We start from the raw sequence: 57,671 nt of genomic DNA, 5'->3' as shown, positions 1-57,671 counted from the left end.
CATCTTCACCATTGATATCTGCTTTGAGCGTTAAATGTTGTCCTTGTCTAAATTTAAATACCTCTTGTAATTCAGATGGAAGTTCAAAAGTTACCACTGAAGTATCTTCTGTTTCCTTGTAAACATCTGCAACTTTTAAATTATGAAATTCTGCCATATATAAACCTTAAACACCAAACTAACACTTGTTAGTTTGATTTACAAAATTACAAAATATTTTGCTAACTATTTGTTAATTCCTTCGATGAGAACTTCGCTTAAATTTTGAGCTAATTCATTTGCGTTGAGATCTTCTTTTTTGGGAATCCACAAATACAATGAACGCAGTGTCGTTAGCATAGAAAACATGATGATTTCTGGATTACTATTTTTAATTTCTGAAGAGGAAACACCTTCTCTTATGATGTTAAGAAAATTAGCTTCATAATCATTACGAAGCTGAAGGTAATAGCTTAATTGATCTTCAAGGTGCATCCAATCGTTGTTTAAAGAAGCCATGCCATTGGTGTTATTTGAAGTGATATTCACATGCAGATTAACAACACTTTTTAATTTTGAAATGCTCGATGTTTCAGAATTAATAATGCTTTGCATTCCTATTGTAAACTCTTCAGCAATAGAAATAATGATAGTTTTAAGAATGTCTTGTTTAGAATTGATATGGTTATATAAACTAGCCGCTTTAAATCCCATCGCAGTTGCTAAATCTCTCATGGTGACTGCGCTGTAGCCTTTTTCTTTGAAAAGCTTAGCTGCTGTAACTATGATTTCATCCTTACGTGTTTCTTGTTTCATTTCTAACGCTAACCCCTTTATAAAATAGAGAATTTATTTTGTGCTTATTAAAATCGAGTAATAATTTGTAAATTTAAACAAAAAGAAACTATGGGATTTTTAAGTTTTATTTTTGGTGCAAAAAAGCGTCAAGTTGAAGAATTTTTAGAAAACGGAGCCGTAATTTTAGATGTGAGAACCAAGCGCGAATGGGACAAGGGTCATATTGAAAACTCGATACACATTCCGTTGAATGAATTAAACAATCGGGTTGAGGAAATACGAAACCTCCAGAAACCTATTATTGTTTGTTGTGAAAGTGGTGTTCGTTCTGCTAAAGCTGCAAAGTTTTTAAATCTGCAAAATATTGAAGCGACCAATGGTGGTGGCTGGGTAGCTGTTAAAAATAAGCTATAGTTTTAGCCCTTGTAATTCTTCATAAGATGCAATAGTACTTTGGTTGTACTCTAAACTCCAACCTAAAGAACTAGTAAGAATGTAAAATTTAGCCAATTCACTAATAAGTCGGTTTTGTGCATTTGATTTCAAATCTGAAGCTTCGATTTTTTTCATCAACGAAGCATTAACTGTTTTTTTTATGGCATTATAATCTTTCGCTTCAAATTGGTTTAGAAAATCAGCTTGAATATCGTAGTATTCAAAATCTGGAGAGATTTTTATCTCTTCTTTAGGAATGCTTAAAATCTGAAGTGTTTTGGTCGTTTCATCTATATTATAAGTGATTTTACTTAAATCATATCCTATTGTGACATCTGCATTGACAACTACCAATGCTTTTTTTTCTGCTTCAATTAAGTCTCCAAGAATGGCTTTTGAATTTTTGTAACTAAAGACTTCGCTAAAATGACCTTCGGTGACAATTAGTTTTCCAACATTTTTAATTTGCTTTTGAAGCAATGCAGAATTCTCCTGAAGTGTAATTTCATCTTCATTTTTAGCTTCACAATATTTAAATGTAAATAGAATTATTAATGTAATAACGACTCCAAACAGTATTTTTCGCATGTATCAAATTTACATAAAAAAACATTAGTTGTCTTCGACAGTTAAAGCCTAACTAATGTATTTTGTTTTGAATTGACAGCAAGACAAAAATAATAGATTTTGTTTTCTGCTATATCATCAAAGGTTTAAGCTATCCTTAAAAAATTATTTTTTTTTGAGTTCTAATTTTTCAGCAAAGTAATCGCAAAAATCCATCATGGTGGCAGACATTTTTTCATCTTGGGTTGCTCTGTGAAAGGTTTTGCTCATTTCAACTAATGTTTGATGAAAAAACAATTTCATTTCATCAACAGGCATATCTTTGGTCCAAAGATCAATCCTGAGTGTTTCCTGAGCTTTGCTATCCCAAACAGCAAGCATCATTGCTTTAGCTTCGGCATTGGTAATACCTCCATCTTCGGCAGACCAATACAGTTGTTCGGGCACTCTATTTTCGTCTAGTTCTACGCTGAGTTCTATTTTAGACGTATGTTTTTTTGCCATTATTTTGGTGGTTTATAATTTGATTTATTAAAAATTTCAACGGCATCTTTTTTCATCATATCTAACAAAGACACATCGTTATTATTCATGTACGCTTTTACAATTTGCCAACCCATATATTGACCAAGTCGTCCAGGTGACTCTCGATCTAATTGCAAGTAAAATTTTGAGAAAGGTGCATCAATTATAAAGCGACCAGGCAAACTGCTATCTGTACTGAACAAATATTCGTTTTCAATAAAGTTAGTCCAAATCTGACCTTCATTATTTTCTGCAAACTCTAATTGTTGTTCCGTATAGCCTATTTTTTCTTCATCTGTTTTAAATGGAATCATTTTATCTTTGAAGTATAATTGCTTACCAAAATAGATCATATCGTTGAGCAATGTTTTTGTTTGAGACTGAGATATATAACGTTTGGCATAATCTGATGCGAGATTTGAAACAATCTGAGAAGGTTTCATATTTTGAGTTATATATTTTGGAATACTAGCATAATATTTATGATCACTTCCTAAATAATTATCAAGCGGAATGAGCACAATAGTATCTGTAACTATAGCTTTATCTCTGTATTTCACTCCATTTGTAAGAGTAATTACACGAGGTTCAGAAAATGTTACATCATAATATTTCAAGTGTTGAAAAAGTCTGGTAATTTCATCTTCAATCTCTAAAAAATTATCGAATTTTTTATTGACTTCTTCTAATAATTCAATCTGTAATGAGTCTGTCATTCGCGCTTTAACAATTGAGTCTGGAACATATTTAGAAAACAAAAAAGGAAATGTTGTTTTAAGCTGTCCCAGATTTTCTGGTCTCGTTTCTGAAAAAGCACGATCAAACCGTTCTACAACGAAGTCAACATCAATTTTAGAAATCTCTTTTTCGAGTTGATCTTCTTTTTTGCAAGAATAGGCAACCAATAACAAAAAGAGAATACAGCAGATTTTTTTCATAATTATTTTCAATAAAGGCTTAAATAGTATTAATTTTTATAACTAACGTTATTTCTGAACTAAACTTGTATTTTTGTTTTGCAAAGGTACTATTCTTTCACTTAAATACTATAAAAAATGCAAACAGAAAAAGTTATAGATCATATCGTAAATTGGCTTAAAGACTATGCTACTAATGCTAGAGTTAATGGATTTGTGATTGGGATTTCTGGCGGAATTGATTCTGCTGTAACTTCTACGCTCTGTGCCAAAACAGGATTGGACGTTTTGTGTATTGAAATGCCTATTCATCAAGCTGAAAGTCATGTTAGCAGAGCTCAAGAACACATCGCTCAATTAAAACAACGATTTCCTAATGTAAGCGATATCAAAACTGATTTAACTCCTGTTTTTGAAGAATTTAAAACTGAAGTTTCTCTTAAGGGTAATCAAAGTACAGTTGATATGGCTTTGGCAAATACAAGAGCGAGGTTACGTATGACTACCTTATATTATCATGCTGGTCTTTTGGGATTATTAGTAGCTGGAACTGGAAATAAAGTTGAAGATTTTGGGATAGGCTTTTATACAAAATATGGTGATGGAGGCGTAGATTTAAGTCCGATTGCAGACCTACTAAAATCGGAAGTATATGCAATAGGTAAATTATTAAAAGTCCCTGAATCGATAATGAAAGCAGCACCAAGCGACGGACTATTTGGTGATGCCAGAAGTGATGAAGATCAAATAGGTGCATCCTACCCAGAACTAGAATGGGCAATGCAACAAAAAGCAGACGGCAAAACAGCTCATGATTTTAATGGAAGACAACGAGAAATTTTTGAGATATTTATCAGATATAACAGTAATAATCAACATAAAATGATTCCGATACCAATTTGCGAAATTCCCAAAGATTTAAAATAATCAATGAATTAATCGTTATAAAAAGTCATAGTTATTGATTTTTTTTCTATTTTTACAATTGAAATCTCCACTTTCTAGAACCTATAAAAATAGGTTATGGATACTTAGTAACCAACTAAATTAAATATCATGATCAAGGTATTAGTAGTAGATAGCCATCCTATTATAAGGACTGGTTTAGAACTGTTATTCAAAGAACATAACGAGATAAAAGTCATTGGGACAGTTGGAAGTGGAGTTGAAATATTTGAGTTTGTAAGACGTCATCAAGTTGATGTTATTATCTCAGAAATTGATCTTCCTGAACTTAATGGTATTACCGCATTAAGAGCCATTAGGAAAGAACATAGTAAAATAAACATCATTATGTTTAGTTACCATCCAGAAGAAATATATGCCATTAGCACTATAAAGGCAGGGGCTTCGGGCTATGTTTCAAAAACGGAATCTACTGATGTGATTGAAAAAGCTATTTTACTTGCACACAAAGGCGATTTATATTTGAGTGAAAAAATGTCTAAACATCTTAAATATGATGATACTAAAAAATCTAAAAGCAGAATTTACAAACGATTATCTACTCGTGAGGTAGAGGTTTTAAAATTGCTGTCTTCTGGTAAAAAGAACAAAGAAATAGCTTTAGAACTCGACATAAATGAAAAGACAGTAAGCACTTACAAAGCCAGATTATTCAAAAAGCTTAATGTCACCAATTTAATTGATCTTGTCAATCAAGGGAAACATATGGAAATCACTTAAACCTTTCCTCCAATCACTTTTCCCAATTTCCGAGAGAGTAGCATTTTGAGTCCTAAGTAGTCTTTGACATCTTCTAAAATACTTCTTGAATTTGAATCTTCTTTTAATGTTTCGTTTTGATATTCAGCAACTTTCTTATCTATTAAGTAACATCTTAATGTTAAAATGGTTTGATTAACCAGTTGTGAAATACTGTGATTTTTCTCTTTTGGAATGATATGATTTCGCTCCCAATCGTGCAGACTATAACGTTCATCATTCATTAAAATAGTAGTGACTTCAGCAGCTAAATCTTGATCTAATTTATTTACAAAATTACGTGTAGAAAATTCAGGTTCTTGATGTAATGTATCAATTATTGCATAATATAATGTTTTGAAAATTGCATTTGAAAATTGCATTTCATCTTCTTGTAAATCCAGATATACTTTTTCAAAAACCCGAGCATTATGAACTACAGGTTCCAACTGTAATTCGCCATCATCACCTTCCTTTAAAACCAAATCTTCAAAATCCTCAGTTTTTGTTCCGTAGAGCAACAATATTTCAATGATTTTTCGCTCTAATTCATATTGCAAATCAACCTTTGGCGCTTTAACTTCTGGTCTTACTACATCAAACGCTTTTTGTTGCGTTTTATAGGCTTTATTGGCTTCCTGATTACCTTTCTTATTAATCTGAGCTAAGGTGCTAAAAAGTACATCCTCACTAATATCCATTATTCGAGAACACTCCTGAATATAGATTTCCTTTTTTATCTGATCTGGAATTTTAGAGATGCTATTAACAATTTCCCTGATTGTTTCTGCCTTTTTTATTGGATCATTTTTAGCGTCTTTTATTAATAAAGATGCTTTAAACTGGATAAAATCTTTGGCGTTAGAATCAAGATAACCAGACAATTCCTCTAAAGTATTTTGCTTAGCAAAGCTATCTGGATCTTCTCCTTCTGGAAACGTACATACTTTAACATTCATACCTTGTTCTAGTATGAGATCAATACCTCTAATAGACGCTCTTATTCCAGCAGCATCACCATCAAAAAGAACGGTTATATTTTTGGTGAGCCTGTTAATTAATCTAATTTGTTCAGGTGTTAAAGCAGTCCCAGAAGATGCAACCACATTTTTTATTCCTGTTTGATAAAATTGAATAACATCTGTATAACCTTCTACTAAGTAACAGTTATCTTCTTTAGCGATGCTTTGTTTCGCATGAAATAAACCATAAAGAATTTTGCTTTTATGATACACTTCACTCTCAGGTGAATTGAGATATTTTGCAGCTTTTTTATCCGTTTTTAAAATTCGTCCTCCAAATCCTAAAATACGACCACTCATACTATGAATAGGAAACATGACACGACCTTTAAATCGATCAAATTTTTTATCTCCTTTAACAATGGTAAGTCCGGTTTTATCTAAAAACTCTAATTGATATCCTTTTTTTAAAGCTTCGTCTGTAAAGGCTTGCCACTCGTCAAGCGAATAGCCCAAATTAAAGGTTTTAATCGTTTCATTGGTAAAACCACGTTCTTTAAAATAGCTGAGCCCAATAGATTGACCTTGATCGGTTTTAAACATGACCTTTTGAAAATAGTCATTCGCAAATTCATTTACTAAATACAAACTCTCACGCTCATTGGCTTCCTGCTTTTGTTCGTTGGTTTGTTCGGTTTCCTCTATTTCAATATTGTATTTTTTTGCTAAATACTTAATCGCTTCAGGATAGGTAAAGTGCTCATGTTCCATTAAAAAGGTAACTGCATTGCCTCCTTTTCCGCTGGAAAAATCTTTCCAGATTTGTTTTACAGGTGATACCATAAAGCTTGGAGAGCGCTCATCACTAAACGGACTTAAACCCTTGAAGTTACTTCCTGACTTTTTTAATTGCACAAAATCACCAATAACCTCCTCGACGCGAGCGGTTTCAAATACTTGTTCTATACTACTTTGTGAAATCATTTGTAAGTTTTTAGCACTAAATTTTTATCAAAAAAATAATATTTTTGTTTCAATTTAAGAAGCAAGGGTAAATTTAAGATAAAGTATTTGTTTTAAAAATTTACTGAGTAAATTAACTTTGAATTTGTGTTTGTCCTTTCAGATGCTAATGAGTATTCCATTTTAATCGAAATTAAATAATTACTTTATTACAGAAGTGTATGTAATTTTGATTTAGGTATAATTCTGAAAAAAAATTCATTACTTTAACAAAAAAATTATGAGAACTGTGAGATATTTATGTGTTATACTTTTATGTGTGTTAAGTTTTAATTGCCAAAATGACGATGATGCTAAAGACATTATTAATGACAATCCAAACCCAGTACTTACAGAAAATGTTGAAGTTTATGATGGGAATTTAATAGACAATAGTTATACTTTAGCTGTAGAAAACGGAGGAACAACATCTTACTTATTAGATAAAGCAGGTAATAAGGTTAAAGAATGGCTATTTGAAGACAACCTTGGAAATGACTTAGAACTACTACCTGAAGGAAAACTTTTAGGTATTTTCAAATCAGACAATCCTCCTTTTTCATTTGGTGGTTTTGGAGGAATAGTTAAAATTATAAATCAGGACGGCAGTATCGATTGGGAATTTGAATATACTTCAGAAAATTACATCTCACATCACGATGTTGAACTCCTACCTAATGGCAATGTGCTATTTATAGTTTGGGAAAAAATTGAAACGGCTGAAGCTCAGGCTAATGGTGTCGCTACTTCAAATCCGGTTTATCCTGAAATGCTAGTTGAAGTAAACCCATTAAACAACCAAATTGTCTGGCAATGGAGAAGTTTTGACCATATTGTACAAGATGTAGATCCAACACTTTTAAATTATGGAAGCGTTAGCGATAACCCTCAATTAATAGACATTAACTATAATGTAGTCGACAATGGTGACATCATGCATGCTAATGGAATAGATTATGACCAAGATAAGGATGTTATTTATTTGAGCGTCAATTATTACAGTGAAATCTGGGTCATTGATCATAGTACAACGACTGAACAAGCAGCCACTAACAGTGGAGGAAATTACAACAAAGGTGGTGATTTACTATATAGATTTGGGAATCCTTCTGCTTATAAAAATACCGAAGGAACCAGACTTTTTTACAATAACCATTTTCCAAATATCCTTGAAGATAATGAGCCAGGAGAAGGTAATATTTTAGTCTTTAATAATGGTACTAATAATTCGCAATCTATTGTTTACGAATTAGACATTCCTGCTAATTTTAATCTTATTCCAAATACCAATAATGAACCGAACATTGTTTGGAGTTTTACTGATCCAGAATTGTTTAATGGAAGAATATCTGGTGCTGTACGTCTCAAAAATGGAAACACTTTAATTGCAGAAGGCAGTTATGGCTTCTGGGAAGTAACTAATAATGGTAGTATTGCATGGAAATATAATGGTTTAGGTGCTAGTTTCTGGAGATGTTATGGCTATGACTTAAATGATCAAGAAATTCTGGATTTGAACCTAGAATAGTATAAATAGAAAGAGCATAAGACTCAATTAAATACTTATTGTTTTTTTTATTTTCGGCTATCTATTTAACTATAAATCACTTGTAAACTCAATAATACAAAAGCTATAGCTTAAAGGTTATATATAACTAAGAAATGGTCTTAATTAAATATGATCCAGACTCTGTTAAATATGATCCAGACTCTGTTCCAAAAAAAAAATTATTATTTTAACAAAAAAAATAAATATGAAAATTTTCAGACATACATGTGTTTTAGTCTTATGCGTAATGAGTTTTAATTGTCAAAATGACGATGATACTAAAGACATTATTAATGACAATCCAGACCCAGTACTTACAGATAATGTTGAAGTTTACAACGAAGATTTGATTGACAATGGTTTTATTCTAGCAATTGAGAATGGAGGCACTTCTTCTTATCTCTTAAACAAAAATGGAAATCGAATTAAGGAGTGGACCTTTGAGGAAAATCTAGGAAATGATTTACAATTACTTCCTTCTGGAAAATTACTAGGCTTATTTAAGACTCCAAATCCAGATGTTAATTTTGGTGGTTTCGGTGGTATAATTAAGATTATTAATGCTGAAGGTGAAGTTGAATGGGAATACCTTTACGCCAGTGGTAATTTTATTGCACACCATGATGTAGAAATGCTTCCAAATGGAAATATTTTATTTATAGCATGGGAACGGATTGGTCCTTTTGCAGCAGCGTTTGAGGGAGTTACAACTGGTGGTGATATTTTTCCAGAAAAATTGATAGAAATAAACCCTAACACTAATGAAATTGTATGGGAGTGGCGAAGTTTTGAACATATTATTCAAGACCAAATGCCAAACGCTAATAATTTTGGAGTCGTAGGTGACAACCCACAGCTCATCGATATTAACTACAATACCATAGAAAATGGAGATATCATGCATGCAAATGGTATTGATTATGACCCAGTTAATGATGTTATTTTTTTAAGTGTGAACTACTATCATGAAATATGGGTTATTGACCATAGCACCACAACAGCTGAAGCCGCAACACATAGTGGAGGAAATTACAATAAAGGTGGTGATTTACTATACAGATTTGGAAATCCAGAAGCGTATCAAAATAGTTTTGGCTCTCGATTATTTTATAATAATCACTTTCCAAATTTTTTACAGAGTGATGAGCCTGGCGCAGGAAATATGCTGGTTTACGGAAATGGAAATAACATCAACCAGTCTACAGTTTATGAGTTGGAAATGCCTCAAAACTATGAATTAATGCCAAATGCAGATAATGAGCCTAACATCGTTTGGAGTTTTACTGATCCCGACTTATTCTTCGGAAGAATATCAGGTGCTGATCGCTTAAAAAATGGAAATACTATTATTTCTGAAGGTGATTATGGTTTTTGGGAAGTTACTCCAGACGGAACAGTGGTTTGGAAATACAATGGCTTAGGACCCAATTTTTGGAGATGTTATGGTTATGACTTAGATGATCAAGAAATTCTGGACTTAAATCTTGAATAAGAATTTACTAAACAAAACCCGATTTTAACTTATTGAAATCGGGTTTTGTTTTAAGTAAATTTCTTTAATGTAAATCCACTCGTAATCCCAAGGAAATATTATGTTGATCTACCAGTTGATTTTTAAATAACGGATTTAAATCATACTTAGCATAAAGTGATAATTGTCCTACTCCAACATAAGCACTTAATCCGTAAACAAAATTAGAAGCATTGAAATTACGTCTTGTTTTGTCTTTCACGAAATCACCATCTTCTTTATAACGTAATTTTCTTTGTGTTGCTAACCTAATACCTGCATAGCCTCCTATTCCAACTTTAAACTTACTATCTGTAAAGTAGCGAATTCTATTGTTGTATTCTCTTAACTTAGAAGGACCAAATTCAAAATGGACAGGCACTACTAAGTTTGTGACTCGTATTTGAGATTTTCTTAAACTTACTGGAAATTCTTCTAATACTGTTTGATTGCCATCTTGAACAAAATACAAATCATCTTTCACATTGAGCTTATTCCATTGAAATGATAATCCGTAATTAAGTCTTGCAAAATTTGAATTTTTAGCCAAACGCGTTTCCCAAATCCATCCTAATTCGACAAATCCAGAACCACCTAACTCATATGGAGTATTGCTTAAATCCTGACCATCACCTATAGCATTATTAAATCCTATTGCAAATAATAATTTATTTGTGGTTCTAATATCGTACTTAGGAGGCTTTCTTTGTTTATTAGCTAAGTCTATTATAAAACCTTTAGAACCAATACTAACAGACATAGCGTTGTCTTCATCATTTACAATATGCTGAATATCTGGATTTCGCTTTAAAAGATTGATTTTTGCATCAATAATTGCAATACGATCTTCAATATTTGCAGCGTGTTTTAATGCAGCTTCTTTTTTGAGCTGTTCTGCTTCAGTATTTGTAATTTCACCTCTGTCCAAACGTTGATTAATCGTTTCAACTTCTTGCTTTAAAAAATCACGCTCCTCATTGGTTATCGTTTTTTTTGTTTCTTCTAATCTATCGATTTTTAAACCATTTGCATGATAAGGAATAATGGTGCCAGAGATTGAATCTTTTTGTTGTTCTTGAGCAGTAACTGTACTTACAAAAAGACATAAGATAAGCAGCACTACATGTTTTGTAATAGTGTTCATAATATTAATAATTTAATTGATGTTGGGTTAAACTGTTCGTTTTTTGTTTGAAAATGTTTTAGTTACGACGTTCGGCAACTGCAGTTTTTACCGATTTATAACTTGATTTTAAAGCTTCAAATACTTTATCTCTAAATGATTGTTCTAATTCTCCTTCAACGTCTTGAAGTAAAGCATCAGCATCAACCGTTCTTGTGGTTTCATCAAATATGCGTTGTTTTAAAATTTCTCTTTGAGCTTGTTTTAAAAGCGAATCTATTTCCTGATCGGATACTAAATTTTCATTGGCCTGAAGTTGTTTTATAACATCCACAACTTCAATGATTTTTAAGGCTTCATGAGTTAGAGTTTTAACAGGAACATTATCATCTACATCTTGTTTATTTTTATCCAAAGCAACAACAACATCATGTGGTTTTTTTAAATGATAGATGGCTTTTTGTTTTTCATCTGTTTTATCATTATAAACAGAATTAACTTCAGCTGCATTGACAGTTTCAAAATTATTTTTATTCTCATCAGAATTAACGACAATGGTTGTATTAGCAGAAGGTTTAGTAATTACATCTGGTTTTTTTAGAGGCTTAGTTTTTGTATCGACTACAACTGGAATATCTTTTACATCTTCAGTTGTGTTAAAAAACTGAGTTGTGACGAAAATTACACCTACAATACTCGCAGCAATACCAAGCCACCAAAAAATTGTGTTATTGTTCTTTCTGTCTGCTTTATCTAACCTATCAGCCAAAGTACTCCAAGCATCAGTAGATGGCTGAAGTTTTCGGTTCTCGAGCTTATCTTTTAGCTTGTCTTCAAATTTAACTGGTGCCATAACTCGTTTGATTTAGTTCTTTAATTTTTTTCTGAAGCATTTGTCGTGCTTTGAATAATTGCGATTTAGAAGTGCCTTCTGAAATGTGAAGCAGGTCTGCAATTTCGAAATGTTTATAACCTTCGATGGCATACATCACAAATATCATTTTATAACCTTCTGGAAGCTCATCAATTAACTGTTGAATTTGAGCTACCTCAATTTCAGTATGTATGTTATTAGAATAGTCTTGAGGAATTGACACCTCTTCAATTGAAAATTCTAGGTGCTTCTGTTGTCTTATAAATGAAATCGATTCTCTTACCATTATTTTTCGTAACCAGCCTTCAAAGCTTCCTTGATGTTTAAAAGTGTTCAAATTGGTAAACGCTTTAAAAAAACCGCTGAGCATAACAGACTCTGCATTTTGAATATCCTTTATATAATATCTGCAAACGCTTAGCATTTTTGGTGCATGTACCTTAAACAATTCGTGTTGTGCTTCACGACTGTTTTTGGCTGCTTTTTTTAAAAGTGCAGTGTTATTATTATGTAATTGAATAACTTTCAAACGTACTTATTTAAGTCTTCTATTAATATAGACGCAAGTATTATGCAAATGGTTGCCTGATGTTTAAAAAAAAGTTTAGTTGTTGATTTGTTTGTTGCAAAGAAGTTTTTTTTATTGAGTTAATCTTGTTTTCTTTTAACATTTAGAAATCGATTTCACAACAACATAACTTACAACTAAATTATCTTATTTTTTTCTATCAATCACGTAATTGACCATGAGTTGCAGAGCAGATTTGTATTCAGATTCAGGATATGTACTAAGTAGCTGTAATGCTTCGTTTTGAAAAGATTTCATTTTAGAAATGGCATATTCCAGTCCGTTGTTTTGTTTGACAAATGCAATCACCTCTTTAACTCTCTTTTTATCTTTATTATGATTTTTTATAGAGTTAATCAACCAGGACTTTTCTTTTTTAGAGCAATTATTCAAAACATGAATTAAAGGTAAGGTCATTTTTTGCTCTTTGATATCAATTCCAGTTGGTTTACCTATAGCGTCTTCGCCGTAATCGAATAAATCATCTTTTATCTGAAAAGCCATTCCAATGAGTTCTCCAAACTTTCTCATGGTATCAACATCTTGAGAATTTGGTTTTACTGAAGCTGCTCCAAGACTACAACAAGCTGCAATTAAAGTAGCTGTTTTTTGTCGGATAATATCGTAATAAACAGCTTCTGTAATGTCCAGCTGTCTTGCTTTTTCAATTTGAAGTAATTCGCCTTCACTCATTTCTCTGACAGCAACCGAAATAATTTTCAGTAAATCAAAATCATTATTATCAATTGATAATAATAAGCCTTTGGATAACAAATAATCACCTATAAGGACGGCAATTTTATTTTTCCATAACGCATTTATTGAGAAAAAGCCACGTCTTCTATTGCTATCATCAACAACATCATCATGTACCAAAGTTGCGGTATGAATTAATTCAATGACAGAGGCTCCTCTGTATGTTCGTTCACTTATCTGACCGTTATCGACCATTTTTGCAACCAGAAACACAAACATCGGACGCATTTGTTTTCCTTTTCGGTTTACGATATAGTGCGTGATTCGGTTTAACAACGCAACCTTACTAGACATAGACAATAGGAACTTTTGTTCAAAAAGTTCCATTTCATAGGCAATAGGTTGTTTTATTTGTTCCGTTATTTTCAATATAAAGGTATATAATTGCTAAATTACTAATTAAGTTAGACTTGTTTTACTAGGTATGTAATTATTCGTTAAATTATTATTATTTTATAAAATCACTTCATTTTTTTGTATATTGAACCTTAATTAATCAAAATTTATATCTTATGAAAAAAATTACTTTATTATTTTTTACTTTATTAGCAGTTACTTTTGGTAATGCCCAAGACGCAAACACTTGTGCTACAGCGCAAGTTATCACTGCAGGCACTTATACAGTTGCGGCTGTAGATGGTACAGAAATTCCTGATCCAATTTGTGCAGCCAATGGAGCTGGTGCAACATCTGGTGAGTGGTACTCTTTTACTGCTACTGTAGATGGCTCAGCCAATGTGACTACTGATTTACTAGCTAACGTTGGAGGTGACACTAGAATTCACGTTTATACAGGAGCATGTGGCGCTCTTACATGTGTAGGTGGAAATGATGATGTTGCAACAAGTTATTTATCTGATGCATCATGGGCAGTATCTTCTGGAACTACTTATTATATCGCATTTGATGACAGATGGGATGCTGGTGGATTCGATTTTGTATTGAGTGAAGCATCTTATTCTTGTCCTACTTCTTTCCCTTATGTAGATGATTGGACCGATGAAACACGCTATCAAGTTTGTTATGATACTGAAGATGCTGATGCAAATGGTTTAAATTGGACTTACAATACAATTAATGATTTAGATGCTGATGGAACAAATGACATCATTGTAAACGTATTCCCTGCTACTGTGGGTGTTGCTAAAGATGATTGGTTATTTACTCCTGCTTTAACTGGAGTTTCAGGTGGAGATTATACAGTAACTTTAGTTTACAACAGTGTTAATGTTAATGGTACAGCAAACGAAACATTCGATATAGTAGCTTTAGATGCACCATCTTCTACTGCAACTAATCAAACTGTTATTGGGTCGTATACAGGAATTACACAAAGTGGTCTGTTTGCTGATACAACTGGTAATGATTTAATAACTCAAGCTTATACGAGTATGGCTACATATACAGCACCTGCTGATGGCGATTTTTATATAGGAATACACGCCACTACTGATGCTGCAAATAGCGATGTTTTAATGTTATTAAGTTTATCAATTGACGAAACCTTAAGCATTGATGAATTTGATGCTAATTCATTTAGTCATTTTTACAATAAAGATAATGACCAATTAACTTTAGAATCATCAAATTTAGCTTTAGAAAGTATTGAATTATACAATTTATTAGGGCAAAATGTAATCAACAAATCTTTATCTCAAAATACTGAAGTTATTGATTTAGTAAGTTTAAAAGATGGTATATATCTAGCAAAAATAAAAATTGCCGGACGCACCAAAACTATAAAGTTATTGAAACAGTAATCATTTACTATCAAAAAAACCAACGCTTAGTCGTTGGTTTTTTTTTAAGTCTTATTTGCTAACTGTCCGCAAGCGGCATCAATATCTTTACCTCTTGAACGCCGAACTGTAACCGTAATATGATTGGCCTCTAACATAGAAACGTACATCTCTAATGCTTTCGAATGAGCTTGCTGAAACTCTCCATCATCGATAGGGTTGTACTCAATAAGATTCACTTTACTTGGAGCGAACTTACAGAATTCAATTAAAGCTTCTACATCTTTTTTGGTGTCATTGATACCATCCCAAACCACATATTCGTAAGTAATTCTATTTTTTGTTTTGGCATACCAGTACTCTAACGCTTCTCTAAGATCTTTTAGAGGAAATGTAGCGTTAAATGGCATGATAGATGTACGAATATCATCAATTGCAGAATGCAGAGACACCGCCAATTTAAACTTCACCTCATCGTCTGCCATTTTTTTTATCATTTTTGGCACACCTGAAGTAGAAACGACGATTCGCTTTGGAGACATTCCTAAGCCTTCAGAAGATGTGATCTTATCAATTGCTTTTAGTACATTATTGTAATTCATAAGAGGCTCTCCCATTCCCATAAAGACAATATTGCTCAAGGGTCTGTTATGATATAATTTACTTTCTCTGTCAATAGCAACCACCTGATCATAAATTTCATCAGGATTGAGGTTTCTCATACGTTTAAGTCGTGCTGTAGCACAAAATCTACAATCTAAACTACAACCTACCTGACTTGACACACATGCTGTAGTTCTATTTTTTGCAGGAATTAAAACCGATTCTACAATCAAACCATCATGTAATCGAACCGCATTTTTTATAGTTCCATCAGAACTACGTTGCATCTGGTCTACTCTAATATGATTTATTGTGAAATTAGCTTCCAGCATTTCTCTGGTCTCCAAAGAAATATTAGTCATATCCTCAAAACTATGAGCACTTTTACTCCATAGCCATTCATAAACTTGATTTCCTCTAAACGCTTTATCACCTTGACTTACAAAAAAATCACGTAATTGGTCTTTGGTTAAGGCTCGTATGTCTTTCTTTTTTTTATCCATGTGTTTTACAAAAGTAAGCAAAGGTTTTTTGATGTGTAAGCAGATCAACTCCTTGTTAAAAAAAACAAAGCCTTATCGTTTTCAGACAAGGCTTTGATGATAATATAATTAATTTGAAAACTTATATGATTAACATCGCATCACCATATGTATAGAAACGGTATTTTTCTTTTACTGCTTCTTCATAAGCTTTCTTAATAAAATCATGTCCAGCAAAAGCAGAAACCATCATCAACAATGTAGATTTTGGTGTATGAAAGTTGGTAATCATACTATTTGCAATACTAAATTCGTAAGGAGGAAAAATAAATTTATTTGTCCAACCTGAAAATTCATTTAATGTTCCACTTGAAGATACTGAACTCTCAATGGTTCGCATTGCAGTTGTACCAACAGCACATACACGTCTTTTTTCTGCTATACCTCTATTGATAACTTCTGCTGCGTCCGCTAGAATTTCTATCTCTTCACTATCCATTTTATGCTTTGATAAATCTTCAACTTCAACAGGATTAAAAGTCCCCAAACCAACATGAAGGGTTACTTCTGGCAGATGAACACCTTTTATTTCTAAACGTTTTAGCAAATGTTTTGAAAAGTGTAATCCTGCAGTTGGAGCAGCTACAGCGCCTTCTTTTTTAGCAAAAATCGTTTGGTATCGTTCTTCATCTTCAGGCTCTACATCTCTTTTAATGTATTTAGGCAATGGTGTTTCTCCTAGTTCTGTTAGTTTTCTTCTAAACTCTCTGTAAGACCCATCGTAAAGAAAACGTAATGTTCTTCCTCTGGAAGTTGTATTGTCTATAACCTCAGCAACTAAGGTGTCGTCATCTCCAAAATATAACTTATTACCAATTCTAATCTTTCTTGCAGGATCAACTAAAACATCCCAAAGACGTTGTTCTTCATTAAGTTCTCTAAGTAAAAAAACTTCTATTCTTGCTCCTGTTTTTTCTTTATTACCATATAAACGTGCAGGAAAGACTTTTGTATTATTTAATATCATCACATCATCCTCTTCAAAATAATCAATGATATCTTTAAAAAGCTTGTGCTCAATGGTTTTCTTTTTTCTATCTAAAACCATTAACCTAGCTTCATCTCTAATGTCTGAAGGGTGTTCTGCTAATAATTCTTCTGGTAAATTAAAATTGAAGTGTGATAATTTCATATATATTGTGTTTTTTGCAAGTTGCAAATATACAATCTCAAAGTAGGCGTTGTCAAGTAAATGGACTGATTTTATTAATAAATTTTAAATCCGAGTGCTTTTAGGTCTTTCCAAAATGAAGGAAATGATTTAGAAACCACATTGGCATCATTAATTTGCAACGGAATTTTTAAAGCTAAAGGAGCAAATGCCATTGCCATTCTATGATCGTCATAGGTATCGATTGAAACATTTTTATTTAATGTTTTTTTAGGCATCAAACTAAGAGCGTCTTCAGTGATATCAATGTGTCCTCCAAGTTTCTGAATTTCAATTTTCAAAGCTTGTAAACGATCTGTTTCTTTTATTTTTAAGGTATGTAATCCTGAGAGCTGACATTCAATTCCTAATCCTAAACAAGTGACTGCTATAGTTTGGGCAATATCTGGCGCATTATTAAGATTATAGATTTTTGGATTGGTATTTTCACTTATTTTTTTTAAAATAATTGAATTGTTTTCATAATGTGTTTCTACTCCAAAATCTTTATAAATTGTACGCAATACTGAATCCCCTTGTAAACTATTCTGTTTATAAGAAGACAATGAAATTTGAGTACCAACAGGGCTTAACGCTACAATACTATAAAAATAGGATGCCGATGACCAATCAGATTCTACAACTAAAGTTTGCAAATCCTCTTTTACTGCTTTAGGATATACAGTGATACAATTATTTGAAAACTGGGTTTCAACACCTATTCGATTTAACAAATCTAAGGTCATTTTAATATAAGGAACAGAGGTTATTTTTCCTTCTAGCGTTAATTGAAGTCCGTTTTTTAATTTTGGAGCAATTAATAATAATGCCGAAATATACTGGCTACTTACATTTGCGTTGAGCACTACTTTAGAATTGACTAATGTTTGGCCTTTAATTTGTAAAGGCGGACAACCTTTGTTTTCTAAATACAATATGTCTGCTCCAAGCGTATTTAGAGCATCGACTAAAATTTTTACAGGACGTTCTTTCATACGTGAGGAACCTGTTAAAATTATGTTGCTATGTTCTTGAGTAGCAAAATAGGCCGTAAGAAATCGCATGGCAGTTCCTGCGTGGTGAATATCTATTGTAGATGCTTTGGTTTGTAAAGCATATTGCATCACTTTGGTATCATCACTATTGGAAAGGTTTTCAATCGTGATTTCTGGAAATAAAGCCTGAAGTAATAACAGTCTGTTAGATTCACTTTTAGAACCTGTAATAACAATAGACGATTTATGATTTTCAATTGACGACTGTTGAAGTATAACGTTCATCGTTACTTCAATTTTTGATTATTGTGATGTCTATCGTGATCGCGTTTTGTTTTTTTGTCCATTTTTTTATCAAAAGCATCTTGAAGATCAATACCTGTTTGATTTGCGAGACATAATACAACAAACATAACATCTGCTAATTCTTCGCCTAGATCTTTATCTTTGTCACTTTCCTTTTCGCTTTGTTCACCATATCTACGAGCAATGATTCGAGCTACTTCACCTACTTCTTCCGTAAGCTGAGCCATATTAGTAAGTTCATTGAAATAGCGAACACCATGTTCTTTAATCCAGTTATCAACGTCAAGTTGAGCGTTTTTAATGTTCATTTTCAAACTTTTTTTAGTACAATTTGTTCAGATTGTTTTTCTACTATTTTTTCGAAAAAATCTTTAAACCCTTTATAATCTACCGAATTTATAAATGAGGTATTCAAATCTAAAGATACAGCTAATTGAAGATATTTACCATTTTCTTTAATCATATAAGTAAATTTAGCATCATTATTTTTAAACTCATAAATGCCGCTTTCTGGCAACGACTCTACTTGATAACCATCAGGAATCATAATATTAATAAGGTATTTATCTTCAAAAGGAAATATAAAATCGATTGGATATTTACGTTCTTCCAGTTTAAACGGACTTTCTTTAGTTGCCATAAAAAACATAGGTGAAAAATATAAATTTCCTCCAATTTCATCAATACCATCATTTAGAATATAGTCATAAGACAATCTTATAGGTTGTGTAATATCAAAACTGTTTTTATAATCTATATTAGAAATTTCTATATCACCTTTATTTCTTTCAAGCTGTTTTATATGAGCATCCTCGCTTAAATTTGAAGTGTTCTTTCTATATACCAATGCAAGATGATCTTCAATGTTTTTTCTAACATTTCCTTCTATTGTAAAATCAGTCTTGATTTTAACATTTAAAGATGTAGATTCTGTAGCTTTACCTGATGGCGTTAAAGAAATCCAACCAGAAACTCCATCATCTTTTATAACACGACCTTGCCAGTTTAGCACGCACTGAGGCAATGTATTAGGCATGCTGTATAATTCAGTTGCATCATATAGCGCATAACTGTCTTTACTTTCTACCAAACAAATTACATAGTTAAATCCTTTTCGTGTTGGAAAAACAGGTATTCCGTTATTTCTGGTACTTACCAAAACCGGATTTGCATTGATTCCCTGAGACCTTAACATGGCGATGAGTAACAGGTTTATATCTGCAACATTACCCTCTCCTTCCTTATACGCTGATCTTGTTCCTTTTTGAGCTCTAAAGCCATTTAAACCATTCCATTTTACTTTAGATTTCACATATGACTGTAATACAAATGCCTTTTGAAAATCGTCATCCAAAGAAGCAACAAGCGGTTCTACATCATCTTTAAAAAACCCAGATCTGTTTAACTGGTTTCCAAAATCTGACTCGTCATATATAGATTTTGAAACCTTTTCCCAACTTGAAGAAAAGGATTTCTCTACACCACCATTTGCATTGAGTATTGCAGATAACTCCATACTCATTTTTGCTAAATAATTATTCATATTACCAGCAAAAGCTTCCTGTTTAAGAGCAGGAATGTCTGTTTCGTTTGCAGAAATAATGTTTTCTCTATATTCAAAACTACCTTTTGAATAATTTTTACTGCCATGACCTTCAAATTGAGTTGTGCTACTAGTTTGAACATAGCTACCCGAATTACTTCCTGTAGTTTCTATTAATTTAGGATAATAAAAAGCTTTAGGATTTACTTTTTTATTGTACACATAATACTCAGGTGTAGCAATTTTAAAATCAAACTTATCTATTGGAATTTCATATTGAAAAAACACATCATCGATAGCTAAAAATGGAGACACTATTTTATAAGTAAGCTCTATAATACAACCATCTTGAATATTAGGCATTGTTATTGTATTAATGTCCATGAAATCACTAGCTTCTTCTTCAAAAATTCCATCTTTTTTCAGTTTCTCCTTACTTAGTTTACCATTCTCAATATTAAAGGTATACCCTTTTACTGAAATAAGTTTCTCATCATTTCCACTGCCACCTTTATACAAGAAAATCTTATCTGTTGCCCAGTCGTAGCCTTCTTTATTATAAATTTTTATACGTTTATGAATCGTTCTATGCTGCATAAAACCCTGTTCGTCTGAATAATAAAAATAAATACTTTCGTTCTTATATAATATAGCAGCATTGGCAGTTGAATCTAAATGGTGTTGGTTTTGATTTAGTTCTTCTTTAGAGACCTTACCGAATTTAAAATCCTGAGCATTAAAGGATAATACAATACTCAAAAAAATAAATATTGTGAATATTTGCTTCATAATTAATTTAGTTGATTGGTTATTTAACTGGTTGATTATTTTGTTAAGACAATTTTAGTTTTGTCATGTTTTACTATGGCTGACATAAAATCACGAAAGTCTTCATATTCTTCTTTCGGATAATACCCTTTATGGAGTATATGTGTTCTTTTGTAAACAAGTTCACTATCCGAACGTTTTTCGATTGAAAATTTATAGAGACCAAATTTAGTATTGATTTCCAGTGGCTCTGGCATGGCTTCTACTTTAACCTTTGGATCTAAAGTGATTACAAATTCATCTACATCCTTATAACCTCTATCAATTTCAAAATCCAGCGTTCTGTTTTTATAGCGTGTTGGTATATGTCTAATTCTATTGAATACATTTGGTTGAAACAGAAGACGTTTACCACTTTTGGTCACAAACGTAGATGAGGCAATATTTGCTTTTTCAGTAAAAACAATCTTATCTCTGTCGTTAATAAATGCTATGTTACTAACAGAAAGGTTATTGATGTAATCCCAATTTTCTTTAAAATATAATTCTTGATCTCTCAAAGGTTTATTTTGAATGCCTTCGCGAAGGGCATATTGATACCCATGCGTTTTAATGGTAACATCTCCTGTAATTCTTCCATCAACTTCAAGATTAACTCTAGCATTCGTTAATTGAAGATTATCTTCAGTTTTATAAATCGTTGTATGGATAATCTTTCCTCCTTCTGGTGTAATTAACAAAGCATCTCGATCATCTGTCCAACTGGCAATAAAACCAAATGGATCTGTTTGACTTGTGCATTCTAACCAAATGTCTTTTTCCTCATTAGGAATACAAATCACAACATGATTCCCTTCAGTAGCTGAAAACTCTTTATCAATATTAACCAAATCTCTATCTCCATAAATTACTGCATAATGCGCTTCTACTCCTACCTCTTTTAACAACGCTTTAGTATAATTTGATAAGCCTTTACAATCTGCATAGCCTAAACGTTCTACATCTTCGGCAAGCATAGGTTTCCAGCCTCCAATACCAACCTGAACACTTATATAGCGAGTTTTACCCTGTACGTAATCATAAACAATTCTTGCTTTTTCAATATCTGATGTTGCATTTTTGGTCAGTTCTTTAATTTCGGTTTTCAAAACATCAGGCAAAATTTCAGTACCTGTTAAAAGCTTATCATACATCCATTTTCCAAAATCTTCCCAATTATTATTGATGCCTCTTACACCTTCCATTTCAAATTCGGTTAAGGCGACTTTTAAAACTGGAGCGAAAGTGTAAAACGAAGGCCTGTAGTCTTCAGGCTTTAGAGAAGTCAGATTTTTAGCTGTATAATGATAGTCGCTGTGTTTAGTTATATCATAATTTTCAAAATTAATTACTTTTGTTTTTAATGGTGTATCAGAATTATTTGTAATTATATACTCTGAATGTTGAGTACTTACATAAAATCCGTTAATTGGACTCCAGCCTGGGAAAAATGCTGTACTATGATATTCTACTTCAGCTTCGTAAACTACTGTATAGGGATAATTAATTGGTGTATAATTAAGATACTTGACTCGATTATCTGAATAAAGTGTTCCTCCACTTACAGCACTTTCGTCTTCAAAATCCTTTTCTTTAAACTTTTTGATTTCTTTTCCGCTTGGGTCGTATATTCTGGCTTCTAATGATTTTATTTTTCGGTTTTTATCATAAGACTCACCTGTGCCCTGATGATGTATTCCGCCTTCATTCAATACAGTTACTATACGTTTTCTTTTGTATATAAATTTATTATATGCCTTGACTTCAATATCTGTTTTGTCATATCTAATCACTGCATTCGATTTAGCTTTTAACTCTAATGGAATGGTTGAGGACTTAAATAAGTCCTCGTTTTGCGCTCTAGCAATCGTAGCAAGTGACAGTACAACGAACGTCACAAAAAATCTATATGGCATTAATTAAGATTTGAATTTGGTAATAATCTCAAATATAAAAAATTTTCTCAACCTTTTTTAGGTGATAAATAAATTCTATAAGTTTTTATGCTGATGAAACTTAATTTTCCTTTTGAACACATACAAGATTATTAACATTAAAAAACAAGGGATTACGATATATGTAAACCCACTCAGCCATACTGGTTTTCACATTCTAAAAAAAATAGTGCTCATTGTTAAATGGAATTAAAAATCCAACAACTTATCCTCCTAAAGTCATAGCATCTAAAATCCTGTGAAATAATACAGCTAAATACAAAACGGATTCAGTTTAGCTTTAGTGAACAAAAAGGTTAATAGTAATGACTAAAGTACTGCAAAAGCTAAGACATCTACATTTGAAAGAACGGAAGACACAACTGCGAATACAGTTAAGTTATTTAAATTTTGCAGTTCATAGCTTTAGACATTATACGGGAAAATGCCAAGACCAAAAAGAAAGACCATTACACTTTGTTTTTTGTATCAATAACAATGGTTACAGGACCATCATTTAGAAGCTCTACTTTCATGTCTGCCCCAAATTTTCCAGTTCTAACAGGCTTACCTAAATCTGATTCCAATTGTTTGACGAAAGCTTCATAAAGCGGAATCGCAATATCAGGTTTTGCTGCTTTGATATAACTAGGTCTATTTCCTTTTTTAGTACTGGCATGAAGTGTAAATTGACTCACTACAATTGCATCGCCTTGAGTATCAATAAGTGAAAGATTCATAATATCATCCTCATCAGAAAATATACGCAGATTTGCTATTTTACTGGATAACCATTTGACATCCTCTGATGTATCTTGATCTTCAATACCCAATAAAATGAGAATTCCGTCTGAAATGACAGCAAGAATTTCTGCATCAGCTGTCACACTGGCTTTAGATACTCTTTGAATAACGGCTTTCATGGCTTGTAGGTTTTATATTATTCTTCCCAGTTATCAGTTCTGTAGTGTTCGTCTTCACCTTCTAAAATTTGAAGATAGCTTCTGTATCTGGAAAATGAAATTTCATCATTATCTAAAGCAGCTTTTACAGCACATTTAGGTTCTTCTTTATGCAGACAGTTATTGAATTTGCAGTCTTGTTTCAGTTTAAAAAATTCTGGAAAATAATCACCAATTTCCTCTTTATCCATATCAACCACACCAAAGCCTTTAATACCTGGAGTATCAATAATTTTTGCTCCAAAACTCAAATCAAACATCTCTGCAAAAGTTGTTGTATGCTGACCTTGACTGTGTTGTTCTGAAATTGCTTTTGTCTTTAAGTCTAAATCTGGCTCTATAGCATTTACCAAGGTTGATTTACCAACACCTGAATGACCAGCAAACATGCTAACCTTACCAACCATGAGTGCTTTTACCTTATCGATGTTTTTTCCTGTTTCAGCAGAAATGCCTATGCATTCGTAACCAATTTTTCTATAAACATGAGCTAGGTATCGAACTTCATCTAAAGTTTCCTCACTATAGACATCAATTTTATTAAAAAGCAGAATAGTTTTAATCGAGTACGCTTCAGCTGTTACTAAAAAACGATCAATAAAACTGGTGAATGTTGGAGGATTATCTATAGTGATTAATAAAAACACTACGTCAATATTAGAAGCAATCACGTGTGTTTGCTTAGACAAATTAACGGATTTACGAACAATATAGTTTTTTCGATCATGAATGGTATTGATAACACCTGTAGTTGTGTCATTATTGGTTTCTAATTCAAAATCGACAACATCACCAACAGCAATCGGATTAGTACTTTTTATACCCTTTATTCTAAACTTACCTTTTATTCTACATTGATAAACAGCACCTAGATCGGTTTTTACGGTGTACCAGCTTCCAGTAGATTTATAAACGATTCCTGTCATATAACAAAGTAACAATTTTAATTTCTATTAATTTACTTGAAGTCTGTATGAATCCAAAAACTAATCAAAAAAATTAATAAAACATACAACCCTTTTCTTTCTGCTCTTTTCTTTCTGTTTTGACAAAAAAGCAGATACCACTATATTAGTAACTTAATTTTTAAAACTCTTTAACATGAAAAATTAGTACTATTAATGGTTATTGGTTTTTTGTCTTTTACTGATGCATTTGCACAGGTAGAGTACAAAATCATTACCAGTGTAGAGTCAATCGTTCCTAATGGGTTAGGTAGGTCTAGAATTGTATCTGCTTCTGAAGATAAAAGAAACAAATCTGACAGAAGTGATATCAGAGTTAAGAATTTTGAGGAAACTAAATTGTTAAACTTTTATAACTTAGGTGGTATTCGCTTTCAAAATATTGCAGCTAATGATGCTGTACTTACTTCTAAAATAAACGCTATGATTGAAGAAGGCTGGGAATTAGCGTTTGTTACGAGTGCTGTTGAAAGTGAAGCTGGAAAAGGTGATGGTAATGGAATTTTTATTACCCGATTTATCTTTAAACGTCTTAAATAATACCAAATAAAAAACCTCGAAAATTCGAGGTTTTTTTTATTAATGATTTATTATTTTCTCTTGATGATTAATAGACTCCTGATGAATGGCTTTAAACAAACGCAAGATAAATTCTTCGCTTAGACCTTTCTCATTTCCTTCCATTACCATTTTGCCTAATATCTCGTTCCAACGCTTACTTTGTAATACGGCAACGTTTTTTTCTTTTTTAAGTTTTCCTATACTATCAGCTACTTTCATTCGCTTTCCAAGCAACTCGATAAGCTGATTATCAACCACATCAATTTGAGCCCTTAAATTACCAAGTTCGCTATTGTATTCTGCCTCAGGATCTGTTTCTTTCCTAATTCGTAAGTCGGTCATAATTTGCACCAAATGCTTTGGTGTCACTTGCTGAGCAGCATCACTCCATGCTTTATCTGGTGTAGTATGTGTTTCAATCATCAATCCGTCAAAATTAAGGTCTAATGCTGTTTGAGAGACATCAAAAATCATATCACGTTTTCCGGTAATATGAGAAGGATCATTAATTAGTGGTAAATCTGGAAATCTCGTTTGTAGCTCAATAGCGATTTGCCATTCTGGATTGTTACGATATTTCGATTTGTCGTAAGTTGAAAACCCTCTGTGTATAGCTCCTAAATTTTTAATGTTAGCAGATGCTAACCGTTCAACAGCACCAAGCCATAATGGCAAATCTGGATTTACAGGGTTTTTAACCAATACTATTTTATCGGTTCCTTTTAAAGCATCTGCAATCTCCTGAACAATGAACGGGCTCACCGTTGAGCGTGCACCAATCCACAATAAATCGACATCATGCTTTAGAGCAAGCTCAACATGATTTCTATTAGCGACTTCGGTTGCCGTTTTCAAACCAGTTTCTTCCTTTACTTTTTGCAACCACTTTAATCCTAAAGCACCAACGCCTTCAAAGTTTCCTGGACGTGTTCTGGGTTTCCAGATACCTGCTCTGTAATAATTTACATCTGTATCTTTTAACTCATGCGCTATTTTTAAAACTTGTTCTTCGGTTTCTGCACTACATGGTCCAGCGATTACTAAAGGATGATTTAATTTTAAATCATCCAACCATGTTCTCATTTCCTTTTTGTTTTCCATAGTCTCTTTTAAATTAGGTCTTGACTTTGCTCGACCTGATATTTTTATTGTATTCCGTTTAAGATTTCTTTTATATGATTTGTGTTCTGCATTTCATTGTAAATTTCATCAAAATCATCAGATTCCATCAAAGCTTTAAACTGTTTCAAATTGTTGATATATTCATCAAGCGTCTCAATAACATTATCTTTATTTTGTTCAAAAATTGGAGTCCACATGGCTGGTGAACTTTTTGCCAAACGTACCGTACTTTCAAAACCACTGCCAGCCATATCGAAAATATCACGTTCATTTTTTTCTTTTTCAATGACTGTTTTTCCTAACATAAATGAACTTATATGCGATAAATGCGATACATAAGCGATGTGTTTATCGTGTGCTTCAGGATTCATATACCTAATACGCATTCCTAAGTCTGAAAACAGTTGCAAAGCTTTCTCCTGAAGTTTAAATGTTGTTTTTTCAACTTCGCAAATGATATTGGTTTTCTTCTGAAAAAGGTCATGAATGGCGGCTTTTGGACCAGAAAACTCAGTACCTGCAATAGGATGGGTAGCTAAAAAATTACGACGCTTTTCGTGATGTTCAACCGCTTTACAAACGGGATATTTTGTAGAACCAACATCAATCACTAGTGTTTTATCTGAAATAGCTTCTAATACTTTTGGCAATTCTGAAACCGCTTTATCAACAGGAATAGAAAGCACTACTAAATCTGCATTTTTCAAATCATCATATGTTGCTTTTTCATCGATGATATTTAAGACTACAGCTTCATCTAAATGTAAATTGTTTGTATCTATCCCAAAGATTTTGGCATTTTTGTTATTAGACTTTATATCTAAGGCTATACTTCCTCCAATCAATCCAACTCCTATGATGTATATGTTATTCATTCGTTATGTTAATCTTGCTAAGGCTTCTTCAAGATCATCCTGAGACGCACAAAGTGATATTCGTATGTATCTGTTTCCATTTGAACCAAAAATAGTTCCAGGTGTGATAAATATTGATTTTTCCTTCAATATTAAATCTATATAATCTTCAGCATCTAAGTAATCTGGTAATTTACACCATACAAATAATCCAGACGCATTTTCATCGTAAGTGCAATTTAGTGCTTCAGCTATTTCCCAAACAAGTTGTCGTCTTTGCTCGTAAACACTATTTAGACTAACATACCACATGTCTGAGCAGTTTAAAGCTTCAATAGCTCCTTTTTGAATGCCAAGGAACATCCCAGAATCCATATTACTTTTAACACGTAAAACGGCATTGATATATTCTGTTTTTCCAAGCAACATACCTACTCTCCAACCAGCCATATTGAACGTCTTACTTAAAGAATTTAGTTCTAAACATACATCTTTCGCATCTCTGTATTTTAAAATACTTCTAGGATATTTATTGAGTATAAAACTATATGGATTGTCGTTAACAATTAAAATATCATTACGTTTTGCGAAGGTTATTAAATCTTCAAACAGTTTATTGGTTGCTTGTGCTCCTGTTGGCATATGTGGATAATTTACCCACATTATTTTTACATTTTCAACTCCTCTTTTTTCTAAGGCGATTAAATCTGGAAACCAGTGATTCTCTTCCGTTAAATCGTAAAATACAGGTTTTGCTCCAACCAGTTTTGTAACCGATTGGTAGGTTGGATAACCTGGATTGGGAATAAGGACTTCATCACCTTCATTTAAAAATGCCATAGAAATGTGTAAAATTCCTTCTTTACTTCCCATTAGTGGTAATACTTCAGTTAACGGACTTAAAGGCACATTAAAATATCGTTTATAAAAGTTGGTTATAGCTTGTCTCAATTCTGGAATACCTTGATAACTCTGGTATTTATGAGCTCCACCTTCATTAAATGTTTCTACTAATGCATTGAGAACACGTTCTGGTGGATTCAAATCCGGACTTCCGATTCCTAAATTAATGATAGGTTTTCCTTGGGCTATGAGCAGGTTGACTTCTCTAAGTTTCTTAGAAAAGTAATATTCTTCAACATGTTTTAGTCGGTTGGCAATAGGTATCATTGTCTTGCATTTTTATATTCTCCCAATACTTTAAAATCTTGAGCCATGATTGCTATAATAGATTTTGCTTTTTTATAATCGTTATAAGACTCAAACGTTACATCAACAAAGAAAGCGTATTTCCAAGGTGTTTCAATTTTTGGGAGTGATTGAATCTTTGTTAAATTTAGCTTACAATCACTTAATACATTCAAAATAGTCGCTAAACTTCCTCTTTTATGGTCTAATTCAAATTTTATAGATGCTTTATTGATAACTTCTTCTGGTATTTCAGAATTTTTTGTCTTTACAATAAAAAATCGTGTTTCATTGTGTTTTATCGTTTGAATGCTTTCTTTCAGAATATGAAGTTCGAATAATTTGGAAGCCAATCGAGACGCTATGGCTGCTATATGTTTTGATTGATTAAGCTGAATACGTTGTGCAACTTCAGCTGTATCTCTATCTTCTATTAATTTGATGTGTGGATATGATTTAAAGAAATCTTTACACTGTAATAATGCCATTGGATGCGAATACACTTCTTTAATATCGTCTATGGTTTGATTGGGTAAAGCCATTAAATGATGCTGAATATCTAAGTAATGCTCACCAACAATATGCAAACCATACGCATCAATCAAGGCGTAATTTGGTATGATAGAACCAGCTATGGAATTCTCAATAGCCATGATTGCTGCATCATCATTTACGTTTAAAATGCTATCGACCACCTCATCAAATGATAGACATTCTGAAACAGCAACCGTCTCATCAAAATATTGCTGTGACACAATGTGATGAAATGATCCTTTTACTCCTTGTATGGCTACTGATTTTATCAAACAGTTAATTTATTTTAAAAGATCCTGAAACCAGTTCGAGATCAATTCAACTTTAAATTTTTCAATTTCGCTTTTCATAGTTTATCAAAAACGTTGAATCACAAAAAAAGTCCCGATTTCCATCGAGACTCATAGTATATTGAATAGCATAAATTATACATACAACGTCTCTTTCTTTTCATTAAAAAAGAAATAAAACCAATTATAATATGTATGATTTAAGATGTGCATGTCGTTTATAATATTGCTAATGTAATTATTATTTTAGGAAATCAAAATTGTTATACGTTATTTTTAAGTTTTATGTTTCGGTTTTAAAGAATTCATAATTTGAAGCTTGCATTGGTTATAATTACTATTTTTGAATAAACAAATTGATATATGTCTATTGAAGTTGAAAACATTTCTAAAGTTTATGGTGAACAAAAAGCCCTTGATGCTATTTCGTTTTCTGTTAATAAAGGAGAAATCGTGGGTTTTTTAGGTCCGAATGGCGCTGGAAAATCCACATTAATGAAAATATTAACGACGTATGTTAATGCTACTGAAGGCACTGCAAAAGTCAACAACTTCGATGTTTTAAAACACAAAAAACAGGTTCAAAATAGTGTTGGCTACCTTCCTGAACATAATCCCTTGTATCTCGAGATGTATGTTAGAGAGTATTTAACATTTAATGCGAATGTGTATAACATTTCTAAAACGCGTGTTAATGATGTTATTGAATTAACAGGATTGACACCTGAAGCTCATAAAAAAATCGGACAGCTTTCAAAAGGGTATCGTCAACGTATTGGTTTGGCCAATGCTTTATTACATGAACCCGATGTTTTAATACTTGACGAACCTACAACTGGTTTAGACCCAAATCAATTGGTTGATATCAGACATTTGATAAAAACGGTTGGTAAAGATAAAACCGTATTTTTATCAACGCATATTATGCAGGAAGTCGAAGCCATTTGTGATCGTGTTATTATTATTAATAAAGGAAAAATTGTGGCAGACAAAAAGCTTAAAGAGCTTCGTGATGATAAAGAACAAACTGTTATTGTAGAATTTGATTATCGTGTTGAAGATGCTTTTTTACTGAAGTTACCCAATGCAAAAACTGTAAAAAATACACATGATTTTGTGTATGAAATTACATTTTCAACCAGCGAAGATATGCGCTCTTATGTCTTTGATTTTGCTCATGATAACAAATTGAAAATTCTTCAACTAAACCAAAAAAATGCTAGCTTGGAAAGTTTGTTTAGAGAGTTGACTACGGCTTAAAATCTATTCTAAAATCAAGTTGCCTGTGTAAAATACTTCAACATCTATAATTGAAGGTGTCGTGACAAGAATAACATCACCTGTACTTCTAATTTCTCCCGAAAGAGATTGTTGCGGATTAATAATCATGTCATTGCTACTACGTTGAAAAATAGTAATGTTTTGGGCAATAAGGTGTCTGCCTTCAAAACGTGCATCACCAGAATAATATCCAACAAACAAATCGTCAACTTCTCCACTTATAAAAATAGAAGAGAGATTATTCACAACACAATTTAACTGATTACAATCGACTTTAAGATTAAAGTCACCATCTGTATTTACTTCGTCTTCAGCATTAAAATCTTCTGAAACTAATTTCAAATTATCAAAACCTAATACACCATCACTGGTCACTGTTAGTCCTGAACCATTTCTGATTTCGGTTAAATTAGGAGCGCTCACATACACTTTAGTTAAGTTATAATCTCTGCTAATGTTACAAGCATTGTTATTACTAATTAACAGTCTGTTATTTTCAACTTTAACTTCAATGTCATTCAATAAATACTCTCCCGTTTCTACCACTACTTTTTGAGTAAGATCCTGCTTTACAATAAGTTCTACTCTAGCAAAAACTGTAATTTTAGAAAAATCATCTACTATAAATTCTTCTTGAATAAGATCTCCTGCATTTTGAAAACAATCTGGAGCATCTTCAGTATTGCAAGACAAAACTATAAAGGCAAAAAATATATAACATAACTTTTTCATAATCTAACTCCTATTCCAAATTCTACAGCTTCAGCTTTTGCTCCATGAGATTTTAGAGTAATCGCTCCAAAAAATGTATCTCCAAAATAACGTTTTAATCCAATTCTATTATACACTCGTCCTTCAAAATCGTAAGGATAGTAAATGTAATAACCCAATTGCGTGATAAAAGACATTTTATTGATAAACAACTCGTGACCTACAAAAACACCAACACGTTTCCAATCTTCATTACCACTAACATTTAATTCAGGATACGCAACAGCATAAAAATAAATAAGTTCTTCTAAAAATTTAGAAAAGAAGACATCTGCTCCTACTTGAATGGCGCTTTTTCTGTTTAAACGTTTGTCTGCATAAGCCGAAACAATGTAAAATGGATATTGACCAACATCAATAATATCACTTTCATTGAGACCCGTTCTAAATGCTAAATTATATTTAATTTTTTCTTTGAATGATTTGTCTTCGGTAGATGGTATGTATTCAGGTTCATTCTCATAATCGAACACATAATTAGTTCCAACATTAAATACAAACGTATTTGTAGAGGTGTTAGGTGCTTTAAAATTAGCATTAGAATAATGTAAAACCGAAATACCTGCCTGCAATCCAAAACCGCGAAAGATCTTTTCTTTCTTATAATTAAGCATAAAATAGGTGGCACTCATGAGATGCGATCCGTAAGCATTATTTTTAAAATTGGTCTCTTTATGGTAAGGGTTTGTGTTGTAAGCTAAACCTTGACCAATTCTTAAATTAAGATGCCGTTTAAGAAAGTAGAAATTATAATGTGCATACAAGCTGTAATTTTCACCTAAATGATTGTTTTTCATATCTTGATAAATGAATGAAAAACCCCAATCTGGATAATTAAATCTACTTTCCCAATCTTTAAAACCGTACGTTTTTTTGTTATAACTCAATATAAATCCTGCTGGATGGTCTGTAATTAAATGAGAAATATCTGGATTATGTTCTAAGATTGTACCATAAAACAGATTGGCATCTAGGGTGAATATATTGTCTTTTTTATCTTGAGAGTCTTGTGAAAACAAGAATCCGTAATAAGACAGAAGAAGAATCGTTAGGTAAGGCTTCATGAATTTTATTCTGAAGCAAAAGTAAAAGAATAATCGAAATAACATCTAAGTTAAATCTGTTAGTGCATGCTTTAACAATTCAAAAACGGTTGAGATATCTTCTTTTTTAGACGTTCCAACTGAAAGTCTAAACCAGTTAGAATCTACAGACGTTCCAAAAGCATAAAAAGGTACAATGGCCAGTTTAGCTTCAGTAAGCAGATAACTTGTGACGTCCTGAATTGTTGATAAGGTTTTTCCGTCTGATGTCGTTTTTCCAATAAGGTCAAACTGAACTGTTAAATACAAAGCCGCTTCTGGCTCAATGGCATTGACAGGAAACCCTTCAGATTTAAGATTTTGAAATCCGTCATAAAACCGATTCAATCTAAAATCTAATTCGTTTTTTATGTGTTCTAAATATGTTGAAACAGCTTCCGCGTTATTTAAATAAGAGGCTGTTGCCATTTGTTCAGCTTTTGGAGACCAGGCACCTATATGACTTAACATCGCTTTCATTTTATGAATCACATGAGTGGGTCCAAATGCCCAACCTACACGAACTCCAGTAGCAGCATATGCTTTTGAAATACCATCGACAAAAATGGTATAATCTCGCATTTCTGGAACTAATTCAACAGGATTAAAGTGCTCCGTTGAACCATAGGTCAATTGCCAGTATATTTGATCGTAAAGGACATACAATGGTTTTATATTCTCTCCTATTCTACGGTTATTTTCATCGACAACAAGCTGCGAAATTTCAGTTAAGGTTTGTTTGTCGAAGGTTGTTCCTGTTGGATTTAATGGCGAACACAATGCAATTAAATTCACATTTTGAATGTGAGGTTTGATATCATCGACCGTTGGCATAAATTTATTTTCAGGCGTCGTTTCGATGATAACAGCATTATTTCTTGCCAGATAGGTATAAGCATCATTATTCCATGAAGGCACAGGATATAAAACGGTATCTTCAAGATCTAAAACCGTTTGATACATCGCATAAATTAGGGGTCTTGCTCCTCCTGAAATTAAGATTTCATCTTTAGAATACTCAAGTCCGAGATTTTTTGACAAATATGAAGAAACACTTTCACGAAGTACTTCCATGCCATTTGCAGCAGGATAATTAGTTTGATTATTGTGGTATGCAGCAATAATCTCTTCTTTTAATTCTTGAGGAACCGGAAAGATTTCAGCATCAAAATCTCCAATGGTCTGGTTGTAAATAATTTCACCTTCCGCTTTAAGTGCATTAACTTCTCCTGCAATTTTTATAATTTCAGACCCTTTTAATCCTTCGGCTAATTTTGATGTATGCATAACTTTAAGCTGTAACGTGTTAGTTTTGCAAAAGTAAGGTTTAATAAACGATTTTAGAAAAGGTTTTTAAAACAGCTTTGAAGCCACAGCTTTTATATTATCACTTTTTCCCATTGAATAATAATGCAATACAGGAATTCCTGCCTTTTGCAACGCTTTAGATTGCTCAATACACCATTCAACTCCCAGTTGCCTCACTTGTTTATTGTTCTTGCACTTTACAATTTCAATTATAAGTTCTTCAGGTAAATCTACATGAAAACGATGTGGAATTAAATTTAACTGCTTCTTTGTTGCAATTGGTTTTAGACCAGGTATAATTGGAATCTTAATCCCTTCGCTTCTACATTTATCTACAAATGCAAAGTATTTTTTATTATCAAAAAACATTTGCGTCACAATATATTCAGCTCCATTTTTAATCTTCTTTTTTAAAAAATGAATATCACTATCTAAACTTGGTGCTTCCATGTGCTTTTCTGGATATGCAGCAACACCAATACAAAAATTAGTTTCAGATGTGTTTTTTAACTCGTCATCCAAATAGCGACCTTTATTTAAATCTGAAACCTGACTCACCAAATCACAGGCATAGATATGACCTTCTTTTTCTGGTTTAAAATAAGTTTCTGTTTTAACAGCATCACCACGAAGTGCCATGACATTATCGATTCCTAAAAAATCAAGATCTATCAAGAAATTTTCGGTGTCTTCTTTTGTAAATCCACCACATAAAATATGAGGTATGGCATCTACATTATATTTATTTTGAATTGCAGCACAAATACCTACAGTTCCAGGTCGTTTTTTAACAACTTGTTTTTTTAAGAGTCCATTCTCCAATTCTTTATACACATATTCTTCTCTGTGATACGTAACATCAATAAAAGGTGGCTTAAACTCCATCAAAGGATCAATATTGTTAAAAACAGACTGTATGTGTTGTCCTTTTAATGGTGGCAAAATTTCAAATGAAAACTGGGTATTTCCATTAGCTTTTTTGATGTGATCTGTTACTTTCATAGTGTAAAATTCAGGTTAAATGAGCAATCAACAAAGACACTGTGGTTAGCAGTATAAGCTGTATTGCAAATCGTATTTCTACCTTATGCTTTTTCATAGTCTGGGTTTAAAAATTCTACCACAAGAATACGATGTAGTTGATATGTTAATATGTTTCTAATTCTAAGAAATTGTTAAGTTTCTGCAAGGTTTGGATTTAACCATTTTCGAGCTTCATCTTCACTGATGTTTCTACGTTTAGCATAATTTATCAATTGGTCATTAGTGATTTTTCCTAAACCGAAATATTTGGCTTCTGGATTTGCAAAATAATACCCACTAACGCTTGCTGCTGGCCACATCGCTAAACTTTCAGTCAGTTTAGCACCTATGTGATTTTCAACATTTAAGACCTTCCAAATTGTTATTTTTTCTAAATGATCTGGACAGGCTGGATATCCTGGTGCAGGACGAATGCCTTTATAGCTTTCTTTTATCAATTCGTCATTGGTAAAGTCTTCATTTTTGGCATAACTCCAGTGCTTAGTTCTTACGTCTTTATGCAGGTATTCTGCAAAAGCTTCGGCTAAACGATCGGCTAATGCTTTAATCATAATCGAATTGTAATCATCATTATCGGCTTCAAATTGTTGTGCTAATTCCTGTGTTCCAAAACCAGCAGAAACACAAAATGCTCCAATGTAATCTTGCTTACCTGAATCTTTAGGTGCTATAAAATCTGCTAAGGCGTGATTTGGAATCCCTTCTCTTTTCTTTAATTGTTGACGAAGAGTTAGGAATTTAATTTGGTCTGGTCGAACGCAGTCGAGACCTTCATTAACATCTATATCAGCAACCTCTCGACTGCGCTCAAGGTGACGGCTGGATAGGTCTACTTCAATATCATCATCATTAACTGTGTTGGCTGGAAACAATCCGAAGACAGCTTTTGCTTTCAACAATTGTTCATCACAAACACGTTTTAATAACTTTTGGGCATCCTTAAACAACTCTTGAGCTTGTTCTCCAACGATATCATCTGTTAGGATCTCTGGATACTTTCCGTGTAGGTCCCAACTTCTGAAAAACGGACTCCAGTCTATAAATGTTTCAAGCTTTCTCAGGTCAAAATCATCAATAACCTGAACACCTAACTGCTTTGGTTTTACAATTTCAGCAGCCTGCCAATCAATGTTGTATTTATTTTTTCGAGCCTCTTCTAGAGAAACATAATCTTTACGCTTTGCTCTGATTAAAAATTGCTCACGAAATTTATCATACTCATCTCGTATTTGATTTTTATAGGTCTGATTATCTTTCTGCAACAAATTACCAACAACAGTTACTGCTCTTGAGGCATCATTTATATGCACTACTGTGTGGTCATAATTTGGTGCAATTTTAACCGATGTATGCGCTTTGGATGTGGTTGCACCACCAATGATTAATGGTATGGTTAAATTTTCCTTTTTCATAGCTTTAGAAAGGTATACCATTTCATCAAGTGATGGTGTGATTAAACCACTCAATCCAATAACATCAACATTTTCTTTGATTGCCGAATCAATTATTTTTTCAGGAGGAACCATCACGCCTAAATCGATAATTTCATAATTATTACATCCTAAAACGACACTTACTATATTTTTACCAATATCGTGTACATCTCCTTTAACAGTTGCCATTAAGATTTTTCCAGCAAACTCTTGTTTTCCGTCTTTTTCAGCTTCAATATAAGGTTGCAAATAAGCAACCGCTTTTTTCATCACACGAGCCGATTTGACCACTTGAGGTAAAAACATTTTTCCGCTTCCGAAGAGGTCACCAACGACATTCATTCCAATCATTAAATGACCTTCAATAACTTCAATAGGCTTATGTGATGCTAATCGTGCTTCTTCTACATCTTCAATAATATAAGTGTCAATTCCTTTAACGAGGCTATGTGTAATTCGGTTTTGTAAAGATTTGCTTCGCCATTCTAAACCCTTAGTCGTGTCTTCCTTTTTATGTCCTTTTACTGTTTCAGCAAAATCCAATAAACGTTCTGTGGCATCATGTCTATTATTAAACAGAACATCTTCAACATGTTGCAATAAATCCTTCGGAATTTCATCATAAACCTCCAACATCGTTGGATTGACAATTCCCAGATTCATTCCATGTTGAATGGCATGATATAAAAACGCAGAGTTAATGGCTTCACGAACCACATTATTTCCTCTAAATGAAAATGACACATTACTCACACCTCCTGAAACATTTGCGTAAGGCAGGTTTTCACGAATCCATTTGGTTGCATTAAAAAAGTCTAACGCATTTAAGCGATGTTCATCCATTCCTGTTGCAACTGGAAAAATATTTGGATCAAAAATAATGTCTTGTGGCGGAAAGTGAACATTTTGGACCAAAATATCATAAGAACGCTTACAGATTTCAATCCGACGATTGTAAGTATCTGCTTGGCCAACCTCATCAAATGCCATAACGATAACTGCAGCTCCATAACGTTTTATCAGTTTTGCCTGACGAATAAATTCGGCTTCACTTTCTTTTAAACTAATTGAATTAACGACACATTTTCCTTGAGCTACTTGCAGTCCAGCTTCAATGATGTCCCATTTAGAGCTATCTATCATCAATGGTATACGAGCGATATCTGGTTCTGAAGCTATTAAGTTTAAAAACTTAACCATAGCATATTTACCATCAAGCATGCCTTCGTCCATATTAACGTCTAAAATTTGTGCTCCACCTTCAACCTGATCTCTTGCAACACTCAGAGCCTCGTCGAATTGATTCTCTTTGATTAATCGTAGAAATTTCCTGGAACCTGTCACATTGGTACGTTCTCCTACGTTAATAAAATTACTCTCAGGAGTTACGACTAAAGGTTCTAATCCAGATAATGTTAAATAGTTTTTTTGTTTCTTCATCTTATAAATTAGTTCTCGACTGCACTTGAACCGACAGTTTTTCTGGGTTGATAATTTTGAACTACTTCGGCAATGGCTTTAATGTGTTCTGGATTTGTTCCGCAGCAACCACCAATAATATTTACTAATTCATCTTTGAGATACGCTTCAATTAATGCTTGCATTTGTTTTGCAGACTGGTCGTACTCACCAAAAGCATTTGGCAAACCAGCATTAGGATGCGCTGAGGTATAAAACTCGGTTTCGTGAGACAACCGTTGTAAATAGGGTTTAAGTTGCTCAGCACCAATTGCGCAATTAAAACCAACACTTAACAAAGGAATATGTGAAATTGAGATTAAAAATGCCTCAACAGTTTGTCCAGATAATGTGCGTCCTGAAGCATCAGTTATCGTTCCAGACACCATAACAGGAATTTCTATTTCACGTTCCTCTTTAACTTCTTCAATGGCAAATAAAGCCGCTTTAGCATTGAGCGTATCAAAAATGGTTTCTACTAATAACACATCAACTCCTCCATCAATTAAAGCCTCAACTTGTAACTTATAGGCTACACGTAGTTCTTCGAAAGTGATGGCTCTGTATTCTGGTTTATTGACATCAGGAGACATGCTTGCGGTCTTATTAGTTGGACCAATACTTCCTGCTACAAATCTAGGTTTGTCAGGATTTGCCTTGGTAAATTCATTAGCAACTTGCTTGGCAATTTTAGCAGATTCGTAATTTAGCTCGTAGACCAAATGTTCCATATTATAATCTGCCATGGCTATTGTAGTTCCTGAAAATGTATTGGTTTCGACAATATCTGCTCCAGCTTCAAAATATAATTTATGAATAGCTGCAATAGCCTGTGGTTGTGTGAGCGATAACAAATCGTTATTTCCTTTTAGAGATGTTGGATAATCTTTAAAACGCTCACCTCTAAAATCTTCTTCAGAAAAATTATAGCGTTGTAACATAGTTCCCATAGCACCATCGAGAACTAATATTCGTTTTTGTAAAGCTTGTGATATGTTTGACATTTTAAAAATCTAAATAAAATGTCATCAGGAAAGTAAGAGAATTCCCTTTTTGTGTTTTATCTGTCCATAACATCCTGAATAATCAGAATGAGGTAGAATTTAGCACCTACTTAATTGCATAAGGGTTGCTAAGGCTTCAATGGGTCTATTCCCTCAGCCTTTCATGATAACATTTCAATAAGTGATTGAACTTTGTGAACACAAATATTGCAAAATTTAAATTTATTAACCAAACTAAATAGAAAATTATTCTAAAAAGTAGAATATACTGAAGTTTAAATAGAAAATTATTCTGCTTTTTGCAAGTTTTACGATATTTTATTCTAAATCACCCCATATAACACATCCTTACAGTGCAGATTAAGTTTCACGGATTCATTTTATAAATCTTTATCGTAATCTAATTTATATCAATTTCTAATCACCAGTTTCAATATTATCTGTACTTTTGTATCCAAATAATAAAAGAGGAAAAATTTGTTCTGATTGCAACCTCTAATACTGAATACTCAGTATTTTAAAAAATGCTAAAGCAGTTGATTTATAACTTCTCTAGCGTTCAACGCAATCTCAACAACATTTTAAAAACAAATATTTAAGAGATTATGGCATATTTATTTACTTCAGAAAGTGTTTCAGAAGGACATCCAGACAAAGTAGCAGATCAAATTAGTGATGCTTTAATAGATAACTTTTTAGCTTTTGATAGTGAATCAAAAGTAGCATGTGAAACCTTAGTTACCACTGGTCAGGTGGTTTTGGCTGGTGAGGTAAAGTCGAACACCTATTTAGATGTTCAAAAAATTGCTCGTGATACTATAAACAAAATAGGTTACACTAAAAGCGAGTATATGTTTGACGGCAACTCTTGCGGTGTATTTTCTGCCATTCACGAACAATCTGAAGACATTAATCGTGGTGTAGATAGAGCAACTAAAGATGAGCAAGGTGCAGGAGATCAAGGAATGATGTTTGGTTATGCAACTCGCGAAACGGAAAACTATATGCCATTAGCATTAGACTTATCACACAGAATCTTAAAAGAACTCGCTGAACTTAGACGCGAGAATAAAGAGATTTCTTATTTACGACCAGATTCGAAAAGTCAGGTTACTATTGAATATAGTGATGACAATGTCCCTCAACGCATTGATGCTATTGTAATTTCTACACAACATGACGATTTTGGTAATGATGAAGACATGCTAGCTAAAATTAGAAGAGATATTATTGATATTTTAATTCCAAGAGTTGTTGCCAAGTTACCAGAACACATACAAGTTTTATTTAATGATAATATTACCTATCATATAAATCCTACTGGTAAATTTGTAATAGGTGGTCCACATGGAGACACAGGATTAACAGGTCGTAAGATTATAGTGGATACTTATGGCGGAAAAGGTGCTCATGGTGGAGGCGCTTTCTCTGGAAAAGACCCAAGTAAGGTCGACAGAAGTGCTGCTTATGCTACGAGACATATTGCTAAAAACATGGTCGCAGCTGGTATCTGTGACGAAATTTTAGTTCAGGTTAGTTATGCTATTGGTGTTGTTAAGCCTACATCTATATTTGTTGACACTTACGGAACATGTCCTTTTAATATTACTGATGGAGAGATTGCAGAAAAAATATCTCAAATTTTTGACATGCGACCAGCAGCAATTGAAGAGCGTTTAAAATTACGTCAACCAATGTATAGCGAAACTGCAGCTTATGGTCATATGGGTCGTGATAGCGAAACGGTAACCAAAACCTTTGAACAGCCTAATGGTGATCCTATCACTTTAGATGTAGAGTTATTTACTTGGGAAAAATTAGACTACGTAGATAAAGTTAAATCTGTTTTTGGATTATAGACTATAAAAATCAAATTTTAAAACCTCTAAGCTTAACACTTAGAGGTTTTTTTATATGTTTATTGGACGTTCGTTTGCAAAATGCTCTATCTTATACTCCATGTTTTTGCAAAACACATGCAACCATTTCGTGAAGGATATATTTTACTACACATGACAGTAACGTATTTGTTGACAAGGTTCTCAATAGCTCATTCAATATTAATACACTTAGATGCAACAACGTTTATGTATTTAAAATAAAAGCTATCGATTTTAATACGTTTAATTGTTCTGGTGAAATAAATTATAGTTTTACAAGCCCTTCAATATCCTTATGTCATTTGAGTGTTTGCGATACCGTTGAGGAATTCATCCAATATAAGATACTGAAGGTGTTTCTCATAAGATTAAAGTCGTTGTTCATGTTTTAAGAGATTATTAAACTGAAAATGTTTTACAAAAAAAGCCTTCTCAAGTTGAGAAGGCTTTTTTCTTTTTCTTTTTCAATAGTAATTTTATCGACGGCTTCTTCCCATACGATTATCACGAAACTCTTTCATTTTGGTCACAAGCGTTTCTTGATATTCTTTTTTAGTGGATTCTTTTCCCTTATCTGGTGCTTCAATGGTTAACTTTTCTTGTGGATTTATAACAAGTTTAGAACACAACATGGTTGTGTCACCAGCACTCACTTCGAGGATTAATCCTGGAAGTCCCCAAAACTCTGATGGTCCATGAGCTACAGGAATTTGTGGTGTGTACCAGGCTTCAACTTCAGTCATTGGTATTTCTGTTTCTGCTGTTTCGCCATCTGGTGTTTCAGCAGCATTACCTCTTCTTAGTTTATCCCAAGAAAATGAATACCAGGTGAGTTCATCTGTAGGAATACTTGCCGTCGCTTTAAAACAGGTGTAGTTTCCAATTTGTTTGGTTTCAGTTCCTATAATCCATTGAATTGGCTGGAGACTATCTTTAACTAAAAACCGTTTGCCATAGAACTCCTGATCTTGAATTTGTGTATTGGTCTTCACATTTTTGTATTGATCTCCTGCAGCAAAATTTTTGCCCCAAGAATCTGTAGCTCCAGACATAGCATCAAGTTTATCTCCTTCTTTAAAGAACGATTCTTCTTTATTAAAATTTAATATATAGGTTTTTTCTAATCTGTTTTTGAGATTAGCCATGACTTGCTTTTTTTGAGCTTCACTAAGTCGTTTTCCCCAATTTCCCAAGTCCATCGTAGATTTTGAAATATAAGTTGCTTGTCCTTGAAAGTCTTGTGCATATAGGTTTAACGACATCATAAATGCTAATACTATTAGACTTATCTTTTTGGTTTGTGCTTTCATAATCTATTTCAGAGTTGATTTATTGTTTAACAAATTTAATAAATCATTAAACACTTTATAAATCTTTATTATAACATTAACAGTAAAACTCTTGAAGCTAAAAAGCCTTCTTTTCCTAACCATAGGAAAAGAAGGCTTTTTTACGCGTTAAGGATGGAGGCTTTGTTGGAGCTCCTCGCAGAGAGCGACTGCCGAGAGCCTGACCTATAGGTAACGCCCAAATTCTATAATGTATAAATCACCCTGAAGGTTAAAAATCTTGGCTGGATAAATGTCTCTGAATTAAATACAGAAATATTACCAGCACTATTATTAACTCGGGAATCAATATCGAGCAAGTTAGAGGCTTTAATTTCATATTCCCATTTTGCATCTTTGTCTTTTCTATACGCTAAACTCGCATCCCAAGTTTGAAAAGATTGAGATCTTTCGCCATCATCTTGATTAGTGTAAGTGAAATCTGTTCTAAACGTGACAGATTTCCATAAGTAAGCATCAAACTCTACAGATGGTGAATTTGTAATGAACTTTGTAGATGTTGCACCTTGATCATTGTTTGTAATGCTATATGTATATCTCAAACGCACATTTGGTGCTTCTCTAAAATTAGTACGTAGTTCTGGTGAGTATGATTGAGAAAAACTTTCGTTTACTGTTCGTATATCTTGAACAAATTGGTTTCTTTTAAAGTATGAAAACCTTACACCCATTCTTGCTCTAATCTTTTTAAACGTACGTTCTACTCGACCAAATACATTGGCAGATTCATCTGCAAAATTTGAATTGAAGTAGGAACTTGTTCTAATAACATTATCAAAATTTGTCGTACTTCTAATTTGGTCAATATTTGTACTGTAATTAGCTATTGCAAATACATTGGTATAATTGAAAAGATTAAAACTGAAATATCTCAAACTTAAGTTGTGTGATAATGAGTTTTGTAACTCGGGATTACCATAACTGATATTGCTAAAACTATTTAAAACTAATCCTTCGGCTAAACTCGTTACATCAGTAAAAGAATTACTCATATTGTAACGAAACGTCAAGCTTTCGCTCTTTTTAAATTGAATGAGTGTTTCAAATTCTGGCATTACTCTAAAGAAATTGTCTTTATATTCTTCTCCGAACTGTGTGTTCTTGTTACCATAGGCATGTAATGAAAATCCTGGCGTGATGGTAAACTTTCCTGTTTTAACCCTGTAACGGAATCCTAAATACACATCACTAAAGTTATACTCTGTATCATTTTCGTTTGTTAAAAGATTTCCATCACCATCGGTTAATGTTGCTACTGGATCTACCAAGGATCCATTATCTAAAAACTGAAAAATATTAGAATTGAACTTTTGATTGCTTAAAATTGTACCAAAGGTTAGATTAATATTACTCTTATTATTTAGGATGTAGTAGTAATCTAATTTAGCATCTAACTGATTAGATTTGATACGTCTGTCTTGATTTAGGTTATACCCAAACTGGTCTCTATTAAAACCTAAAGCTAATGCGGTATTATCAAAAGCATCTTGGTCTTGAGGAGCATCACCATTATTAGTTGGGTCGTTAACCAGTAAGGCATTATAAAAAGGATCTTCGTCCTTGATTAAATGCTGGGCTTCAAAAGCAAAAATATTTTTCTCGTTTAACGTGTAATAATAATTCAAATTTTGATTGATACTAAATGGCTTTACTTCATTTAACTGATTAGTACTTCCAACAACTGAAGACACTTCATTTTGTCTTTCTGAATCACTTGACATACGACCGAGAAGATCATAATCTAATTGATTATTAATGTTCGGTTTATAAGATGCACTCAACTTTGCTATACCTTGGTTTGATGCTTCTCTTCCTGTTTGAACGGTTTCTTCATTAGGAATTCCTAAATTAGGATCTATATACCTTACAAAGCTTTCTTCACGTGTTTTTAAACGACTGCTATTATAGATTAAAAAACCGCTGAGATCTAAAGCCTTATTAGGAGAATAACTAAAGTTAGCTGCTGCAAGTTTAGATTCAATTTCCTGAGCATTGCCCAGATTTGTTAGTCCTCCAAGCCCATTGTCTCCTAAATCAATACTTGTTCCACTACTCTGACTAGGTCGTCTAAATCCACCTCCAAAATTTCTAATGTCTCGATTTGTCAAAGCAACTTCTCCAATATTGTTGATGTCTCCAATGACGTTAATGCTATATTTCGGACTGTAATAAAATAGTTTAGGCTGTACCAGATACAATTCTTTATCTGGTGCTGTTCCTGCGCCAGCAGTTACATCACCAAACCAGAAATTTTCTTTACCTTCTTTAAGTTTGATATTTATGGCAACATTGTCTTGATTATTTTGAACACCACTCAACTGACCAACTTCTGAATAATTACGTAATACCTGTATTTTATCAACGGCATTTGATGGAATATTTTTTGTTGCTAATTTTGAATCACCATCAAAAAAATCTTTTCCGTTAACCATTAATTTATTGACGACTTTACCTTCGACTTCAATTTGACCATCGTCATTTATTTCAACACCAGGTAATTTCTTGAGAACGTCTTCCAGCTTTCGTTCGGAACCATCTTTAAACGAATCTGCATTATAAACCAACGTATCTCCTTTAATGGTTACTGGCATTTCATAGGTTAGCTCTACTGCTGCAAGTGCATTATCATATTGTAATGTATAGTCTTTTGTAATATTATCTTCTTTGGTAGCGACCTCCTCAGAAAGCGTCTTCATACCAATATAACTGACTTGAACTGTATAGGTCGTGTTTTTATCTAAATCGAGTTTAAATCGGCCTTTGTCATTTGATATGGCATAAGAAGCCATTGCTTTAGTTTCTTTATTAATTGCTATAATATTTGCTAATTCAAGTGGTTCACCAATACTATCTTTTACGACACCTTGAACAGTAATTTGAGCACTAGCAAGACTCGTCACAAATAATAGTGCTAGAATAAATATGTTTTTCATTTAAGTGGATTTGCTTCTTTGAATGGTTCTTTAAAGAAAATTGAAACTAATTATGTTGATTATTAACGTCCTCGACCTCTTCGTCCACCATACATTTGTCTCATCTCTTCAATCTTCTCTTTCATAATGGTATTGTAAGCTTCGCGTGTAACCACTTCTCCTTTGTCTGGTCTGGTGATGTCTTCTTTTTCCTGAGGATTCATGATTATTTTAGTACAAAGCATAACAGTTCTGTCTGCCTGTACTTCTAAAATTAGACCTGGAAGTCCGTGATACTCACCAGGACCTGTACTTACAGGAATTTGAGGTGTATACCAAGCTGTCACAATGACAAACTTAGGGACTTCAAATTCTTCCATAGGATTATCTGAATCTGTTTTTGTTGAATCTGCTGTTTCTGTGCCTTCTTTCTTTTCATCTTCTTTTTTAGCATCGTTATCTCTACCTCTTCTACGCATACTCATAAAATCCATCTCATCAACAGGCTTTGTTGTAGTTGCTTTAAAGCAAGTATATTGTCCTATTGTCTTTGTTTCACTGCTGAGTTTCCATTCTAATTGTGGAAGAGAATCTTTCACCAGAAACTGTTTCCCAAAAAACTCCTGCTCTTGTAATATGACATTATCCTTAACATTTTTATATTGAGGACCACCAGTAAAGCTACTCATCATTCCGCCCCAACGACTACCTCCAGAACCAGGAGCATCTAATTTTTCTTCTTCTTTATAGGTAGATTCACTGCGAGTAAAATTAAGCACGTAAGTTTTTTCTAACATACTTTTCATTCGTTCTGCTATTTGCTTTTTTTGTTGATCGCTCATTTGACCTCCTCCCCAACCACTCATATCTACTGTGGTTTTGGTTTGGTAAATGGCTTGTCCTTGAAAATCTTGAGCTAATAGTGAACCGCTTATAAAAAGCAGTAATGTTAAAAATGTGATGGTAATTGATTTCATAATATGGGTCTCTAAAATTAACGCGTTAAAAATAGCGCATAAAAATAGGTTAGACTCAAAAAGTATAGATTAGTTAAACCTTTAAAGGTTAAACTTATCTTAAATTATTTTAGATGGCTAAACTTTATAACAAACAAGGTAAAAGTAATTCTCTTAAAATTTAAACGCTTCGGGTTTTGATCACAAATTAATCTGCTAAAAGTGGTTTGATTTTTGTACTTTTCAAATCCCTATGCGATATTTCGTTTACATTTGCTTTTTCATTTCAATGTCTATCAATAGTCAAGAATCTATTGATGCTAGTCTTATCAGTTCTACAGATTTAAAAGTGAATCAAATTGTCGATATTGATAATTTTGGTATTTTTTACTACCTAAAAGATCATACCCTTTACAAACAGAATAAAGATGGTACATCAATAAATTACAGCAATTATCAATTAGGCGAAATTACAACGGCAAATACATTCAATCCCTTAAAGATTAATTTATTTTATCAGGATTTCAACATGGTTATTATTTTAGATAATCGCTTAGCTGAAATTTTCAAAATAGACTTCAATACCATCCAACCTTATAAATACATTTCTCACGTATCTACAGGATTTGATAATACGCTTTGGGTTTTTAATATCGATCTTCAGCAATTAGAACTCTATGACTACAAAGCTAACAAAACACGATTTTCAGCAATTCCTGTGCAATCTTTAATTTTAGATTTAGAAAGTGATTATAACTATTGCTGGCTGCTTACCGAAAACTTTTTATATCAATACAATTACTTTGGTAGCATGATTTCAAAAATTGAAAATACAGGTTATACTAAAATATCAAAAAGCGATGGCCATCTTATTTTACAAAAAGATGGCAACTTATATTTTAAGCATAAAAAAAAGGAAGCTATTGTTCCTATAAACCTTCCAAAATTGTTAATAAATCAGTTTTTATTGACCAATGAAACCTTGTATATTTACGATCTTGAAAAACTCCATATATACCAACTAAAAATCAATTAGATATGCACGTTGCAGTTGCAGGAAATATAGGTGCTGGTAAAACAACACTCACAAAATTACTCGCTAAACATTACAAATGGGAACCTCAACTTGAAGATGTTGTAGACAATCCGTATCTCGATGATTTTTACAATCAGATGGAACGTTGGAGTTTTAATCTACAGGTCTATTTTTTAAACAGTAGATTTCGTCAAGTAGCGCAAATTCGTCAAAGTGGTAAAGATATCATTCAGGATCGCACCATTTATGAAGACGCTCATATTTTTGCCCCAAACTTACACGCTATGGGTTTGATGACCAATCGCGATTACGAAAATTATCGCTCGCTTTTCGATTTAATGGAATCCTTTGTTGAAGGTCCAGATTTATTGATTTATCTACGAAGCTCTATTCAAAACCTTGTGGCACAAATTCATAAGAGAGGTCGCGATTATGAAAACACAATTAGCATTGATTACCTGAGCAGACTAAACGAACGCTACGAAGCCTGGATTCATGGTTACGACAAGGGAAACTTATTAGTGATTGATGTTGACCCTCTCGATTTCGTTGTAAATCCTGAAGATTTAGGCGGCATCATTAATAAGATTGATGCACAGATAAACGGATTGTTTTAATGGTTTGAGTTGTATTTGGGCGTTGCATTTTGCTCATACCAACTAGGTTTTAAAAACCTGTTAGGATCACAAAATGCCAGGCTCTCGGTAGTCGCTCTCTTTGAGGAGCTCCAACAATACCTCCATCCTTAACGCATGGCTAGAACTTAATTATATAATGACAATTCTAATTTATATTCTTAATGCAATGGCATTCGTTTTTGGTTCCTGGACCATCGGCTTACTAATTAACAATGCTATTAAAAACACCATATTCTACTCAAAACACTCTCATTTCAACCTTATAAAAAAAGAATCTACCTCTCAAATCATCGGAATGAAAGCCTTTAAATGGGCTCTTAAAAACTCATTCTTTAAATACTTTAATCAGAATTTAAAATTTGAAACCAGACCAAGCATCTCAGAATTGCAAGAAGTAAGAAAAGAAATGACCTATTCTGAAGTTAGTCATTATATCGCCTTTGTTATTATATTAGTGGTTGCCATTTTAAAATTATGGAAAGGGCAAGCGGTTTATGCAGCAATTCTATTTGTATTCAATATCATCTTTAATCTTTATCCTTCTTTATTACAGCAGCAAAACAAAAGACGAATTGACAGAATTATTAAGCGACAAAACCATGCTTTCTAGCGTGTACAATAGCAGCTTCACTGCTTTTCACCAGTAAAACAGGAACTTGATTATAACCTTTAAACAAAGACACCACACGTTGCATTTTCTTTTTATGTTTTACATGTCGTAAATAAATAGCGGCTACTTGATCTGGAAATTCTCTGGCTACATCTATATAAATATCGGCATCGTATTCACCACTATCTCCAATTAATATGAACTTAAGTTTTGGATACGTTTTAAGAATATTAATAATTTCAATGTGCTTTCGAGATCGTTCTCCAGAATTCTTATTAAAGATATCTTTAAAGCTTCGTAATAAAATCGGACCTTTTGGAAAGCCATTCTGTTTTAGAAAAAATTCTAGGTAACGATATAAATTCCACGGACTATGACTTACATAAAAAATCGGATTGGCATTTTTACCAGATGCACCTCTGTGTAACTTATGATAGAAATCAGCAGCACCTTCCAGTGGAATACGGCTTGTCGCACTTTTAAAAATACTATTGATTACTACGCGCCATTTTAAAGTTGATACAACTCCAGTATGAATGATTGTATCGTCAATATCACTTATGACTCCAAAATCAGCATTTGGAGAAGGAATCAACAACTCTCCAGGAAATCTATTTTTGTTCTGAATATTACGTTTAATGTTAACGTCGTTGTAAGATGCCTTAATGTTTAACCAGCCTTCATCATTTATCAAGTTGTTTAAACCCTCAATCTGTTCGTTTATTTTAAAATAACCATGATCATCTGTAATTGTTTTTAAAACGGTATTGTTTGGTAAGGTAATTTTAAGTTCTGTGTGTTTGATTTCATCAGTTTCAAAGCGTTTCCAAGAATTGATAATCAAACCAAAAACGCCCTTCTGCTCTAAATCAATTGTTTCGTCTTCAAGTGCTCGTCCGCGTAAATAAAAATGCGTATCAGTACCATAACTTTGAAAGATGACAATTTGTAAGGGATCTTTTTTTAACATACTAACTATTATAAAAACCAAGATTCAGGCCAAAGCCATATAATCAATAGCCCTGTAGCTATAGTAATTCCAAAAGCAATAACAATCCATTTTATCATCTGCCTTGTTCCTAAAACAATAGCCATTATACCTTTAAACAGCATATTTGATAAACCAGCTAATAAAATTAATTTCCAGCCAAAAGATGCTTTTAAATTTCCTTCTTTGATTAATTGTGACAAAGATAAGGTTATGGCATCAACATCTGTTAATCCACTGATGATTGAGATAATATAAAGTGCATTATTTCCAAATTTTTCTTTGGTAAAGGCGACTGCTAAAAGAATGAATCCATAAAGCAGACCAAAAATTATTGCACTTTTAAATTGTGCAGGATTATCGGGTTCAGGCATTTTCTTGTCTTCTAACTCGTCTTTACTGAGCATATAAAATAACACGACACAAATTAATATCATTACTAAAACAACTGCGCTAATTGGTAAAGCTATAACACCCAAATGCTCAGGTATGACTAAACCAACCTCAAATAAAACCCGTAAAAATGACACTGCAGAAGCCGTAGTAATGACAAAAACTGCAAGTCTGCTAATAGATGCTGTATCAGTTGTTTTTCGTGCATAACTAACTGTTGTAGCAGTACTGCTTATAAGTCCACCAAGGATACCGTTTGATATGACACCTACTTTTTTTCCGACAAACTTGTAAATAAAATAACCTATGACACTAATTCCAACAATTAAGGTGACCATTAACCAAATGTTTCTTGGGTTAATGATATCATAAGGACCATAGGCTTTATTGGGAAGTATTGGCAGTACTATCAAGCTAATTCCTGCCAAAGTCATGATAGCATTGACATCTTTAGGTTTTAATTTATCTATAAACCCATGAAGGCGATCTTTAATGTATAATAAAATAGCCATTGATGCTCCAACTAAAACACCAATTAACTGACTGCCCATAACAAGATACGCTCCTATGGCAAACATGAGTAATGCTGCTACTTCTGTTGTTTGACCAACGTCTGCATCATTCAGCTTTTTAAGTTTAATAATATTCGCAATAACGAGCATGGCTGCGATAGCCATACCAATAGCAGGTAGTATAAACGGGTTATCATAAACTTCGGTCAAAAAACCAGCCATGACACCCAAAATGGAAATTAGGGTAAATGTTCGTACGCCAGCCATTTTATTATCAGTTGTTTCGCGTTGCATACCAACAAGCAAACCTAAACCGAAAGCAATACCTAATGTTGTTAAATGATCATAGTTCATCTGCTTATCTAAAATATTACGGAAATTTAAATAATTTAATGTGTAATTATTAATTCAATTGCGATATTAATTAGCACAAAACGTAGGTCACAATAAGTATAAGGTCTAAGTTTTAGTAATAAAAAAAAGCCACGATTAACGTGGCTTTTTTTTATTACATAGGGTAGAAACTACTGTTTAGTTACTTCCATCTTTTTAATTACTTTTTCAACTTTTACTTCACCTTCGGTTTTAGTAACTGTTGTTTTTTCAAACGCTTCCAATTCTGCTTCAACTTGAGCTAGAGTACCATTGAAGATTTTTTCTTTAATTACTTCAACACCATTTTCAACAGTTGAATAGGTAATAGTTGCTTGTGCAAGATCTTCAGTGTCTAGTGTCATTTCAATATTAACATCTTCAGTCATTGTTAAACCTTCTTCAGATGTATGACCTCCTAAGATTGGAGCTATTACTAAACCAATTAAACAGGTTAACTTAATTAAGATGTTCATTGAAGGTCCAGATGTATCTTTAAATGGATCTCCAACAGTATCACCAGTTACAGCTGCTTTATGGGCATCAGATCCTTTAAAGGTCATTTCACCATTGATCTCAACTCCAGCTTCAAAAGACTTCTTAGCGTTATCCCAAGCGCCACCAGCATTATTTTGGAAGATTGCCCATAACACACCAGATACTGTAACACCAGCCATATAACCACCTAACATTTCAGCAATCGCTAAATGATTCATCCCAAATATCATTGGAACAAATGCAATAATCAATGGAAATCCAATCGTTAATAAACCAGGTAACATCATTTCTTTTAAAGACGCTTGTGTCGAAATCGCCACACATTTATCATATTCTGGTTTCCCAGTTCCTTCCATAATTCCAGGAATGTCTCTGAACTGGCGACGTACTTCCTGTACCATTTCCATAGCCGCTTTACCTACAGCGTTCATTGCTAAAGCAGAAAACACGACTGGCACCATTCCACCAACAAACAGCATCGCTAATACTGGTGCTTTAAAGATGTTGATACCATCAATTCCAGTAAACGTTACATACGCAGCAAATAACGCTAATGAGGTTAATGCAGCAGAAGCAATAGCAAATCCTTTTCCTGTTGCAGCAGTTGTATTTCCAACAGAGTCTAAAATATCTGTACGTTCTCTTACGATTGGTTCTTGTTCGCTCATTTCTGCAATACCACCAGCATTATCAGAAATTGGTCCAAATGCATCAATTGCTAACTGCATAGCTGTAGTTGCCATCATTGCAGAAGCTGCTAATGCCACGCCATAAAAACCAGCAAAAGCATACGATGCCCAGATTGCTCCTGCAAATAACAATACTGAAGGAAATGTAGATATCATACCTGTTGCTAAACCAGCAATAATGTTTGTCCCTGCACCTGTAGAAGATTGTTGAACGATTTTTAGGATTGGTTTTTTACCTAATCCTGTATAATATTCAGTAACCGAAGAAATCACGGCTCCTACAAATAATCCAACTAAAGTAGCATAAAACACACGCATAGATGAAATGTCTTGTAAACCTTCACCAAAGAAGTTCATTTGCATGGTTTCAGGTAACATCCATGTCACTAATCCAAAACAAGATACAGCCACTAAAATGATAGACGTCCAGTTTCCAACGTTTAAAGCTCCCATTACTTGAGCTTCTTTAGCATCATTACTCTTTATTTTCACTAACATAGTTCCGATAACAGAAATAATAATTCCTGCACCAGCAATTGCCATTGGCAATAAGATTGGACCAATACCTCCAAAAGCATCAGTAATGGCGCCTCCCATATCTTTAATCACGTAATTACCTAAAACCATTGCAGCTAATACAGTGGCAACGTAAGACCCAAATAAATCGGCTCCCATACCAGCAACATCACCTACATTATCACCAACGTTATCTGCAATTGTAGCAGGATTACGAGGATCGTCTTCAGGAATACCAGCTTCTACCTTACCAACTAAATCGGCTCCAACATCGGCAGCTTTCGTATAAATCCCTCCACCTACTCTTGCAAAAAGTGCAATAGATTCAGCACCAAGTGAGAAACCAGCTAATGTTTCCAGTACAATTGTCATGTCCATTGTAGAGGTCCAAACCCCATCCATAAACACATGAAAGAAAATAATGAAGAATACTGTAAGACCTAAAACTGCTAAACCAGCAACACCAAGACCCATAACAGTTCCTCCTCCAAAAGAGATTTTAAGAGCATTTGGTAAACTAGTACGAGCTGCTTGTGTTGTTCTCACGTTTGTTTTAGTTGCGATTTTCATTCCTATATTTCCAGCGAATGCAGAAAACACAGCTCCAAAAACAAAAGCGATTACAATTAGCCAGTGTGTTGTAGGTACAATAAAAGATACAGCGGTTAACGCAGCAGCTACGATGACAACAAAAACAGCAAGCAATCTATACTCAGCATTTAAGAAAGCCAATGCACCTTCATAGATGTGATCTGAAATTTCTTTCATTTTACCATCTCCAGCATCTTGTTTCATAACCCATGACTGTTTCACTATCATGTAAATTAATCCTAAAAGCGCCAAAGCTATTGGCATGTAAATCATTAGTGATTCCATATTTTAATATTATTTGATTTGTTAATTAGCTGGGCAAAAGTAGTGAAATCCATTAAAACTAAAAAACCCTTTTACAAGCAATGTAAAAGGGTTTTTTATGTTATCACTGTATACTAGCCTCCTATGGTTTCAGTTTTTGTACAATTACCATAAGACTTACAATTTGTGCACCAACCATCACCAGATTCAGTCCTCCTAGGGCTACAAACTACATCGCAACCAGTACAAGTAATAGTTGATAAACCATTATCAAAATGTGCTTCTCTATCTTGACTCTCTTTAATACCAATCCCTACGCTTACACTTTCACCTTTTATCTTACAAACACCTCTTGATATTAACATAGGGTATCCATTATTTTCTTTTGCACTTATAAACTCAAAAGAGCTATGATCAGCATTATAATTAGCCTCTTGAGCTATTAATTTAAAATATAGACTAAGAATATCTTGTATTTTTTTAGAAGTAATTATTAATTCATCATTTTCAAAAGTTCCAATAATTAATTTACTATCATATAAACCATTATAACCTTCAGAATTTAGCAATTCATTTAATTCCTTTTCTGTGTTCTTAGTTAAGAATTTAAAGTCTATAGTTGGCTGTACTTCTTCAATCTTCTTTAATTCATTTTTGGTATCTTGATTAACATTTGTTTCAGATTCTGAAGTACAAGCTGCAAAAATACAAATTGAAATCAATACTAATAAAATTTTCGTGTGTTTCATAATGGGTTGATTTTTAAAATTATACACATCAATAATAATAATAATAATAATAACAATAGAAACCAAATTTTTTGTCGCTTATTTTCTATATAGTAAAATTTCTATTTGTTTTATGCTCACTATTTTCATATCTGTCAATACACTTGTTGAGAATATCATAAGCTTCTTCGGCATTTCCCCAACCACCAACATCAACTTTTTTCTTTTCTAAGTCTTTGTATACTTGAAAAAAGTGAGTGATTTCTTTTATCCTATGTGGATTTAAATCTTCAATGTCGTTACAGGCATTCCATATTGGATCTGTAACAGGAACACAAATTAATTTTTCGTCTGGACCTTTTTCATCCGCCATATGAAATACACCAATTGGCTTTACTTCCATCACACACATTGGAAATGTTGGTTCTGTTCCCATAACCAAAACATCTAAAGGATCTCCATCGAGAGCTAGAGTTTCTGGAATAAAACCATAGTCTCCAGGATACATCATTGATGAAAACAACATACGATCAAAACGTATTTTATTAAGTTCAAAATCGTATTCGTATTTATTACGGCTTCCTTTTGGAATTTCTATTAATACATCAAAGGTCAATTTTCCTGCTGGTGTCATAGCATCATCTATTTTATTTCCTCACTAAATTGAGAATATTTTAATTAGTACAATTTTCGGTCTGCAAAGATAATGTATTGTTTGAGTTGAGCAATTAAATAGAAAAGCATTTCGTTTGTTTTAGAGTGATTTGCACCTATTTATAATTTACAAGTTGAGTTGACTACAATGCTGAACACTATTTAATTAAAATAAAAAACCTGAAAAAAATATACAGAATCTGTTTCTAATTTTATTATACATATGAAAATGAGAATTGAAACATATTAAACAGTACACAAGTTCATTTTGTTTTACTAACTTTAATTGTCCAAAAACTATATGTAAGTTTTTTTTAAATACACTAAAAAACCCTTGGAGCAATCTATTTACATACACAAACAGTTAAAAATACCCAAAGTTGGTATGGTTCCTTTATATATCGTTATCGTGGTCTTTGTTTTTATATTAGCAATACTTCAGGATTATATATATAGCAGATTGAGAGACACAGGATTTTATTTATCTGAATCGTTGCTTTACAATACGTTTTGGTTTTTTTTTATTCCATTTTCAATGTATATAACTCGACTCCTATCTGTTATTAATCCTCAAAATAAATGGAGCAAATTACTATCTAGTTTAGGAACTGGAATTGCTTTTAGCGTTCTACATATATTATCATTCACCTCTTTATTTGTGATTATAAGCAATCTGGTATTTACACCTGCACATCACTTTTCAAATATTTTAAGTGCTGCCTTTTCAAATCAATTCTATATCGCTTTATTATGGTATTCGATTTTTCCGGTCATTTATACGTCTAAAGAACAATCTACTGATTCGACCACAGTATTTTTAGAAAAAATTAAATTAAAAAAAGGCTTGAAAATCATTACTATTCCAACTTCTTCCATTCAGTTTATTTCAACCGACAAACCTTATTCAATTGTTTGCACAAACGATCAAAAATTTTTAGATCCCAAAAGCTTAAAAGATTTTGAAACTGAACTTGATCCAAGTATCTTTTTAAGAGTCCATCGTTCTACGATTATAAACTCTAACTTTATTAAAGAATTAAAATCAAGAAGCAATGGCGATTATGATGCAACGCTAAAAAGTGGTCAGGTTTTTAGATTAAGTAGACACTATAGAACTAATTGGCGTCAGTTACTCCAGTAAACTAACTATTCACTCCACAAAGGAATTTGTAGATAAAACGCCAAGCAAACAACATTTTAAATGGTTACATTTATTAAAAACTCATCAAAAATGTTACATCTTTTAAAAAAAGCAATTCTATTGTTTATAGGTATGAATTTGATCAACTGTAATGGTCAAACACAACAAAAACTCACAAATACTTTAAGTAAGGATTTTGATGAATCTCCTCCTTTTTATTATAAAATGCCAACAAAATTAGTCGCCTCAGATACAAGTTCAGGATGGGATCAAAATGGACAGAAAATCTTGCTTACAGGGACAGTTTATCAAATTGACGGAAAAACACCTGCTCCTAATGTGGTACTTTATTATTACCACACAGATATTAACGGTCTTTATTCAACAAAAAAATCTGAGGAAAGAAATATGCCCAAAAACAAACTGGGTCAAACTCATGGTTATATTAGAGGCTGGTTAAAAACCGATGAACAAGGACACTATTCTATTTATACAGTAAAACCAGAAACTTATCCTAGTAGAGATGAACCTGCTCACATTCATGTAACCGTTAAAGATGAGATTTTGAACGAGCCTTATTACATAGATGATTTTGTATTTGATGATGATTCTCTTTTAACTACAGAACGAAGAAAAAAAATGCAAAATCGTGGTGGTAGTGGTGTCATCCGGTTTGTTGAAAAGGAAAATCTTTGGATTGGTGAACGGAACATCATTTTAGGTTTAAACATTCCTGATTACCCGAAACAAAGCACTAATAATTCAGGTAAACATATAGGAGAAGATATCATTTCTTTCACACCATTTCATGCTTATGGAGCAGATAAAGGCACAAAAACATGTCCGATTTGTAAGTATGGCTGGTTTCATGGAATTCTATATTTTGTTGGCAATAATCCTAATTGGGAGAACATTAAAAAATGGTTGGTGTTTTTAGACAACGAAGGTATTGAGAAGGGAAAATATTTAAAAATCTACTTTGTATATGGTAATGAAACTAATTACAGTAAAAAGGAAAGACTCAACGTCTTGGAAAAACTTGGAACAACACTTGATTTAAAAACAGTTGCTCTCACATTTGTTTCATCGTTTTCAGATAGATCTTCAGAGATCTATTTAAACAACATCAATCCAGACGTAGAAAACACTTTTCTAATTTACAAAAGAAGTAATATTATTGATAAATATGTTAATTTCAAACCAAATGAAGACAATTACAACACTATCAAAAAGCGGTTAGAAAAAACAACAAACGAATATTTTAAACTTTCAAGACCTAAACAAAAACAAAACTGACATCAATTCTTTAAACATCATCATAATTTCGTTTAATGTGTGGTCATGGAATTCTAAAACGGAATGTTTTGGAGCTTCTGAAGCAAATATAAAGAAACTCATTATAACTTACATCTAAAAGTTAATCGACGATTGTTAAAAATAAAACCCAAAAGCTCCTGTAACACCAAAAGGTCTGGCATCTGGTCTGTCTAAATAATTACCTCTGAAATTGAAGTCTATTCTCAATATTTTAAAAATGTTGGCTACTCCAAAACTGTATTCGTAATAAATACGATTGTTTGGAGCAATTAATGGAATTTCAACAGGATTACCTGTTCTATTCAAAGCAATATTTTCATCTGATAAATCTCCCCAAACACCTCTTAATCCTAATACAAACCTTAAATTATATTTCTTTAAAAAAGGAATTCTCGAGAATATGCGACCATTAAAATTATGCTCAATATGCATTGAGGTATAAGTATCGGTTACAAACTCATAAAAATCAAGTTGAGGAAAGGTATTATATATTGAAAAATAGGTTTGGTTGCCTGGCACAACACTCAACAATGCCAGAGGAACTTCTCCAAAGGTTTTTCCAGCTTCCACAGAGGTTGTCAAGCGGCCAAAACCTCCTGCTTGCCATGGTTGTATGTATGAGAATTGGAGCTTTGTATAATCAAAATCACTATCAAACCAATCTCGATCACCACGACTTATTTGAACAAATAACTGCGCGAAATTATCATTTTTAAATTTTCGTTCTACACCATAACCTGTCATTTGTCGCTTTGGATAATAACCTAAAGACAAACGGCTTTCAAATTGTTTAACTTCAGAAGATATTCCAGTTGCAGACTCTGGATCATTGTAATCCAGACTAAATGTTGGAGAAGCCGAACGAACTGTTCTGAAGGTTCC

Annotated in this window: 51 protein-coding genes and 1 riboswitch (2 of these 52 cut by a window edge); of the genes, 14 read left to right on the top strand and 37 right to left on the bottom strand. The window is 33.0% G+C overall.

What is annotated here, in order from left to right; genetic code table 11:
- Window positions 1-157 carry the 5' end (the start) of a 1,2-phenylacetyl-CoA epoxidase subunit PaaE gene (paaE, locus tag ACRHNM_RS13460; RefSeq protein ID WP_431137166.1) on the bottom strand. The gene continues 917 nt to the left of window position 1, outside the view, so 157 of the gene's 1,074 nt are visible here — the first part of the coding sequence; it begins with the start codon at window positions 155-157; the stop codon falls past the left edge of the window.
- Window positions 158-225: 68 nt separating this feature from the next.
- On the bottom strand, window positions 226-795 hold the full coding sequence (locus tag ACRHNM_RS13455; protein WP_431137164.1) for a TetR/AcrR family transcriptional regulator: 570 nt from the start codon (window positions 793-795) through the stop codon (window positions 226-228).
- Window positions 796-885: 90 nt separating this feature from the next.
- Here ACRHNM_RS13455 and ACRHNM_RS13450 point away from each other — a divergent pair, with 90 nt between their 5' ends.
- A complete protein-coding gene (locus ACRHNM_RS13450; RefSeq protein WP_431137163.1) occupies window positions 886-1,191 on the top strand; it encodes a rhodanese-like domain-containing protein in 306 nt (101 codons plus the stop codon).
- Here ACRHNM_RS13450 and ACRHNM_RS13445 read toward each other — a convergent pair.
- From ACRHNM_RS13445 to gldB, 3 genes are all read right to left on the bottom strand, one after another.
- Window positions 1,186-1,800, bottom strand: a complete 615-nt coding sequence (locus tag ACRHNM_RS13445; RefSeq protein ID WP_431137162.1) for a DUF4230 domain-containing protein — start codon at window positions 1,798-1,800, stop codon at window positions 1,186-1,188. The two genes, ACRHNM_RS13450 and ACRHNM_RS13445, sit on opposite strands and share 6 nt — an antisense overlap.
- 144 nt (window positions 1,801-1,944) lie before the next feature.
- Entirely contained in the window at window positions 1,945-2,283 is a 339-nt protein-coding gene (gene gldC, locus ACRHNM_RS13440; RefSeq protein WP_431137161.1) for a gliding motility protein GldC, read from the bottom strand.
- Window positions 2,283-3,242, bottom strand: coding sequence for a gliding motility lipoprotein GldB (gene gldB / locus ACRHNM_RS13435; protein ID WP_431137160.1), 960 nt, complete (start codon window positions 3,240-3,242; stop codon window positions 2,283-2,285). The genes gldC and gldB overlap by 1 nt, the downstream gene beginning before the upstream one ends.
- A gap of 117 nt (window positions 3,243-3,359) precedes the next feature.
- Between gldB and nadE the strand changes: the two genes are divergently transcribed.
- Window positions 3,360-4,148, top strand: a complete 789-nt coding sequence (gene nadE / locus ACRHNM_RS13430) for an NAD(+) synthase (protein ID WP_431137159.1) — start codon at window positions 3,360-3,362, stop codon at window positions 4,146-4,148.
- A 129-nt stretch (window positions 4,149-4,277) separates the two neighbouring features.
- Window positions 4,278-4,907, top strand: coding sequence for a response regulator (locus tag ACRHNM_RS13425; RefSeq protein WP_431137158.1), 630 nt, complete (start codon window positions 4,278-4,280; stop codon window positions 4,905-4,907).
- Here ACRHNM_RS13425 and dnaG read toward each other — a convergent pair.
- Window positions 4,904-6,871, bottom strand: a complete 1,968-nt coding sequence (gene dnaG / locus ACRHNM_RS13420) for a DNA primase (RefSeq protein WP_431137157.1) — start codon at window positions 6,869-6,871, stop codon at window positions 4,904-4,906. The two genes, ACRHNM_RS13425 and dnaG, sit on opposite strands and share 4 nt — an antisense overlap.
- Before the next feature lie 259 nt (window positions 6,872-7,130).
- Between dnaG and ACRHNM_RS13415 the strand changes: the two genes are divergently transcribed.
- Both ACRHNM_RS13415 and ACRHNM_RS13410 read left to right on the top strand, forming a co-directional pair.
- Window positions 7,131-8,417 (top strand): aryl-sulfate sulfotransferase, encoded by a 1,287-nt coding sequence (locus ACRHNM_RS13415; RefSeq protein WP_431137156.1) that lies wholly within the window; start codon window positions 7,131-7,133, stop codon window positions 8,415-8,417.
- A 226-nt stretch (window positions 8,418-8,643) separates the two neighbouring features.
- Window positions 8,644-9,930, top strand: a complete 1,287-nt coding sequence (locus ACRHNM_RS13410) for an aryl-sulfate sulfotransferase (RefSeq protein WP_431137155.1) — start codon at window positions 8,644-8,646, stop codon at window positions 9,928-9,930.
- A 64-nt stretch (window positions 9,931-9,994) separates the two neighbouring features.
- Here the strand turns inward: ACRHNM_RS13410 and ACRHNM_RS13405 are convergent, their stop codons facing one another.
- The 4 genes from ACRHNM_RS13405 to ACRHNM_RS13390 all read right to left on the bottom strand — a co-directional run bounded on the left by ACRHNM_RS13405 (window position 9,995) and on the right by ACRHNM_RS13390 (window position 13,638).
- On the bottom strand, window positions 9,995-11,092 hold the full coding sequence (locus ACRHNM_RS13405; protein ID WP_431137154.1) for a hypothetical protein: 1,098 nt from the start codon (window positions 11,090-11,092) through the stop codon (window positions 9,995-9,997).
- 58 nt (window positions 11,093-11,150) lie between these two features.
- Window positions 11,151-11,924, bottom strand: a complete 774-nt coding sequence (locus tag ACRHNM_RS13400) for a hypothetical protein (protein WP_431137153.1) — start codon at window positions 11,922-11,924, stop codon at window positions 11,151-11,153.
- Window positions 11,911-12,474 (bottom strand): RNA polymerase sigma factor, encoded by a 564-nt coding sequence (locus tag ACRHNM_RS13395; RefSeq protein ID WP_431137152.1) that lies wholly within the window; start codon window positions 12,472-12,474, stop codon window positions 11,911-11,913. The genes ACRHNM_RS13400 and ACRHNM_RS13395 overlap by 14 nt, the downstream gene beginning before the upstream one ends.
- Before the next feature lie 186 nt (window positions 12,475-12,660).
- Window positions 12,661-13,638 carry a polyprenyl synthetase family protein gene (locus tag ACRHNM_RS13390; RefSeq protein WP_431137151.1) on the bottom strand — a complete coding sequence of 326 codons (978 nt, stop codon included), beginning with the start codon at window positions 13,636-13,638 and terminating at the stop codon, window positions 12,661-12,663.
- Between the two features lie 143 nt (window positions 13,639-13,781).
- Between ACRHNM_RS13390 and ACRHNM_RS13385 the strand changes: the two genes are divergently transcribed.
- Entirely contained in the window at window positions 13,782-15,029 is a 1,248-nt protein-coding gene (locus tag ACRHNM_RS13385) for a T9SS type A sorting domain-containing protein (RefSeq protein WP_431137150.1), read from the top strand.
- Window positions 15,030-15,073: 44 nt separating this feature from the next.
- On the opposite strand, the gene rlmN is transcribed toward ACRHNM_RS13385, so the two are convergent.
- From rlmN to rsgA, 8 genes are all read right to left on the bottom strand, one after another.
- Window positions 15,074-16,114: a 23S rRNA (adenine(2503)-C(2))-methyltransferase RlmN gene (gene rlmN / locus ACRHNM_RS13380; protein ID WP_431137149.1), complete on the bottom strand. Its 1,041-nt coding sequence runs from the start codon at window positions 16,112-16,114 to the stop codon at window positions 15,074-15,076.
- 121 nt (window positions 16,115-16,235) lie between these two features.
- Window positions 16,236-17,285 carry a tRNA preQ1(34) S-adenosylmethionine ribosyltransferase-isomerase QueA gene (gene queA / locus ACRHNM_RS13375; RefSeq protein ID WP_431137148.1) on the bottom strand — a complete coding sequence of 350 codons (1,050 nt, stop codon included), beginning with the start codon at window positions 17,283-17,285 and terminating at the stop codon, window positions 16,236-16,238.
- Window positions 17,286-17,359: 74 nt separating this feature from the next.
- On the bottom strand, window positions 17,360-18,583 hold the full coding sequence (locus tag ACRHNM_RS13370; RefSeq protein WP_431137147.1) for a 3-phosphoshikimate 1-carboxyvinyltransferase: 1,224 nt from the start codon (window positions 18,581-18,583) through the stop codon (window positions 17,360-17,362).
- A 2-nt stretch (window positions 18,584-18,585) separates the two neighbouring features.
- Window positions 18,586-18,912: a nucleotide pyrophosphohydrolase gene (locus ACRHNM_RS13365; protein ID WP_431137146.1), complete on the bottom strand. Its 327-nt coding sequence runs from the start codon at window positions 18,910-18,912 to the stop codon at window positions 18,586-18,588.
- A gap of 2 nt (window positions 18,913-18,914) precedes the next feature.
- A complete protein-coding gene (locus ACRHNM_RS13360; RefSeq protein WP_431137145.1) occupies window positions 18,915-20,936 on the bottom strand; it encodes a transglutaminase domain-containing protein in 2,022 nt (673 codons plus the stop codon).
- A gap of 35 nt (window positions 20,937-20,971) precedes the next feature.
- Complete coding sequence (locus tag ACRHNM_RS13355; RefSeq protein ID WP_431137144.1) at window positions 20,972-22,870, bottom strand: DUF3857 domain-containing protein; 1,899 nt, start codon at window positions 22,868-22,870, stop codon at window positions 20,972-20,974.
- Between the two features lie 488 nt (window positions 22,871-23,358).
- Window positions 23,359-23,811 (bottom strand): D-aminoacyl-tRNA deacylase, encoded by a 453-nt coding sequence (gene dtd, locus ACRHNM_RS13350; RefSeq protein ID WP_431137143.1) that lies wholly within the window; start codon window positions 23,809-23,811, stop codon window positions 23,359-23,361.
- Window positions 23,812-23,828: 17 nt separating this feature from the next.
- Window positions 23,829-24,776 carry a ribosome small subunit-dependent GTPase A gene (gene rsgA / locus ACRHNM_RS13345; RefSeq protein ID WP_431137142.1) on the bottom strand — a complete coding sequence of 316 codons (948 nt, stop codon included), beginning with the start codon at window positions 24,774-24,776 and terminating at the stop codon, window positions 23,829-23,831.
- A gap of 195 nt (window positions 24,777-24,971) precedes the next feature.
- On the opposite strand from rsgA, the gene ACRHNM_RS13340 reads away from it, so the two are divergent.
- Window positions 24,972-25,355 carry a hypothetical protein gene (locus ACRHNM_RS13340; RefSeq protein WP_431137141.1) on the top strand — a complete coding sequence of 128 codons (384 nt, stop codon included), beginning with the start codon at window positions 24,972-24,974 and terminating at the stop codon, window positions 25,353-25,355.
- 39 nt (window positions 25,356-25,394) lie between these two features.
- On the opposite strand, the gene ACRHNM_RS13335 is transcribed toward ACRHNM_RS13340, so the two are convergent.
- Genes ACRHNM_RS13335 through ACRHNM_RS13320 form a run of 4 tightly spaced genes read right to left on the bottom strand, consistent with a single transcriptional unit; the run spans window position 25,395 to window position 29,346 of the window.
- A complete protein-coding gene (locus ACRHNM_RS13335; protein WP_431137140.1) occupies window positions 25,395-26,477 on the bottom strand; it encodes a chorismate mutase in 1,083 nt (360 codons plus the stop codon).
- A 44-nt stretch (window positions 26,478-26,521) separates the two neighbouring features.
- Entirely contained in the window at window positions 26,522-27,373 is an 852-nt protein-coding gene (locus ACRHNM_RS13330; RefSeq protein ID WP_431137139.1) for a prephenate dehydrogenase, read from the bottom strand.
- Window positions 27,374-27,376: 3 nt separating this feature from the next.
- Window positions 27,377-28,522, bottom strand: coding sequence for a pyridoxal phosphate-dependent aminotransferase (locus tag ACRHNM_RS13325; protein WP_431137138.1), 1,146 nt, complete (start codon window positions 28,520-28,522; stop codon window positions 27,377-27,379).
- Window positions 28,519-29,346: a prephenate dehydratase gene (locus ACRHNM_RS13320; protein ID WP_431137137.1), complete on the bottom strand. Its 828-nt coding sequence runs from the start codon at window positions 29,344-29,346 to the stop codon at window positions 28,519-28,521. Before ACRHNM_RS13320 ends, ACRHNM_RS13325 begins: the two co-directional genes overlap by 4 nt.
- 381 nt (window positions 29,347-29,727) lie before the next feature.
- Here ACRHNM_RS13320 and gldA point away from each other — a divergent pair, with 381 nt between their 5' ends.
- Window positions 29,728-30,624 (top strand): gliding motility-associated ABC transporter ATP-binding subunit GldA, encoded by an 897-nt coding sequence (gene gldA, locus ACRHNM_RS13315; RefSeq protein ID WP_431137136.1) that lies wholly within the window; start codon window positions 29,728-29,730, stop codon window positions 30,622-30,624.
- Between the two features lie 3 nt (window positions 30,625-30,627).
- Here the strand turns inward: gldA and ACRHNM_RS13310 are convergent, their stop codons facing one another.
- The 6 genes from ACRHNM_RS13310 to ACRHNM_RS13285 form a co-directional block, all read right to left on the bottom strand.
- On the bottom strand, window positions 30,628-31,377 hold the full coding sequence (locus ACRHNM_RS13310) for a head GIN domain-containing protein (protein WP_431137135.1): 750 nt from the start codon (window positions 31,375-31,377) through the stop codon (window positions 30,628-30,630).
- Entirely contained in the window at window positions 31,374-32,480 is a 1,107-nt protein-coding gene (locus tag ACRHNM_RS13305) for an acyloxyacyl hydrolase (RefSeq protein WP_431137134.1), read from the bottom strand. The genes ACRHNM_RS13310 and ACRHNM_RS13305 overlap by 4 nt, the downstream gene beginning before the upstream one ends.
- A 45-nt stretch (window positions 32,481-32,525) precedes the next feature.
- Complete coding sequence (locus ACRHNM_RS13300; RefSeq protein WP_431137133.1) at window positions 32,526-33,785, bottom strand: pyridoxal phosphate-dependent aminotransferase; 1,260 nt, start codon at window positions 33,783-33,785, stop codon at window positions 32,526-32,528.
- A gap of 66 nt (window positions 33,786-33,851) precedes the next feature.
- Entirely contained in the window at window positions 33,852-34,808 is a 957-nt protein-coding gene (metF, locus tag ACRHNM_RS13295; RefSeq protein ID WP_431137132.1) for a methylenetetrahydrofolate reductase [NAD(P)H], read from the bottom strand.
- Window positions 34,809-34,981: 173 nt separating this feature from the next.
- Window positions 34,982-37,723, bottom strand: a complete 2,742-nt coding sequence (gene metH, locus ACRHNM_RS13290; protein WP_431137131.1) for a methionine synthase — start codon at window positions 37,721-37,723, stop codon at window positions 34,982-34,984.
- 8 nt (window positions 37,724-37,731) lie between these two features.
- Window positions 37,732-38,745 carry a homocysteine S-methyltransferase family protein gene (locus ACRHNM_RS13285; protein WP_431137130.1) on the bottom strand — a complete coding sequence of 338 codons (1,014 nt, stop codon included), beginning with the start codon at window positions 38,743-38,745 and terminating at the stop codon, window positions 37,732-37,734.
- Between the two features lie 53 nt (window positions 38,746-38,798).
- Window positions 38,799-38,918, bottom strand: a riboswitch (SAM riboswitch).
- Between the two features lie 432 nt (window positions 38,919-39,350).
- On the opposite strand from ACRHNM_RS13285, the gene metK reads away from it, so the two are divergent.
- A complete protein-coding gene (metK, locus tag ACRHNM_RS13280; RefSeq protein WP_431137129.1) occupies window positions 39,351-40,604 on the top strand; it encodes a methionine adenosyltransferase in 1,254 nt (417 codons plus the stop codon).
- 497 nt (window positions 40,605-41,101) lie between these two features.
- Here the strand turns inward: metK and ACRHNM_RS13275 are convergent, their stop codons facing one another.
- The 3 genes from ACRHNM_RS13275 to ACRHNM_RS13265 all read right to left on the bottom strand — a co-directional run bounded on the left by ACRHNM_RS13275 (window position 41,102) and on the right by ACRHNM_RS13265 (window position 45,863).
- The gene (locus ACRHNM_RS13275) at window positions 41,102-41,935 is read right to left on the bottom strand and encodes a GLPGLI family protein (protein WP_431137128.1); all 834 of its coding nucleotides are present in this window, start codon (window positions 41,933-41,935) and stop codon (window positions 41,102-41,104) included.
- Between the two features lie 224 nt (window positions 41,936-42,159).
- Window positions 42,160-44,907: a carboxypeptidase regulatory-like domain-containing protein gene (locus tag ACRHNM_RS13270; protein WP_431137127.1), complete on the bottom strand. Its 2,748-nt coding sequence runs from the start codon at window positions 44,905-44,907 to the stop codon at window positions 42,160-42,162.
- Between the two features lie 62 nt (window positions 44,908-44,969).
- A complete protein-coding gene (locus ACRHNM_RS13265) occupies window positions 44,970-45,863 on the bottom strand; it encodes a GLPGLI family protein (protein WP_431137126.1) in 894 nt (297 codons plus the stop codon).
- Between the two features lie 232 nt (window positions 45,864-46,095).
- On the opposite strand from ACRHNM_RS13265, the gene ACRHNM_RS13260 reads away from it, so the two are divergent.
- From ACRHNM_RS13260 to ACRHNM_RS13250, 3 genes are all read left to right on the top strand, one after another.
- A complete protein-coding gene (locus ACRHNM_RS13260; protein ID WP_431137125.1) occupies window positions 46,096-46,878 on the top strand; it encodes a hypothetical protein in 783 nt (260 codons plus the stop codon).
- Between the two features lie 2 nt (window positions 46,879-46,880).
- Window positions 46,881-47,495, top strand: coding sequence for a deoxynucleoside kinase (locus tag ACRHNM_RS13255; protein ID WP_431137124.1), 615 nt, complete (start codon window positions 46,881-46,883; stop codon window positions 47,493-47,495).
- Between the two features lie 157 nt (window positions 47,496-47,652).
- Window positions 47,653-48,126, top strand: coding sequence for a hypothetical protein (locus ACRHNM_RS13250; protein WP_431137123.1), 474 nt, complete (start codon window positions 47,653-47,655; stop codon window positions 48,124-48,126).
- Here ACRHNM_RS13250 and ACRHNM_RS13245 read toward each other — a convergent pair.
- The 5 genes from ACRHNM_RS13245 to ACRHNM_RS13225 all read right to left on the bottom strand — a co-directional run bounded on the left by ACRHNM_RS13245 (window position 48,101) and on the right by ACRHNM_RS13225 (window position 54,311).
- On the bottom strand, window positions 48,101-49,096 hold the full coding sequence (locus tag ACRHNM_RS13245; RefSeq protein WP_431137122.1) for an App1 family protein: 996 nt from the start codon (window positions 49,094-49,096) through the stop codon (window positions 48,101-48,103). The genes ACRHNM_RS13250 and ACRHNM_RS13245 overlap by 26 nt on opposite strands.
- Window positions 49,097-49,104: 8 nt before the next feature.
- Window positions 49,105-50,373, bottom strand: coding sequence for an MgtC/SapB family protein (locus ACRHNM_RS13240; RefSeq protein ID WP_431137121.1), 1,269 nt, complete (start codon window positions 50,371-50,373; stop codon window positions 49,105-49,107).
- A 170-nt stretch (window positions 50,374-50,543) separates the two neighbouring features.
- Complete coding sequence (locus tag ACRHNM_RS13235; protein WP_431137120.1) at window positions 50,544-52,970, bottom strand: sodium-translocating pyrophosphatase; 2,427 nt, start codon at window positions 52,968-52,970, stop codon at window positions 50,544-50,546.
- Window positions 52,971-53,083: 113 nt separating this feature from the next.
- Entirely contained in the window at window positions 53,084-53,698 is a 615-nt protein-coding gene (locus ACRHNM_RS13230; protein ID WP_431137119.1) for a hypothetical protein, read from the bottom strand.
- Between the two features lie 85 nt (window positions 53,699-53,783).
- The gene (locus ACRHNM_RS13225; RefSeq protein ID WP_431137118.1) at window positions 53,784-54,311 is read right to left on the bottom strand and encodes an inorganic diphosphatase; all 528 of its coding nucleotides are present in this window, start codon (window positions 54,309-54,311) and stop codon (window positions 53,784-53,786) included.
- A gap of 354 nt (window positions 54,312-54,665) precedes the next feature.
- Between ACRHNM_RS13225 and ACRHNM_RS13220 the strand changes: the two genes are divergently transcribed.
- Together ACRHNM_RS13220 and ACRHNM_RS13215 are read left to right on the top strand one after the other, a co-directional pair.
- Window positions 54,666-55,472: a LytTR family DNA-binding domain-containing protein gene (locus ACRHNM_RS13220; RefSeq protein ID WP_431137117.1), complete on the top strand. Its 807-nt coding sequence runs from the start codon at window positions 54,666-54,668 to the stop codon at window positions 55,470-55,472.
- Between the two features lie 90 nt (window positions 55,473-55,562).
- Window positions 55,563-56,768 (top strand): intradiol ring-cleavage dioxygenase, encoded by a 1,206-nt coding sequence (locus ACRHNM_RS13215; protein WP_431137116.1) that lies wholly within the window; start codon window positions 55,563-55,565, stop codon window positions 56,766-56,768.
- Window positions 56,769-56,903: 135 nt separating this feature from the next.
- Here ACRHNM_RS13215 and ACRHNM_RS13210 read toward each other — a convergent pair whose 3' ends face one another.
- On the bottom strand, window positions 56,904-57,671 hold the final stretch of the coding sequence (locus ACRHNM_RS13210) for a DUF5686 family protein (protein ID WP_431137115.1). Its footprint extends 1,743 nt past the window's final position; 768 of the gene's 2,511 nt are visible here — the last part of the coding sequence; its start codon lies beyond the right edge, outside the window; the stop codon is at window positions 56,904-56,906.

Source organism: Psychroserpens mesophilus (genome assembly GCF_050617655.1).
GTDB classification, from domain to species: Bacteria; Bacteroidota; Bacteroidia; order Flavobacteriales; family Flavobacteriaceae; genus Psychroserpens; species Psychroserpens mesophilus_A.
The sequence above is the reverse complement of the archived record's forward strand: the minus strand, read 5'-3'. Positions and strand labels throughout refer to the sequence as shown.

Coding starts and splice junctions, on each gene's coding strand:
- ACRHNM_RS13370 (WP_431137147.1), bottom strand. CDS start 18,583: ATGAACGTTATACTTCAACAGTCGTCAATTGAAAATCATAAATCGTCT.
- gldB (WP_431137160.1), bottom strand. CDS start 3,242: ATGAAAAAAATCTGCTGTATTCTCTTTTTGTTATTGGTTGCCTATTCT.
- ACRHNM_RS13450 (WP_431137163.1), top strand. CDS start 886: ATGGGATTTTTAAGTTTTATTTTTGGTGCAAAAAAGCGTCAAGTTGAA.
- ACRHNM_RS13270 (WP_431137127.1), bottom strand. CDS start 44,907: ATGAAAAACATATTTATTCTAGCACTATTATTTGTGACGAGTCTTGCT.
- ACRHNM_RS13410 (WP_431137155.1), top strand. CDS start 8,644: ATGAAAATTTTCAGACATACATGTGTTTTAGTCTTATGCGTAATGAGT.
- dtd (WP_431137143.1), bottom strand. CDS start 23,811: ATGAAAGCCGTTATTCAAAGAGTATCTAAAGCCAGTGTGACAGCTGAT.
- ACRHNM_RS13275 (WP_431137128.1), bottom strand. CDS start 41,935: ATGAAAGCACAAACCAAAAAGATAAGTCTAATAGTATTAGCATTTATG.
- ACRHNM_RS13445 (WP_431137162.1), bottom strand. CDS start 1,800: ATGCGAAAAATACTGTTTGGAGTCGTTATTACATTAATAATTCTATTT.
- ACRHNM_RS13425 (WP_431137158.1), top strand. CDS start 4,278: ATGATCAAGGTATTAGTAGTAGATAGCCATCCTATTATAAGGACTGGT.
- ACRHNM_RS13215 (WP_431137116.1), top strand. CDS start 55,563: ATGTTACATCTTTTAAAAAAAGCAATTCTATTGTTTATAGGTATGAAT.
- ACRHNM_RS13225 (WP_431137118.1), bottom strand. CDS start 54,311: ATGACACCAGCAGGAAAATTGACCTTTGATGTATTAATAGAAATTCCA.
- ACRHNM_RS13265 (WP_431137126.1), bottom strand. CDS start 45,863: ATGAAATCAATTACCATCACATTTTTAACATTACTGCTTTTTATAAGC.
- ACRHNM_RS13335 (WP_431137140.1), bottom strand. CDS start 26,477: ATGGAAAACAAAAAGGAAATGAGAACATGGTTGGATGATTTAAAATTA.
- metH (WP_431137131.1), bottom strand. CDS start 37,723: ATGAAGAAACAAAAAAACTATTTAACATTATCTGGATTAGAACCTTTA.
- nadE (WP_431137159.1), top strand. CDS start 3,360: ATGCAAACAGAAAAAGTTATAGATCATATCGTAAATTGGCTTAAAGAC.
- ACRHNM_RS13405 (WP_431137154.1), bottom strand. CDS start 11,092: ATGAACACTATTACAAAACATGTAGTGCTGCTTATCTTATGTCTTTTT.
- ACRHNM_RS13255 (WP_431137124.1), top strand. CDS start 46,881: ATGCACGTTGCAGTTGCAGGAAATATAGGTGCTGGTAAAACAACACTC.
- rlmN (WP_431137149.1), bottom strand. CDS start 16,114: ATGGATAAAAAAAAGAAAGACATACGAGCCTTAACCAAAGACCAATTA.
- metF (WP_431137132.1), bottom strand. CDS start 34,808: ATGAAAGTAACAGATCACATCAAAAAAGCTAATGGAAATACCCAGTTT.
- ACRHNM_RS13400 (WP_431137153.1), bottom strand. CDS start 11,924: ATGGCACCAGTTAAATTTGAAGACAAGCTAAAAGATAAGCTCGAGAAC.
- ACRHNM_RS13285 (WP_431137130.1), bottom strand. CDS start 38,745: ATGTCAAACATATCACAAGCTTTACAAAAACGAATATTAGTTCTCGAT.
- ACRHNM_RS13365 (WP_431137146.1), bottom strand. CDS start 18,912: ATGAACATTAAAAACGCTCAACTTGACGTTGATAACTGGATTAAAGAA.
- ACRHNM_RS13355 (WP_431137144.1), bottom strand. CDS start 22,870: ATGCCATATAGATTTTTTGTGACGTTCGTTGTACTGTCACTTGCTACG.
- metK (WP_431137129.1), top strand. CDS start 39,351: ATGGCATATTTATTTACTTCAGAAAGTGTTTCAGAAGGACATCCAGAC.
- ACRHNM_RS13455 (WP_431137164.1), bottom strand. CDS start 795: ATGAAACAAGAAACACGTAAGGATGAAATCATAGTTACAGCAGCTAAG.
- queA (WP_431137148.1), bottom strand. CDS start 17,285: ATGAAATTATCACACTTCAATTTTAATTTACCAGAAGAATTATTAGCA.
- ACRHNM_RS13385 (WP_431137150.1), top strand. CDS start 13,782: ATGAAAAAAATTACTTTATTATTTTTTACTTTATTAGCAGTTACTTTT.
- ACRHNM_RS13250 (WP_431137123.1), top strand. CDS start 47,653: ATGACAATTCTAATTTATATTCTTAATGCAATGGCATTCGTTTTTGGT.
- ACRHNM_RS13240 (WP_431137121.1), bottom strand. CDS start 50,373: ATGAACTATGATCATTTAACAACATTAGGTATTGCTTTCGGTTTAGGT.
- ACRHNM_RS13310 (WP_431137135.1), bottom strand. CDS start 31,377: ATGAAAAAGTTATGTTATATATTTTTTGCCTTTATAGTTTTGTCTTGC.
- ACRHNM_RS13235 (WP_431137120.1), bottom strand. CDS start 52,970: ATGGAATCACTAATGATTTACATGCCAATAGCTTTGGCGCTTTTAGGA.
- ACRHNM_RS13260 (WP_431137125.1), top strand. CDS start 46,096: ATGCGATATTTCGTTTACATTTGCTTTTTCATTTCAATGTCTATCAAT.
- ACRHNM_RS13330 (WP_431137139.1), bottom strand. CDS start 27,373: ATGAATAACATATACATCATAGGAGTTGGATTGATTGGAGGAAGTATA.
- ACRHNM_RS13415 (WP_431137156.1), top strand. CDS start 7,131: ATGAGAACTGTGAGATATTTATGTGTTATACTTTTATGTGTGTTAAGT.
- ACRHNM_RS13300 (WP_431137133.1), bottom strand. CDS start 33,785: ATGCATACATCAAAATTAGCCGAAGGATTAAAAGGGTCTGAAATTATA.
- dnaG (WP_431137157.1), bottom strand. CDS start 6,871: ATGATTTCACAAAGTAGTATAGAACAAGTATTTGAAACCGCTCGCGTC.
- ACRHNM_RS13360 (WP_431137145.1), bottom strand. CDS start 20,936: ATGAAGCAAATATTCACAATATTTATTTTTTTGAGTATTGTATTATCC.
- ACRHNM_RS13230 (WP_431137119.1), bottom strand. CDS start 53,698: ATGAAACACACGAAAATTTTATTAGTATTGATTTCAATTTGTATTTTT.
- ACRHNM_RS13325 (WP_431137138.1), bottom strand. CDS start 28,522: ATGATACCTATTGCCAACCGACTAAAACATGTTGAAGAATATTACTTT.
- gldA (WP_431137136.1), top strand. CDS start 29,728: ATGTCTATTGAAGTTGAAAACATTTCTAAAGTTTATGGTGAACAAAAA.
- ACRHNM_RS13305 (WP_431137134.1), bottom strand. CDS start 32,480: ATGAAGCCTTACCTAACGATTCTTCTTCTGTCTTATTACGGATTCTTG.
- ACRHNM_RS13245 (WP_431137122.1), bottom strand. CDS start 49,096: ATGTTAAAAAAAGATCCCTTACAAATTGTCATCTTTCAAAGTTATGGT.
- rsgA (WP_431137142.1), bottom strand. CDS start 24,776: ATGACAGGAATCGTTTATAAATCTACTGGAAGCTGGTACACCGTAAAA.
- gldC (WP_431137161.1), bottom strand. CDS start 2,283: ATGGCAAAAAAACATACGTCTAAAATAGAACTCAGCGTAGAACTAGAC.
- ACRHNM_RS13340 (WP_431137141.1), top strand. CDS start 24,972: ATGGTTATTGGTTTTTTGTCTTTTACTGATGCATTTGCACAGGTAGAG.